Origin of the sequence: uncultured Pontibacter sp. (assembly GCF_947492645.1) — a bacterium.
GTDB lineage: Bacteria > Bacteroidota > Bacteroidia > Cytophagales > Hymenobacteraceae > Pontibacter.
In genome coordinates, this window is record NZ_CANLMZ010000003.1 from 57,672 (window position 1) to 115,342 (window position 57,671).

Consider the following 57,671-nt stretch of genomic DNA (forward strand, 5'->3'; position numbering starts at 1 on the left):
TATTAATATCCGATCAATCGATTGCGTGGATAGTTGGCCAGCGCCTGGATAACCGCTATAAAGTAACGGACAAGACAGAACGGGTGGTGGAGATAAGTATTGAGCGACACACGTAGCACGTATCAAGTAGCATGACTTTTAAATACGTGCTACGTGTGTCGTGATACCTGATACGAATTATAAACTTTAGGCACTTTTTAATAATAGATTTTTCTAATTTTACGGAAGTTAACCGAATCTCAAACTAACATAAAGTATATCCGATAATGAAAGTAACTGTAGTTGGAGCTGGTAACGTAGGTGCAACATGTGCCGATGTGCTTGCTTACCGCGAAATCGCGAACGAAGTAGTTTTAGTGGATATTAAAGAAGGTTTTGCTGAGGGCAAAGCGCTTGATATCTGGCAGAAAGCCCCTATCAACCTATACGATACACGTACTGTAGGTGTAACCAACGATTACAGCAAGACAGCTGGTTCTGATGTAGTGGTTATCACTTCTGGTTTGCCACGTAAGCCAGGCATGACGCGCGACGACCTGATCTCTACAAACGCAGGCATCGTGCAGTCAGTAACCGAAAATATTGTAAAGCACTCTCCGGATGCGATCATCATCGTGGTTTCTAACCCACTTGATGTAATGACGTACGCGGCTCACATTACTTCTAAGCTTCCACGCACACGCGTAATGGGTATGGCTGGTATCCTGGATACGGCACGTTACAGAGCATTCCTTGCTGAGGCGCTGAACGTATCTCCGAAAGACATCCAGGCAGTACTAATGGGTGGTCACGGCGATACGATGGTTCCGCTTCCGCGTTATACTACAGTTGGTGGTATCCCGGTTACAGAATTGATCGGTGAAGAAGAACTGAACGCTATAGTTGAGCGCACTAAAAATGGTGGTGGCGAGCTTGTAAAATTGATGGGTACTTCTGCCTGGTATGCACCGGGTTCAGCAGCTGCTCAGATGGTAGAGGCTATCGTTCGTGACCAGCGTCGTGTATTCCCGGTTTGTGTGAAGCTGGAAGGTGAGTACGGTATTGATGGCGTTTACTTAGGTGTACCAGTTATACTTGGCAAGAACGGTATCGAGAAGATCATCGAACTGCAACTGAACGAAGACGAGAAGCAACTGCTTGAGACGTCTCGCGGACACGTGAAAGAAGTGATGGAAGCGCTTGACAACATCAACGCTGCCAAAGCTTAATTTATAAAGTATACTTATTGATGCTAAAAGCGGCGCTTCTGAAAAGGAGCGCCGCTTTTTGTTTTAGATCAGTATTAGTTTTTTTGGTGACTTGATGTACTTGGTTATTTGCAGCTCCGGGCACAAATACCCCTAACCCCTGCTTGCCTAAGTCGGGGAATTCTGCTGTTGATTCTAGAAAAGTAAGGCTTCGTTGCTTCAGCTTAACCTCCTTTTTACCAGGATCCCTTCAGGATGACAAAACAGAAAGCAGCGGCTAATAATAAGTCAGAAGACGAAGTAAGTATAAATTCCCCGCCGTGGACTAGTGAGAACGAGAATTCGGAACTAGGGAGCGCAACTCTGAGGGGTAGGCGTGGTTGGAGCCGGTACATAAAACAAAGAAGCCAATCCTGCTTAAAGATTGGCTTCTTTGTTTTATGTACCGGCTCTACTCCTTTTGGCTCGCCTGGAAAAGCTTCTGCTTCTCCTCTTTAGACAAGCTTTCGTAGCCTGAGCTGGATATTTTATCAAGTATAAGATCAATCTCTTTTTGGCTTGGCTTGCCTCCTGGCTGGGTAGTTGTAGTGCTTCGCCCATTCGAGAAAGGGTTTGCAGTACGATGCGTTACCTTAAGCTTAGGTTTACTTTTAAACAGGTTGCCAAAAAAGTCAATTATAGCCAGTACTGGCCGCCCCATGTCGTTGCCGCGCTGCAGCTGCCTTACAAAGAGCCATCCGATAAAGGCACCTCCTAAGTGAGCAATGTTACCGCCAGCATTATCTCCTACAGCCCCCGAAATGGAAAGCAATACTAGAAAGGCCGCAATATACTTTATCCGGATTGGCCCGATCAGGATGAGGTTAAATGTATAGTTTGGCAGAAGTGTAGCTGCTGCTACCACTATAGCCAACACACTTGCCGAGGCGCCTATCATAAACGAAAAAGCAGCTCTATCGGCAAAGTATGGGATAAAGTTATAGCTAAGCATGTACAGCACCCCACCGGCTATACCGCCAAGTATGTACAGGCTCAGTAATTTTCGTTCTCCTAAATACTCCCTTATCAACTGCCCGAACCAGTACAGGTTAAGCATATTAAAGATAATGTGCAGGAAACCTTCGTGGGTAAAGAAATAGGTAATTAGTGTCCAGGGGCGGGTAATAAAAGTAAACAGGTCAGAGTTTAGCGCTATAAAGCGCATTAGCAAACTATAAACACCTGCCCCGCCCGTTAAAACCAGAATGGTACGCGTAACTATCAGCACCACAAACACGCACACATTAATCAGGATGAGCTGCTTTAATGTGTTGTTAGGCTGCTTAAAAGAGTGTTTTATATCGTCAATAATGCTCATTATACTTTTAGTAATTATCCTGGTAATCGCTGCGTTGCCACATTCTTACGAGTATATACGCGAACAACATACCGCCTAGGTGTGCAAAGTGTGCTACGTTGTCGCCGGGCATGCGGTTAAACCCGGAGTAAAGCTCATAGGCCCCATAGAGCAGCACAAAATACTTCGCTTTTATTGGCACAGGCAGAAACAGCAGCATGAGCTCAAGGTTGGGGAAAAGCAAGCCAAAGGCCATTAGGATACCAAACACAGCACCCGAAGCACCCAACATGGGCACGTTCTCCAGTTGGTTATACACCTGGCGCACCGCATTTTTACTTTCTTCTATATAAGTCGTGTTATCAGGGTTTCGCCTGTACTCTACTACAAACTGTCTTTCGTACCTGCCCTCATAATGATCTTCTAAAAAGTTGTAAAAGCTCATTGGTGTAGGCGCCTCTATGTATTTAGCGGCATCTTCGCGTACCTCGCTAAGTTCATAGGCTCTAACTCCGGAGTACAGCAAACTGGCACCAAACCCTGTGATCAGGTAAAAAGCCAAAAAGCGCTGGGGGCCCCAGAACCGCTCCAGCATCGGCCCGAAAATAAATAAGCTGAACATGTTGCTGAACACGTGTGCCCAACCGCCATGCAGGAACATGTGCGTAAATAGCTGCACAGGCCGAAAGAACTCGGAACCAAAGTGGTACAAAGCAAACTGCCCTGTAGAGAACAGCCTGTCCTGAAGAATGAAGATGACCACATTAATGATCAGGAGGTTCCTGACCATAGGGGTGATATTAAACATGCGATTTTCTTTTTGAAAGTATAAGCTTAAACCTACTAAGGCTGATACTTATACTTTAGATCTATAGTAGTGTTGTGAAATAGGCAAGCCCACAGACAACAATTAAACATTATAAAAATAGAATACTTTTGTTACCCTTTCAGGAAAAGCTCGTGCAACTGGCCTAGTTCCATGATAACCAACGTCTTTTGTCCGCCGGGCGTATAGTTGGGCACCTGGCAGGCAAAAAGCTTGTCTACGAGAGAATTCATTTCCAAGTCCGACATTCTGGCCAACGATCGCGAGGCAAGTCGCTTAGCCATGGCTCGCGCCAGGTTCTCATGTTTATCAAGCTTTAACGTAGCCGAATTGTTTTTGTATTGCTCTACCAGCTCCTCCAGCAATTCTTTTTCGTTAGCGGCGTGCACATCGGCAGGTATACCGTTAAGTATGATTGTGTTACCGCCAAAATCCTCAAACTGAAAGCCCATGGCCTTAAACTCAGCGGAAAGCTCTTTTACAAGTATGGCATCAGCAGCCGATAGCTCTATTGTTTGCGGAAAAAGCAATGCCTGCGACGCCCCGGTCTTTTTCTGAAGCGAGGTATTATACTTCTCGTACAATATACGCTCCTGCGCTGCCTGCTGGTCCACGATCATCATACCTGATTTTACCTGCACCAGCAAGTACTTCTGATGTATCTGTATGGCTTTGTTTACAGATCCCGCACCAATCGACTCAACAGCAAAAGCATCATCAAGCAAGCCCATCCCAGACGAGGCAGAACTCATTCGCTCTTCCTGAACCGGCTCCTGGCGCAAAGGCTCGTAAAGCTGCTCCCAGCCTTTAGATGTTGCCCTACGGGATGAGGCTGGAGGCGTAAACCCAGGGAAAGGGGTACTATTTCCACCTGAATTACCACCCGTTGATGGCCTGCTCTCCGGATCAAACTCGTTAAACCCGCCTTGCAGGCGAATAGGCTGTAGCGGGGCAAAATTTACGTCACCGTCAAAATCAAGGGACGGGGCAATATTGTATGTGCCAAGCGCCTTTCTAACAGCAGCATGCACAATGGCGTATACCGTTTTCTCGTCCTCAAACTTTATTTCGGTTTTAGTTGGGTGCACATTGATATCTATCTTTTCAGGCTCCAGGTCTATAAACAAGACATAAAAAGGATGGCTGTCTTTTGGCAGCAGGCCTTCAAACGCGGTCATAACGGCGTGGTTCAGATAACCGCTTTTAACAAACCGGTTATTCACAAAAAAGAACTGCTCTCCGCGGCTTTTCTTTGCATGCTCGGGTTTGCCTATGTAGCCACGCACATTTAAAAACGAGGTATCTTCCTCGCAGTAAGCCATCTGCTCTTTATAGTTGCTGCCAAGTATACCTACAATGCGTTGGCTAAGCTTGGTTGCTGCCAGGTTAAAAACTTCTACATCGTTATGGTACAGGCTAAAAGCTACATCCGGGTAAGCTAGTGCAACCCGCTGAAACTCGTCCAGTACATGGCGCATCTCCACCGCATTTGTCTTCAGGAAGTTGCGGCGGGCCGGCACGTTGTAAAACAGGTTTTTAACTGCAATAGAGGTGCCTTCTGGTGTGGCAACCGGCTCCTGCAACACCACTGCAGAGCCCTCGATCAGCAATTTCACACCGGTTTCAGCGCCTTTTGTTCGGGTTTTCATTTCTACCTGCGCCACAGCAGCTATGGAGGCCATTGCCTCGCCCCTGAAGCCCATGGTGCGAATCTTAAAGAGATCTTCGGTAGTGCTTATTTTGGAGGTAGCGTGGCGCTCAAAGCACATACGGGCATCCGTTTCCGACATGCCTATGCCATTGTCCACGATTTGGATCAGCTGTTTGCCCGCCTCCTTCACAATTAACTGTATGTTGGTTGCTTGCGCATCGATTGCATTCTCCAGAAGTTCTTTCACAACTGAAGCAGGACGCTGCACCACTTCGCCAGCGGCAATCTGGTTGGCAAGGAAATCAGGCAATAAATGAATGATATCGGGCATCCTGTAGTTTAATATCCTAAGTTACTGTATAATTTATGCTCTGAATCAGGTGCTTTGTTTGATTCCGGCTAAGTTTTTGCTTTTAATTAATTGTTAAAACAGAACTTATTCAGAATTAAATTTATTACTAATTTACAGACTGATTCATTTCAGAGGTTCTGAAAACTACTGGTTGATAACGAAGATTATTTAAATTTCAAAAAGAAACCAAATCTCTGTATCGTTGATGGGGCTGGTGGCGTTAGCATAATTATAGGCTGCTACTCTTGTTGCCACGAAAGCTTAGGCTGACATTCAGGTTAATTGCCTCTCTCCGATAAACAGTTAACCAAAGTTAACATAATTGATCAGTAGCCTGTTTTGTGAACCGTCTATATGCAAAATTAGGGTTAATTTTTACTTGTTCCAATTAATAAAAAAGTACAGCGGATGTTGAAGAGTTTTAGCTTAGGGTTATTGATACTTGTTTTTCTTGGGATGGGGTCGCTGATGTCTTTAAAATCATCAGACAACATTGTTGTGAACTCCAAAGAGCAAACCTGGGTCGATAGCGTTATGACTACTTTAACACCAGAGCAACGCATTGGGCAGTTGTTTATGGTAGCCGCATACTCAAATAAAACCGAAAAGCACTTCCGCGAAATTGACACGCTTGTAACCCGCTATGGCATAGGCGGAGTTATGTTTATGCAAGGCGGGCCGGTGCGCCAGGTAAAGCTTACGAACCGTTTCCAGAGCCAGGCCAAAGTGCCCATGCTTATAGCGATGGATGCTGAATGGGGTTTAGGCATGCGCCTGGACAGCACCATGCAGTTTGCCCGCCAGATGACGCTGGGCGCCATGAACGACGAGAAGTATATTTACCTGATGGGCCGCGAGATTGCGCTTAAAATGAAGCGCATGGGCGTAAACGTAAGTTTCTCGCCTGTGCTGGATGTAAACGTAAATGCAGCAAACCCTGTTATCGGAAACCGCTCCTTCGGAGAGTCAAAAGAAGAAGTTACACGACGGGGCATTGCTTACATCAGAGGCCTGCAAGACCACGGTGTGGTAGCGGTGGCTAAACATTTCCCGGGACACGGCGATACAGATGTAGACTCTCACCACGCCTTGCCTGTTGTAAACCACGACATGAAACGCCTGACCGAGGTTGAGCTTTACCCTTTCCACAAATCTTTTGAGGCCGGGGTGATGGGCGTAATGGTGGCGCACTTGTACATGCCTAAAATTGACAGCACCCGCAACCTTGCCACTACACTTTCGAAGCCGCTGGTTACCGGCCTGCTTCAGGAGAAAATGAAGTATAAAGGCCTTGTGTTTACTGATGCCCTGAACATGAAAGGCGTAAGCAAATACTATAAGCCCGGCGAAGTAGACCTGAAAGCTTTGATGGCGGGCAACGATGTGCTTCTTTTCCCGGAAGATGTTCCTATGGCTGTTAAAAAGATTAAAGGCGCCATTACTGCCGGCCAGATAACCCAGGAGGAGGTTGACCAGCACGTGCGCAAAATTTTGCACACTAAATACTGGGCTGGCTTGAACAACCAAAAAATGGTGCAGCTAGAGAATTTATCTGAAGAAATATCCCGACCGATAAGTACTGTAGTTCAGGAGCAGCTGTATGACAATGCTGTTACTGTAGTGCAGAATAAAAACAGTTTGCTACCCCTCCGGACGCTGGATACTTTAAGTATAGCCTCTGTGGCGATTGGTGTTACAGAGGTTAACAAGTTTCAGGAAACGCTGGGGTATTACGCATCTGTAAATAAGTTCTCCATCTCTGATCGCTTTGCCCCTGATTCGGCCTTTGCCAAAATCATCCCTAAGCTTAAGGATAACAATGTGGTGGTGGTTAGCATCCATAACATGAACGCTACCGCTGCTAAAGATTACGGCATTGGCATTGGTACAAGAGCCTTTATCCAATACCTGCAGGAGCGCACCAACAAGAAAGTTATTGTAGCGGTAATGGGCAGCGCCTACAGTTTAAAATATTTTGAAAACGCAAACTGGTTGCTGTGTGGCTACGAAGATCACCCGGTGGCGCAGTCGCTGGTGCCGCAAGTGCTGTTCGGGGCCAGAGATGCCAACGGTAAATTGCCAGTAACAGCATCTGCCAAGTTTAGAGCAGGCACAGGCGTAACCACTCAAACCCTGGGCCGCTTAAAGTACGGCGTACCAGAAAGTGTGGGCATGGACTCTAAAGTATTAAGCCAGATAGATAACGTTGCCCGCGAGGCCATTGCCTATGCCGCTACACCAGGCGCCCAGGTGCTGGTTGTAAAAGACGGTACTGTGGTATTTAACAAATCTTACGGCCATTATACATACAATAAGACCAAGCCTGTAACAAACAGCACCGTTTACGATGTGGCCTCTATCACCAAAGTAGCTGCTACACTACAAGCCATCATGTTCCTGAAAGACCAGGGCAAGATAAACCTTGATGCCAAAGTAGCTACTTACCTGCCAGAACTAAAAGGCACAAACAAACAGAACATTGTGCTGCGCGACGTGTTGGCACACCAGGCAGGTTTACAGGCTGGCTTACCGGCATGGCAAAACACCCTGAAGTCTGTTGAGACAAAGAAAACGTTTTATGCCAGCCGCCAGAATGATATTTACCCGAACGAGGTGGTGCCAGGCTTCTACTCTATCAAAAGTATGGAGGATTCGCTGTGGGCCTGGACGGTAAAATCGAGAATGTTGCCGCCGCGCAAAGATGGCAAAGGCTACGAGTACAAGTATAGCGACCTGGATTTTTATGTACTTAAACGTGTGGCAGAGCGCATGCTGAATCAGCCGCTGGATGAGTTTATGGAACAAAACTTCTATACACCGCTTGGCCTGAGCACCATGACGTATAAACCGCTGCTGAAGCACTCCCAGGATGCGATTGCCCCTACTGAAGATGATAAATACTTCCGCCATAATTTGCTTTGGGGTAGTGTGCACGACCAGGGAGCAGCCATGATGGGAGGTGTAGCGGGGCACGCCGGCTTGTTCTCTAATGCCAACGACTTAGCCATACTTATGCAGATGAACTTGCAGAACGGAAACTACGGCGGGCACAAATACTTTAATACCGAAGTAGTAACGGAGTTCTCTAAAAAGCAATTCAAGAACAGTCGCCGTGGCCTTGGCTGGGATAAGCCAGAACCAGAAAGCGGCGGGCCAACATCAAGCATGGCTTCGTTAAGCACATTTGGCCATACTGGTTTTACAGGAACCGGGGCATGGGTAGATCCAGAAAATAATCTGATCTACATCTTCCTGTCTAACAGAGTATATCCTGATGCCGGCAACAATAAACTTGTTACTTACAATATTCGCACACGTATACATGATGTGATATATAAAGCGATAATTCCTAAAACATAAAAGATATTAAGTAGTTTAGCAGGTGCAGCCACTCTATATGGGCTGCATTTGTTATTTACACAGCACGCATAACTATGAGAATCGGAATAGTTTGTTACCCAACCTTTGGCGGTAGCGGAGTAGTAGCCACAGAACTAGGCAAAGAACTAGCTATCAAAGGACACAAGGTGCATTTTATCACCTATAGCCAGCCCGCGCGTCTGGATATTTTCAACGAGAATCTTTTTTACCACGAAGTATACATCCCTACATATCCGCTTTTCCAGTACCCGCCTTACGAGTTGGCGTTGGCCAGCAAAATGGTAGATATTGTACAGTTTGAGAAGCTGGATGTGCTGCATGTGCACTATGCCATACCACATGCCTCGGCTGCTTTTATGGCAAAACAGATTCTGCGCACCAAAGGCATCAACATACCCGTTATCACTACGCTGCATGGCACCGATATCACGCTGGTTGGGAAAGATGCCTCTTTTGAGCCGGTGGTAACTTTCAGCATCAACCAGTCAGATGGAGTAACTGCCGTATCTGACAGTCTGCGCGCCGAAACCTACGATTACTTCCAGATAGAGAAAGACATTGCCGTTATTCCTAACTTTATAAACCTCGACAAATTCAGGCGCCAGAAAAAAGAGCATTTCCGTATGGCGATCAGCCCGAACGATGAGAAGCTGCTGGTACATACCTCCAACTTCCGGTCAGTAAAGCGGGTAGAGGACGTGATCAGGATTTTTGCGGAAGTACGCAAGAACATGCCAAGCAAACTATTGCTAGTGGGCGATGGCCCTGAGCGCCCAAAAATGGAGAAGCTGTGCCGCGAACTGCAGATTTACAATGATGTGCGCTTTTTAGGAAAACTGGATGCCGTGGAAGAAGTGCTATCCATCGCAGATTTGTTCCTGATGCCATCAGAAAAAGAAAGTTTTGGCCTGGCAGCCCTGGAGGCAATGGCCTGCGAAGTGCCGGTAATATCATCAAACGCAGGTGGTATACCAGAGCTCAACATTGATGGCGTAACCGGCTTTACGAGCCCGGTAGGCAATGTAGCCGAAATGGTGCAAAATGCCCTTACCATACTTGATGATGCTAATTTGCCACGCTTTAAAGCCAATGCGCTGGCACGAGCCAAGGATTTTAACATCGATAAGATTGTGCCGCAGTATGAAGAGTTTTACCAAAAGATAATAGACGAGCAGCTCGCACTTCTCTAAAATATAAAAGCTTTGATTAAGAATCCGGTTGCTGCACAAGTACCCGGATTTTTTTTATATCTATATTTATCAAGAACTTAAGCCTGCTTATACTTCCCTTTCGCATCTATACTATGAACAAAGACAAATACTTTATACTTGATTTTGACAGCACCTTTACGAAAGTAGAGGCCCTGGATGAACTAGGTGAAATATCGCTTCAGCATGAGCACAATAAGGCAGAAATACTTCAGGAAATAAAAAACCTGACCAACAGCGCCATGAACGGCAACAGCTCATTTTATGAGGGCCTGACCAAACGCCTGCACCTCCTGAAGGCAAACAAAGCCCACCTTCAAGAGCTTATCGCCATACTTCAGCAAAAAGTATCCGACTCTATACAGCGCAACAAGGCCTTTTTCGAAGAATACGCCGACAACGTGCTGATCGTATCGAGTGGATTTAAGGAGTTTATTGTGCCCATTGTGTTGCCTTTTGGCATAAAGGAAGAAAATGTACATGCCAACACATTTAAGTTTGATAAGCAGGGCAACATTATCGGCTTTGATGAAGAGAATGTACTTTGCCGGGACAAAGGCAAAATTAAGCTCCTTGACAAACTTGGCTTAAGCGGTGATGTGTATGTACTAGGCGACGGCTATACTGACTATGAAATAAAGGAAGCAGGACTGGCCAATAAATTTTACGCCTTCACCGAAAATGTGGCGCGCGACAATGTAGTGGAGAAAGCAGAGCACTTTGCCCCTACCCTGGATGAGTTCCTGTATCAGAATAACCTACCGATGGCTATTTCTTACCCCAAGAACCGCATTAAAGTGCTCTTGTTGGAAAATATCCACCCAAACGCTGTGGAATTGTTTACTAAAGAAGGCTATCAGATTGAAACAGCAGCCGGGGCTTTAAACGAGCAAGAACTTTGTGAGCAGATTAAAAACGTATCTATACTTGGCATCAGGTCTAAAACGCAGGTAACGGCAAAGGTACTGCAACACGCGAACCGCCTCATGAGCATTGGTGCTTTCTGCATCGGCACAAACCAGATAGATTTGGATGCCTGCCTTAAAGCAGGTATTACGGTCTTTAACGCCCCGTTCAGCAATACCCGAAGTGTGGTAGAGCTGGCACTCGGTGAGATTATCATGTTATCACGCAGGATCTTTGATAAAAGTATAAAAATGCACCAGGGAGTATGGGATAAGTCTGCTACCGGAAGTACAGAGGTACGGGATAAGAAGTTAGGTATAGTTGGCTATGGCAACATCGGAGCACAGCTATCGGTGCTGGCCGAGGCAATGGGCATGCAAGTATACTATTACGATGTAGTGGAGAAGCTGCAATTAGGCAATGCCCGCAAATGCGAATCGCTGCAGGAGTTGCTGCAGATAGCTGACTTTGTAACGCTGCACGTAGATGGCAGCAAACGTAACACAAACATTTTTGGCAAAGCGGAGTTTGATGCCATGAAACCGGGGGCCATTTTCCTGAACCTGAGTCGAGGCCATGTAGTCGAGATTGCAGCGCTGGTAGAGGCATTGCAGTCTGGTAAACTGGGAGGCGCAGCCGTGGATGTTTTCCCGCACGAGCCTGCCACTAACGATGAGCCATTTATAAACGAGCTCCGCAACTTACCCAATGTTATACTTACGCCACACATTGGCGGCAGCACCACCGAGGCCCAGGAAAATATCGCCCGCTTCGTTCCGAGCCGCATCATGCAGTACATCAACACCGGCAACACCTACCAAAGCGTTAACTTCCCTAACATACAGCTGCCTGAACTTAAAGATGCGCATCGCCTCATTCACATACACGCCAACGTGCCCGGAGTGCTTGCAAGTATAAACAACGCCTTGGCTAAAAATGAGGTAAATATACTTGGCCAGTACCTTAAAACAAATGAGCAGATTGGCTACGTGATTACCGATATTGATAAAGCATACGACAAGCAGGTTATTGACGAGCTAAGGAAGGTGCCCCAGACAATCAAGTTCAGGATTTTATACTAAGCCTATAAGCAAAAGGGGGAGCTATCAAGTATGGCCGCCCCCCCTTTCTATGAGTTAATAGTTTTTAAAACACCTGCCCTATCTCCTGCTTCAGGAAGCTGATAGCACGTGCAGTTGGATCGCTCTCGGAAGCAAGTATGGTTTCCAGGATGCGCTTGGCAAGATCAGTACCACGCGCATTTTCAGGCAATTCTTTATAGGTTCTGTTGATCAGGTTCACAACTTCTTCGCGGGCATGCTTTACCTGCTGCCAGCCTGTTTCAGACATATACACCTGCTGCGACATGTTGTGGTTAAACTCATTTCTTATCTCTGCTAACAATACCCGGTGATACTCTGCAGCAGTTTGCCCCGCAGCCCCCACACGAAGCAGCATATTGCTTGGTGTAATGCGCTCCAGCAACAGCACCACCCGCTCATAAGCCTGCAGCCTGATAGGAAGTACTGTGTCAGAGTTTTTCTGTCGCAACTCAATCAGGCGCATCTTGTAATCGCGGTCGTAATGCTTTTTAATCAGGTAATACATCGCGCCTGCTACAATCAGGGCCGGCAAGGATATTTTTAAAAGGTCTATTACAAATGCTAATGCTTCCATTTCTGTTCTGAGTTGAGCTATAAATATCGCAAAAAATTAATCTAATGCACATGAATCATTTATACGCTTTACCTGTTTACTTAATACAAGGATTTGCCGCAAGCATTTTTAAGAAGAATTGCTTAAGTTTGTGGCTACAAATAACGAATAGCTTATACTATGGCAACAGAAACTAAAACTGCACCTATCACTCTGACGGAAAGAGCTTTAGCTGAGGTTAAAAATATAATGCAGGAAAAAAGTGTACCAGCAGAATATGGTTTGCGCGTTGGTGTGCAAGGCGGTGGCTGCTCTGGTATGTCTTACTTGCTGGGCTTTGATAAGGCAAAAGATTCTGATGAGATTTTCCAACTGGAAGGCGTTAACCTGATCATGGATAAAAAACATGCGATGTATGTGCTTGGCATGCAGGTTGATTTTCAGGATGGCTTAAATGCCCGTGGATTTGTTTTCAATAACCCACAGGCTACAAGTACCTGCGGTTGCGGAAGCTCATTCTCAGCGTAAATAAGATACCTTCTTTCTCTTTAGATAGGCGAAGCCCGGCTGTATGGTCGGGCTTCGCTGTTTTATAGAGTTTACCATCAGAATTTACGGGATAAATAAATGGATGGACAGGATTGATTTATATTTTAGGACTGCTTAAAGTCCTGGGGCAGTTGAACCCGGTCATGCAGAAACAAGGGCCTGGGAACTCGTACGCGCCAGTATAGCCTTACTCTGTAATTAGAAATAACGGAAGCAAATTATCCACCTACCTCTAAAACTCTCTAATACGTTCTCGTCATACTTGCTGGCACTACAAGTATAAAGTCGGCTTTGTTATTGTGCTCCTCTGCCAGCTTCTCCAGGTCTCCTTGCAGTACTGTTGTGATGGTAAGTGTTTTTAGCTGTGAGTTACCTTGTTTCAGATACCAGCCTATCCCTTCAAAATTATCAGAATGATAAGCACCGTTAAAGTGAAGCATTTTTTTGCCTCCCTTAACCTCACCAAGTATAAAATGAGCCATAGTGGCATCTTTTAGCGCCTGAGCCTGCACAATATTCTGACTTTTTGTATTGCCGTGGGTACTGCTACCAAACATGGCCAGCATGTTTTTATACCCAGGCAAATCCATATCTACTTTAACCGGAAGCGGGGCAAAATACTTTTTACCGTCTGCTGATACTTTATCCAAACTAGCCAAACTACCTGCCGCTACAGCAGCAGCGTAGCGGCGAGGCACGTTGGTGGCAACAAAAGGCACATTACTATCTTTGGCATAACGCACCAGCGGCTTGTAGTCAGTTTTATAGTTAACCCAGGGGCGCGACTCCTGCTCAAAGTTATTTTCCGGCACCTGCCCTGCCAGGTATTCGTTCAGTACCAGCTGCACATCGGCTTCAAACATCTCGGCACCCAAGGCAAAGTTCTGCTGATGCGCTTTGTGCAGGTCTTTTGCCAGTTCCAGCTGCAGCCAATGAGCAATGGGATCATTGTGCTGCTCTCCAAACAGCACCACATCAGCCTCTTTTAGACCATCAAGCATTTTGCCATACTTTATACTTTTGCCAGTTTTAGTAAACAGCTGGTAAGCTGGTTTGTCTTTTTGCGCAAATGCAGGTAATGCTGTCATCATCAGGAACAGAAACAAGGCAGGTAAGATCTTTTTCATCGGGGTGTAATATTTATACTTCAAGATACAAAAAAGCCGGTACTGTGCAGCACCGGCTTTTCATACTTTTATACTTGCGGCTACACTCTATAAAACAGCCACTTCGACAGCTCTTTGTAGTTGATCTTTTTGCCATACATCAGAATACCCACACGGTAAATACGTGCCGCAATCCAAGTGGTAAAGATAAAACCAAGCACCAGCAGCGCCATTGATAGCAGCAACTCCCAGGCAGGGACGCCAAACGGTACACGCACCATCATCACAATCGGAGAGGTTAGCGGGATAATGGACATCCAGAAAGCCACCGGTCCGTCAGGGTTTTTCAATACCAACGTGTAAGACATGATAAAGGAGATGATCAGCGGAATGGTGATCGGAAACATGAACTGCTGCGTGTCTGTCTCGTTGTCTACGGCAGCGCCTATGGCCCCGAAAAGAGATCCATAAAGCAAGTATCCTCCCAGGAAATAAAACAGGAAGCACACAAGTATGAGCCCAATCGGTAAGTTTGAAAAAGCTGTCATGCCTTCGCTTACCATTTTAGCGGCCTCGCTTTCTTCCTGCGCCTGGGTTGCCTCGTCCGTATCTACATCTTCGCCGAGTTCTGCGTTGCGGCCACTCGCCATTTGCTCTAGAGGCGTTGGCGGCGGCTTTACCCCAAACACCGACTGCACCCCTCCTACTACCACCAACGACAGCACAATCCAAAGCAGAAACTGCGTAAGCCCAACTGCAGCAATGCCTACTATCTTGCCCATCATCAGCTGGAATGGCTTCACAGAAGAGATCATTACCTCAATAATACGATTCGTTTTCTCTTCAATCACGCCGCGCATTATCTGCACTCCATACAAGAAAATAAAGAAATAGATAATAACGGCACCTGCCACTCCTGCTATAGAGGTTACAACGGCATTATTATCTTTTTCGCCTTCATCGCTAATACTGACGGCTGTAAGCGAGATATTGGCCTTCATTTTTTCCAGCGTACTGCGGTCCATGCCGGAGGCAACAAAGCGTTGGTTTTCTATTTCCTTCTCCAGGGCATTTTCTAAGCGCACCTGCGTTTGCAGGCTGGTGTTCTTTTTAGAGTAGATGATAACGCCATCAGGTTTGTTTATGTCAAACGCTTTGGGAATGTATAAGAGCGCCGTGTAATCAGTTTCCTGGTACACCGTTTTAGCCTGATCCAGCGACCCTGCCAACGGCACATACTTCAGATCCTTTTTATCCTCCAGTTTATCGGCAAACAGGCCGGTCTCATCCAGCACCATTACAGTTTCGGCACTATCGGATATTGTTACAAGCCAGGCAGGTATGACCATAAAAGCTGCCAGCAACAGCGGGGTAAGCAACGTCATGATGATGAAGCTTTTCTTGCGTACACGGGTTAGGTACTCGCGCTGAATAATTAGCCAGATTTTATGCATGGTGTGTTTCTGTTACTTTTCGGATGAAGATGTCATTTATACTTGGCACCAGTTCCACGAACGAGTGCACCTCTACGCGCTGTATCAGGTAGGCCAGTAAGTTATTTGGGCTGGTGTTGTTCAACAGTTTCACGTTTGCCCTGAAAACGCCGTGGCTCTCATGCTGCTCCAGCACCTCAAAGTCAGGAGAGGTAACAAGCAGTTGCCCATTGCCTATCACCTGGAAAGTATCTGTTTTATAAGCATCTTTTATCTCCTTAACAGGGCCATCCAGCACTTTATGTGCGCGGTTTATCAACGCAATGTAATCGCAAAGTTCCTCTACAGATTCCATGCGGTGCGTTGAGAAAATAATCGTAGCGCCACGGTCACGGAGCCTGAGTATTTCATCCTTTATCAGGTTGGCATTAATCGGGTCGAAGCCGGAGAATGGCTCGTCAAGTATGATCAGGGCTGGCTCGTGCATCACGGTGGCAATAAACTGCACTTTCTGCTGCATGCCCTTCGAGAGGTCCTCGATGTTTTTGCCCAGCCACTCTTTTATCTCAAAGCGGTCTACCCACTCTTTTATACGTGCAGTAGCCTCTTGCTTGCTTAACCCTTTAAGCTGGGCCAGGTATAAAAGCTGCTCTCCCACCTTCATCTTTTTGTAAAGGCCGCGCTCCTCTGGCAGGTAGCCGATGTCTTTTATGTGGTTTGGCTTCAGGCGTTCCCCTTTAAAGTATACTTCGCCGCTGTCGGCCCCGGTTATCTGGGTTATGATGCGGATGAGGGAGGTTTTGCCGGCACCATTTGGTCCCAACAAGCCAAAAATACAGCCTGCCGGAATCTCGAAGCTCACATTGTCGAGGGCAGTATGGTTACTATAGCGTTTTGTTACGCCGTCAATTTTCAGGATGCTCAACGTGAATTGCTTTTGATTTACTCAAATATAGCTTTATGCTATGTATAGGACAAGCTTATTGAAACAACTGCCCATGCTTTATCGACTAAGCAAGGTATACGCCGGATGAAGAAGGAAGTATAACTGATAAAGAAGTATAAAATAAAAGAGCTGCCCTCCCACATGGAAAAGCAGCTCTTTTAAAGTTAGTATCAGCCTCTGTTACTGAAAGTAATCTTTCACTTTCTCAAAAAAGCCTTTTTCGTTTTTACCCGGATGTGGTGTAAAATTATCAGACTCGCGCAAGCCCTCCAACACCGCACGCTCATCGCTGCTAAGTGTTTTTGGCGTCCATACGTTTATATGGATCAGTTGGTCGCCTTTGCCGTAGCCGTTGATATCTTGTATGCCTTTGCCGCGCAGCCTGAAAATCTCACCGCTTTGCGTACCCGGCTTTATGCTGATCTTTACTTTACCCGTAATAGTAGGAACTTCAATTTCAGCGCCAAGGGCAGCATCAACAAAGCTGATGTACTGGTCAAAAATAACGTTGTTGCCATCGCGTTTCAGGGTTGGGTGCGCCTCCTCCTCTATCTGGATAAGCAAGTCGCCTGGTACACCGCCACGCTCTGGCACGTTACCTTTACCGCTCATAGACAGCTGCATGCCATCCATTACACCTGCTGGCACGTTTATGCTGATCACTTCTTCCTGAAGCTCTCTGCCGCTGCCATGGCATACTTCGCAGTTGTGCGTTACAATGCGGCCTTCGCCGTTACACGTAGGGCAAGTTGCCGTGGAAACCATCTGGCCCAGCATCGTATTTACCACCTTGCGTACCTGGCCTGAGCCTTGGCAAGAGTTACACGTCTGCATATCGGTACCATTTTTGGCCCCGTTACCGCCGCATGTGCTACACGCTACATAGCGCTTTACTTTTATTTTTTTCTCAACGCCGTTGGCAATTTCCTCCAGGTTAAGTTTAAGCTTAATGCGCAGGTTAGAGCCTTTACGGGTACGGCGTCCGCCACCGCCAGATCGTCCGCCTCCGAAGAAGCTTTCGAATGGGCTGCCACCGCCAAAAATATCACCGAACTGCGAGAAAATATCCTCCATGTTCATGCCGCCGCCGCCATAGCCGCCGTTCATGCCCTGGTGGCCAAACTGGTCGTAACGCTGTCGTTTTTGCTGATCGCTTAATACCTCGTAGGCCTCAGCGGCTTCTTTAAACTTATCTTCAGCTGTATGGTCGTCGGGGTTTTTGTCGGGGTGGTATTTGATGGCCAGTTTACGGTAAGCCTTCTTTATCTCCTCCGGGCTTGCACTCTTGCTTACACCTAAAACCTCGTAATAATCTCTCTTAGCCATTGCTTACGCTCCAATTATAACTTTTGCGAAACGGATTACCTTTTCATTTAAAGTATAACCCTTCTCAATTACATCTACTATCTTACCTTTCAGGTCTTCTGATGGGGCTGGTATCTGAGTAACAGCCTCATGCATATCCGCATCAAAATCAGCACCGGCTTGTATATCCATTGGCTTCAAGCCTTTCTGGTGCGTTACGTGCTTCAGTTTATGGAATACCAGCTCAAGGCCCTGCAGCATCGCATCCACATCTTTTGTAGTCTCAATAGACTGGCGCGCGCGCTCCATATCATCCAATACGGGCAGTAACTCCACCATTACATCCTGAGAGGCCGTTTTAGTAAGCTCTATGCGTTCTTTGGCCGTTCTGCGTCTGAAGTTCTCAAACTCAGCCATCAGGCGCACGAATTTGTCTTTCATTTCAGCCAACTCTATGGCTGTTGTATCTTCCTGAGTTGTCTCCTCAGTTGTTTCTTCCGGGTCCTGCTGCTCCTCTTGCCCGTTTGCTTCCGCATTGACAGGCTGGTCTTGAAGTTCCTCGTTCTCCTGTGCTTTTTTGGTATCTTTATCTGACATAATGCCTTAAAAATTTAGGTTGTTAAGCCTGTAGTGTCTTTTCAATTAACTTGCCAAACCATTGTTTGTGCCAACTTGGCACAAACAATGGTTTGATAAAATCAACTAAGTAGCTAACGGTGCGCTTTCACTCTGCTGCTTCTGCTTAAGAACTTTTATACTTTACAAGTGCATTGGCGCTGCTCTGCATGGTTCCTGTATGCTACTTTTGCTACTCAAAAAAAATCGGTAACAAGCAACAGCCTGTACCGATCTTTAGTATAAACTTTCCGGGTATTGCTTAGCTGTTAAGCGCCTCCCAGATCATGTCTTTCAACTGTGAGATGTTTTTATTCGTCATGCTGGAGATGAAAACAGTTGGCAAGCCTTCTGGTAGCGTTTTGCGCATTTCCTCTTCCAGTTCCGCATCCAGCATATCAGATTTGGTGATGGCAAGTATGCGTTTCTTATCCAGCAGCTCCGGATTATACGTCTCCAGCTCCTTTATTAGTATGTTATACTCCTCTGCTATATCGGGGCTATCACAAGAAACCATAAACAGCAGCATGGAGTTCCGTTCGATGTGCCTCAAAAAGCGTAAGCCCAGGCCTTTTCCTTCTGATGCTCCCTCAATAATACCCGGAATATCGGCCATCACAAAAGACCTGTAGTCGCGGTAAGCAACTACACCTAAGTTAGGCTCTAAAGTTGTAAATGCGTAGTTGGCAATTTTAGGCTTTGCAGCCGACACAACAGACAACAGCGTTGATTTACCTGCATTCGGAAAGCCTACAAGACCTACATCGGCCAATAGCTTCAACTCCAGTATCACCCACTCCTCTATGCCTTCCTCGCCTGGTTGGGCGTAGCGCGGTGTCTGGTTTGTCGGGGATTTAAAGTGTGCGTTGCCAAGCCCACCTCGGCCACCAGGGGTAAGTATAATTTCCTGGCCATCCTCAGTAATCTCGCACATCAATTCGCCTGTTTCGGCGTTTCTGGCAATTGTTCCCAGGGGCACCTCCAGCACTTCATCAGCACCTTGGGCACCGCTAGAGTGGCTTGGCCCACCATTCAGGCCGTTAGCCGCAATAATATGCTTGCGGTACTGCAGGTGCAGTAACGTCCATAACTGGGAGTTACCTTTAAGTATGATATGCCCGCCACGGCCTCCGTCGCCCCCATCGGGACCACCTTTTGCCGTTTTCTTATCACGGTGCAGGTGGGCTGAGCCACCGCCGCCATGTCCAGATCGTGAGCAGATCTTAACGTAATCTATAAAGTTGCTTTGAGCCAATTCGGGTAAGCGTAAGTATGCTTATTTCTTCTCTTCTTGTTTTTCTTTCAGGCTGTCAATCTGCTTGCACAGCGCCCCAAAGATTTCATCAATTTCACCTATACCGTCTACTGCACAGAATTTGCTCTGGCCGGCATAGTAATCTGCTACCGGGCGGGTCTTGGTGTTATACTCCTCCACACGCTTACGGATCAGTTCTTCGTTCTGGTCGTCCGGGCGACCTGAAGTCTTGCCGCGCAGCAGCAGGCGCTTCGTCAGTTCCTCATCATCTACCTTCAGGGCAATCATGCACGAAATTTCGGTGCCGTTGTCCTGCAGCAGCTTGTCCAGGCCCTGCGCCTGAGGAACTGTTCTCGGGAAGCCATCAAAAATAAAGCCGGCAGCATGTCGGTGCTCCTTCACTTTGTTTTCGATCATTCCGATCACAACCTCATCCGGCACCAGCAGGCCGTTATCCATCAACTTTTTAGCTTCAAGGCCAAGTGCTGTGCCAGCGGCAATCTCAGAGCGAAGTAAATCACCTGTAGATAGGTGAATCAGGTTGTATTTATCTATAAGTTTCTGACTCTGGGTACCTTTACCGGCTCCTGGAGGACCAAACAATACGATGTTAAGCATATCTTCTAGCTAAATAAAAGGCAAATGTAAGTATAAATAAGTTGTAAGTCTATTTTGATATTGGCAGAGGCTACTTCCTAAAGGCCTGCTAACGCGAATCGTACCTAAAAGGGTTACGATACAATTTTATAAATATCCCTCAGGTTACGACCAAGGCCGTTGTAGTCAAGTCCGTACCCTACTACGAAATCATTCGGTATTGTTTGGGCTACATACTTTACATCTAAAGGGTGTTGCAGGCATTCGGGTTTCATTAGTAGGGTAGCCACCTCTACTGAGGCAGGGCCGCGCGTTTCAAGCTGCTGCAAAAGAGCATGTACCGTGTGGCCTGTGTCTACTATGTCTTCCAGCACAACTACATGCCTGCTATGGATGTCATCTGTCAGCCCTAGTATTTCTTTTACGTTACCTGTGGTGGCCATGTCCTGGTAAGACGACAGGCGGATAAATGAAATCTCGCAGGGGATGTTTACACGTTTCAGCAAATCTGCCGCAAACATAAAAGAGCCGTTTAAAACAGCCAGAAAAAGAGGCTTCTTGTTTTCGTAATCCTGCCCCAGTTGTTCGGCCAGCATGGTTATGCGGGCTATTATTTCCTCCTCACTAATGTAGGGTCTAAATTCACAATCGTGCAGCTTTATGTTTCTCGGGTTCATGCGGTTTGTGGTTTGTGCCTAGACAAAGGTAAGTATAAATAAAAAATAAGCCCAACACTTAGGTTGGGCTTATGCAATTTTAGATTTTTTTAGTTTAATTTTTGAGAGCAACCGGGCTAAGCGCGACTGTATTTTCTGGGTTTGTATCTGCTTTACCTGTACTTGGCGCCTCCTGCTTAATTTCCATGTTCAAGTTAGGTTCCTCCGGTATTGTTGGTGTCTGCTCAAGGGCAATGTGCGGCGCAATTACCAACGATACAATAGACATTAACTTGATGAGGATATTCATACTTGGGCCTGAGGTGTCTTTGAAAGGATCGCCAACAGTATCGCCGGTTACAGATGCCTTGTGCGGCTCAGAGCCTTTGTACTCCATCACGCCGTTAATCATAACGCCTTTCTCAAAAGATTTTTTAGCATTATCCCAGGCACCACCGGCATTAGACTGGAACATAGCCATAAGCACACCAGAAACGGTAACTCCGGCCAGCAAGCCTCCCAGTATTTCGGCGGATGAGATGTTCTCAAATACATTTTTGAGTCCGAAACCAACTATAATCGGCACGAGCAGGGCAATAGCGCCTGGCAGCATCATTTCGCGGATGGCAGCTTTTGTAGAGATGGCCACGCACTTTTCGTACTCTGGCTTGCCGGTACCCTCCATAATGCCCGGAATCTCGCGGAACTGGCGGCGTACCTCGTGCACCATGGCCATAGCAGCTCTACCTACCGCTGCAATACAAAGCGCTGAGAAGATGAACGGAATCATGGCCCCGATAAACAGGCCTGCAAGAACAGGCGCTTTGTACAAGTCTATGGTATCGATGCCGGCTATGCCTACGAATGCGGCAAACAGGGCCAAAGACGTTAAGGCAGCTGAAGCGATGGCAAACCCCTTACCGGTTGCAGCGGTTGTGTTACCCACAGCGTCCAGAATGTCTGTTCTCTCACGCACTTCTTTCGGCAGTTCGCTCATTTCAGCAATGCCACCTGCGTTATCTGCTATCGGCCCAAAGGCATCTATGGCCAGCTGCATGGCCGTAGTAGCCATCATACCTGCGGCAGCAATTGCCACACCGTATAAACCTGCCGCTGCATACGACAGCACAATACCTGCAGCCAGCACAATAATCGGCATAACTGTGGAGTGCATACCCACCGCTAAACCAGCGATAATGTTGGTGGCGTGCCCTGTAGATGACTGCTGTACAATGGAATTCACAGGGCCTTTGCCCATAGCCGTATAGTATTCCGTGATGATACTCATAAGTGACCCCACCACTAAACCAACCATAACGGCCAGAAACACATCATTTGCAGAGAAATCGAAGTTGCGCAGATTCATGGCATCTGGCAGCAACCAATGGATTACAAAGTATGAAACAATGGCTGTAAGTATAACAGAGATCCAGTTACCCAAATTTAACGCAGACTGCACATTACCGCCTTCTTTTACACGGACAAACTGCATGCCTATCAGAGAGAATATAATTCCCAGCCCGGCAATCATCATCGGAAGTATAACCGGCGACAAACCGCCAAAGTTATCTTCTGCAATAACCTCACGGCCAAGTACCATGGTAGCAAGGATAGTAGCTACGTAAGAGCCAAATAAGTCGGCACCCATACCCGCTACGTCACCTACGTTGTCGCCTACGTTGTCGGCAATGGTAGCAGGGTTACGCGGATCGTCCTCTGGAATGCCTGCCTCAACTTTACCTACAAGGTCGGCGCCAACGTCGGCTGCTTTAGTATAAATACCGCCACCCACGCGCGCAAACAGGGCTATACTTTCTGCACCAAGCGAGAAACCGGTCAACACCTCCAGGGCGCGTTCCATTTCAATGCCGTTTACATCGTGGCCCTGCACAAAAGCCATGTACAGTACTATAAACAATGAACCGAGTCCAAGCACAGCCAAGCCAGCCACCCCCATACCCATCACCGAGCCGCCGGCAAAAGATACATTTAAAGCTCTTGACAAGCTGCTTCTTGCTGCTTCGGCGGTGCGCACGTTTGCTTTAGTGGCTATGCGCATACCTATAAACCCGGCTACAGCCGAGAAAACGGCACCAATTGCGAAGGCTATCACAATAGACCAATGCGATCTTTCGCTGGAGTAGCCCAGGTAACCTAAAAATAAACTTGCGATGATTACAAAATACAGGAGCACTTTATACTCTGCCTTAAGAAATGCCATTGCACCATCGGCAATATGATGCGCAATCGTGCTCATCCGTTCGTTGCCTGCCGGTTGCTTTGTCACCCAGGCCGACCTGATAAAAGTATAAATCAGAGCCGCCAGTCCAAAACCAGGAATTGCGTAAAGAATAGGTTCCATTCAGTAAATTTTAAGTTAGAGGATAATGGTATATAACTATTAAAGAAAAGAGTTTATATAGACATTTGCAAATATTTAATTGGCTTTAATGCTATACTAATTGCTGCTATACGGCTATAGACGAACAAGTTGCGGTATATCGCTATATAAATATAGTTTATACTATGATAAGGGCATCAAAAAAGGCCGGTTCTGCTAAAAACCGGCCTTTTTTGATGCCCTTGATTTGACTTGGTTTATAAAAAGTCTTTATCCTCCAGCGTTAAAGTATAAGTAGCTTTATATGAGTTCTCCTTATTGAACTCCCAGGCGCCAGGAGCATTAAGGTATATTTTGGCCGGCTGCCCGTTTTTAGTGGCTGCTGTTATTTCGAACCAATACAGGCTGGTATTCTTCTTTTCCTCATCATATACCGTATCGTCGGTAAAGCCAGAGGTAACCCATACTTCTGTAGTGGCGCCAGGTGCAATGGTGTAGTAGCGGTACGGGCTGCCCTGTATATCCACTCCTGGGTTTTCCTTTATTTTAATCGTTATCTCTACAGGAGCATCCGCTTTGTTATGAACCCTATACTTATAGCTCGCATCTTTATCAAATACGCGTTCGCATGAGGCAAGCATCACTAGCATAAAACTCATTAGCAACAAATAACGCAGGCTGGCAAGTAGGTTTAACATCATGGCAGAGGTGAATTATACTTTATACTTAAGTTGTTGCGATTGTAAGCACTCACTTCTAGAGTTTCTCCATGAGCACCTTATACAGGGCTACCATACTTTCAATATCTTTTTTATGAACGATCTCGTCAGGAGTATGCACATTATCTTCGGGGGCGCCTACAAAGCACCAGTCCCAGGGGTAAGCGCTATGCTGCAGCTCTTTAGCGTCGCTGCCTCCTGCTCCTTCTACCTCCAGTTGGTAAGGCACTCCAGCTTCTTTGGCTATACCAATAATCTTCTGTACATAGGCACGCCGTGGTATCAGGCTGTCACGCATCGAGACAACAACTCCTTTACCCGGCTGCACACCTTCTGTAACCCAGGTTATATCGGATACGATAGCCTGCTTCACGCCGTAATTTTCGTAGATATACTTTGCCAGGTAAGCAACCGAGCCGCCACCGTGCTCTTCCCAGCAACTAAACGCTATAATGCCGTTCTCCAGCGTCTCAGCTACTTTAAGGGCGCTCCAAACACCCAGGCGGTTGTCCATGTAGCAGCTTTGCACCGTTTCTTCTGTTTCCCTGAAATCGCATTTAAACACCAGCTCTGTGCCGCGCTCAATCTCCCGATGATAATCGTAATGTATCTCCCCTTCCTCCTCGTTGTAGTTAAGGGTGCACTCAATTTTACCCTGGCTGTCTTCTCCAACCAGTTTATAACCGGTTTCCAGGTTTGGCCCGCCTATTCTCACCAATTGTTTGCCATAGCGCACAGTAAAGCCTATAGAGTCCATGTGCGCGAAAATAGCCGCGCGGGGCTCACCAAATATAAGCAGAATGCAATCCTGAAACTCCTCTCCTGACACGATGGTTGGCTGCACTTTCCATTGAACTTTATGCTGTTCTATGTAGTTTAGCAGAAATTCTGAAAGGTTTTTTTCGTTACCTGAAGGGGCATGTATTCGGCAAAGCTGTTCTAGAAGTCTCATAAGTAATTTCCTTTTTTGGAATTCAAATGTAATATAATTGTTGTACTTTTAGAACCTACGGTTTTGAGCCCGGGGACATAGCAAAGCAGCACAGAAATTTCATACTTTATACATGAAGAAATTCTTTTTCACCATCTTCGTACTTAGTTCATCATTGCTTGCAGTCGCACAATCACCTACCGATACCACGGCTATGCGCCATGTTACCATCGAGTCTATTGAGGTAATACCGGAAGCAACGAGGGTAAAAGGCATGCTGCTGCTTAACAAGGATGTGCAGTATGAGCTGGAAGGCGCTGTAGACAACATGTATAACTTTAAGTATGAACTGGCCGAAAAGCAGTTTAAATCTATACGCCGCCGCTACCCGGACCACCCGCTGCCATACTTTTTAATGGGCCTGAGCCAATGGTGGAAAATTGTGCCCACCAATATCCAAACGCTACAGCACGATGATCTTTTCTTTTCTTATATGGACTCTACCATACAAAAGGCAGAGAAGATGTATGATAAAGACGAAAAAGACTTTGAAGCTTCTTTTTTTCTGGCTGCAGCTTACGGTTTTACGGCCCGCCTGCACTCTGAGCGCAGCAACTGGCGCAAAGCCACAGTAGCCAGCAAGCGGTCTCTGGAGTACATGGAGCGTGCCAAAGCAGGCAATGGTCTTAGCCCCGAGTTCTTATTTGGTGAGGCGTTGTTTAACTACTACTCTGTCTGGATACACGAAAACTATACGATGCTGCGCCCGATACTTGCTTTTTTCCCGAATGGAGATAAGCGATTGGGCTTAAAGCAATTGCGCTATGTGGCAAATACCGGTTTTTATACCGGCACAGAGTCTAAAACCTTCCTGATGAAGATATACTCGAACGAGGAAGGTAATTTAAAAGAGGCCTTAAAAGTATCGCAGGATCTGGCTTTGAAGTACCCGGACAATGCTTACTTCCAGCGCTTTTATGCACGGTTGCTTTTTGTGCAGGGCCATTTCACCAGGGCAGAGCGCATTTCAGAGGACATACTTGCAAAGCTAGACCAGAAAATGCCTGGCTACGAAGCGGTTAGTGGCCGTTACGCCTCTTACATTTTAGCTTACATCAGCCAAAACAAATACCGCGATCTGGATAAGGCTAAAAAATATTACCAGGACGCTATCATGTATGCAGAAATGAGCAACGAGCGTGAGTCTGGTTATTTTGTGAACTCTTACTTAAACCTGGCCAGGATAGCAGATCAACAAAAAGACAAATCAACAGCTAAGCGTTATTATACTGTTGTGCTGCAACAAACAGATGACAAGAAGTCTGCTAACTACAAAGAGGCTAAAAAGTATCTAAAAGAAAACAAAAAGGTTAAATAAACAGCTTTAGAAACGTTGCCTGGTGCGCTTGAAGGCTATACTTTTCAGTTACCCACAATTTGCCAGCAGCTCCCATCTTGCATCGCAGATCAGCATTTAAAAGTAACTGCTCCAGGCTATTGTACCATTCCAGTTCTGTAGCACAAGTATAACCTGCTGTACCCGGCACCGCCTCTGTGTTTGCTCCTACAGCAGCAACTACCGCAGGTATGCCCAATGCCATATACTGCAATGCTTTAAAAGCGCATTTTCCTTTTGCCCATACTGTATCGGGCAAAGGCATTACGCCAACATGAAACTGCAGCAAATCTTCAATCTCCGTTTCTGGCTGCCAGGGTTTAAATAACAGCGAGCGTAGTTTTATGTCCGGTGCCTTATCGGCAATCACAACAAAATCGAAATCATACTTTCTCTCCAGCTGTTGCAATACAGGCTCCAGCAGCTTCAGGTATGGCAACGTCGAATGTGAGCCAGTCCAGCCTATAACTATTCTTTCTGCAGCTTGATTTTTGACTTGGTTATACTTGGTAAGATCTACTGTAGTGGGCAAGTATACCACCTGCTGGCTAAATTGCTGCGCATAGCTTTTCAAATACCTGTTCCCTGCGCTGATTTTATAACTCCAGGCACATATTCGGGCAACGTTACCATGCTGTTTATACCTGGTAGCTCCTTTGTTTTCTTCTGAGGTGTTCTCTAACCAAATAGCATCATCAAAATCGAAAATCAACTTTTTACGGTATACTTTCGCAGCCATCCATTCAAACCAGGGTGGGCCTACAGGTATGGTTTCACGATGTATAAACACAAAGTCATAGGCTGGCAACTTTGCAAGTAAAATTATCCTTCGGGCTAACCCTTTAATAACTCCAACAGCTTTCTGCAACAAGTGGCCTTCTTTGTAAAGTATAGCCCATGTAGCGTTATCCCAAAATGGGGCAAGTTTATACTTTATACTTCGAGCTGGTAGGTATGGCAAAAATTGCTCTACCCGGAAACGCTGCGAAGCCGCTTTACCTTTTGGATAAGGCACTACAAAAAGCACTTTCATACCTTGTCCTCCGCTGCAGCGCCTCCAAAAAAATAGTCGAAAGCTTCCTGCAGCCTCTCCAGCGATCTATACTTCAGCGCGAGCTTGGGAATTTCCTGGCGGTGCTGCGGGTCTTTAATGATGTTAACAACTTGAGTTATTGCCTTCTCCACGCTTCCCTTTTGCTTTAAATTGAATAGTGCGCCTCCACCCTCTCGTTTTATAATGTCGCTATCGTCGCCAACCCCTTCAGTTAAAAGCACAGGCAAGCCGTTAGCCCAATACTCTCCTATTTTAACCGGGGATAAAGCTGCTTTTGATTGTCCTGCTTTATAAGTAGCAAAGGCAAGATCAGCGGCAGATAACCAGGCAGGAACTTCTTTATGTGGCACTTGCCCTACAAATACTGAATCTGAATTTATACTTTGTGCACTTAACCAAGTATAAATCTCTTCTTTTGGTTGAGGAGTAAGTATAATTAGCCTGAATGATGGAATTAAGCGAAAGCATTCCTCATAAATCTTGAAAGCCTCCTGCTCCAAGTATAAACCGCCATACTTGCCCACATAGATTCCTATGAATTTTTCTTGCCATTTAAGCACTTCCCTTACCCTGTTTCTTTGCTGCTCATTAAAGCTAAAAGTATCAAAATCTACTGCACAAGGGGCCACATACATCCTCGTAGCTGGGACACCTTCTCCAATTAATTGTTTTGCATAGTTGTACGTAACAGGTATAAGCCCCGCAGCAGTCTTTTTTTGCTTAGCTTCCCAATATTTCTGAAAAATAAACTTCAATCCATATCTGTTCCAAATCCCTGAATCCAGCATATAAGCTGCATGGGGCTCAAAAAGGGTTACATAGTATGGCAACTTTGTACTTTTCCATACTTTGTAGGCTAACGCACCGGAAGGAGCGCCATGGGCAAAAAGCATATTTACTTTATGTTTAGCAGCAATAGTGGCTACTTCTTTTGGGAAATAGATAAAGTCGCTTACTTTAGTCAACACTTTATCATTCCTATATTTTGGGCTTAAAGTATAATGCTCACATTTAGGCAGCAGAGTAAGGTTATATGTATCGTTCTTTGTACTGCTACCTCGCTCTATAGTGCATAAAACAACTTTATCTACTCTATCAGAAGCTTGAAATACCCGAAGCCAAGGCAGGATAGTTGCTTTGGTTAATCCATCATGTATACTCCAGTAGCCAATAAATATAATTCGCAACTTATCCATTACTAGTCGAGTCCTCTATCACATTTATTAGGCGCTGCATATGCACCTCAAAAGAGAATCTGGTTTTTAGGAGCGTTTCAATAGCCCTGCTGTTAACCAGTTCCTGCCCTCTATGCTGAAACAGAAACTGCAGTTTATCTATACAGTCTGCCACATCTCCAGTTTTAAACAAGTGCCCTATCTCCTGCCTGCTGATCACTTCCTGATTTGGTTTTATATCAGAAGCAAGTACTATTGCCCTTTGCTGGAGTGCCTCCAATATGACCAAAGGAAGCCCTTCTACAAATGAGGGTATAACTACCAGGTCACATTGGCGCATATATTTCAATACTTTCTTATTAGGAAGTAAGCCCGTTATAGTCACGTAAGGGAGCAAGCCATTTGTTAAAACCAATTCAGATAATCTATCTTTCTGGCTACCCTCCCCCACTACCAGCACCTGAACTTGCTCTGGCTTAAGCTGCTTAAGTCTTATCCACTTCTGCAGAGGATCTAGAAACCACAATTGTCCTTTTGATGCCTCAATTCTTCCGGGAAGCAATATGGTAAATACTTGTGTGCCTTGCAGTTTACGTTCACTCTCTCTTGTGTGCTTTGTATTTAACTCAATATTTTCAACACTATCTAATGCATTATAAATTACTCTATTGTTATTTAATTTAATTAGATGCAGTTGTATATCATTCTTTACAGCCTCGGAGACAAATATATGGCCATAATCGAACAGATTAGCCAATCGCTTATTAAGTATGTTTATTAACTTTCGCTTCCAGGAGTTTAAGGGGTGCTCAGCATACTGCGTTATATGAAAGTATTGCCAAAGCTTACAGTTGTTTCCTCTAAAGCCTAAAAGCATTACCAAACGCATGATAAAATGCGCAAGCGGTGCATGTGCAAATATTACTAGAGGGCCTTTGCTTCTTATGTGCTTCCTTACTTTAAGGGCAACTGGAAGTGATAACCTTAGCGCTCTGACTGAAAGGTAGGGATCTTCTTGCTTTAGCTCAACTACATCCTCAGAGGGTAACAGAGGCGCAAATGCAACTAAGATAGCTTTGTCAGCTTTTGTCAAAACTATTAATTTTATGCTATACTCTTTACTTAGGAGCGAGTTAATTTGTAACAGCACTTGTTTAGAGATACCTTCATGTGTAATTGCAGGCACAACAAAAACAATGGTCGGTTTTTGACTTAAGGCTTCTCTCAAACGGATTCTAAAATATTTATTAAATATAGTTATTTATCTACTTTTCAACAGATGCTCAGCAAACCAAAAATCATCTTTGTAGGCGACTATAGCAGAGAAGACTATGTTAAGTTGCTAGAGGCATCTAAAGATTACTGCGAATTTTACTTTCTATATTACACCTCTCCTAACGAAGAAAAAAGCAATTTTTATAAAAGTTACGGATATGCTATTTACTGGAAGAACTTTACAAGTGCACAGCAATTATTACAGAAAATATGCCCTTCCAAAGTTGTATTCCTATACATTGAGTCTTACAACCATGTGGTGCTAAACTTAGCATGTAAATCTTTCAACATACCCACTTACCAATTGGAGCATGGTTTGCGTGCAGATTATGTTGTAGGTTTTGACCCTAAGTTTAGTCCGAGCTTGCCAGTACCCTACATTCAGAGGTTAAAGTCGAAAGCCAGGTTATTGCTTCAGATATCCAGCAAAATTAAAAGCAGGCTTTTTCTGCTGAACAGTATAAAATTATTGCCAAAAGAAGCTGCTGATTTCGCGCGGGAATTTATACTTGTAAGAAAGAAACACAACTTCTTAGAAACAAGCAGAAGGGTAGCATCTTATAAACGTATACCTCAAATCTACATTTCATTCAGCCATAATATTTTCAAGATACATCAAAAAGAGGAAAACCTACCGATTAATACAAAAGTGCATTTCATTGGTGTTCCTTACTTTGACCATCTGGCAAAAATAAAGGAAGCAGAAGAAATTAAAGCTGTTCTATTTATTGATCAGCCTTTAGCTGAACAGAGCTTACTTGGCTGGACAAAGGAACTCAAACATAGTTTTTCAAAACAGCTCGTCACTATTTGTAATGCGCTTGGATATACCTTATTAGTTAAACTGCACCCAGTTCAAGATAAAGCCGGATGGGCTGCTCTCTCTCAAAATCACGACTTAAAATTGATAAGTGATTCTGACATTGATTGGTATGCACCTCGTGTTCGTATAGTTTTTGGCTTCTACTCCACCTATCTTTTACCATTTGCAGCTTTAAAACATATAACCCTACTCACCTATGAAAAGCATCCGGTTGGTAAATTAATGGTTTCTAAACCGTTTACCGATGCAGGTGTGGCTTATCCTATCTTTAATCTTGAAGATTTATATAATGTTTTATCAGGTAGCTGCAAAATACACCGGGACCAACTATCTTTTAAAGCTAAATTTACAGAAGACTGGCTCTACCGTTTTGATGGCAACAGCGGAGCAAGATTAAGAGATATCTTACTGAGCCAGGATAATTAAATCAACCCATACATGGCAATCACCTCAGACAATGCTAAGCTTCTTTTTTACGCCAAGCAATTAGGAGCATCCTTCACCCAAACACTAATGTTGGGACGACTATGCTTAGGAGCCAAGCAAGATGATATAACCAAGCACATTAATTTATTTAAGAACAGTACAAAAGCAATCAATGATGTGCAATTTGAGAACGAATATGCAGAACCTTTATTTGAGATTTTAGGTGCAACACTTGTTGATAGCATTGACAATTCAGGGTACGAGGGTGCTTCTATTATTCATGATATGAATGTACCTATTCCATTAGAGTATCAAAACAAATATTCTGCTGTAGTAGATGGGGGAACACTCGAGCATATATTCAACTTTCCTGTTGCAATCAAGAATTGCATGGACGCATTAAAGGTAGGTGGTCATTTTATTGGCTTTACTCCTGCAAATAACACTTTTGGTCATGGTTTCTACCAGTTTAGCTCCGAACTTTTTTATAGAGTTTTCTGCAGTCAGAATGGATTTAAAATAAAAATGTTAGCAGCATATACAGGTGACGGCGGAGACTGGTATACCGTGGCGGATACGGAACAAGTAAAAAGCAGAGTGATGCTTACGAACGCGTTACCTACGCATCTTATTGTGATTGCTGAGAAAGTAGAAGCCAAAGCAGTGTTTTATGTTATGCCGCAGCAAACCGATTATCAATATGCATGGGATTTGTTTGAAGCCGATAAACAAGGAACTCGAATAGAAAGAGATAGTAAACTTCTTTTCCTGTATAAAAAGGTTCTACCATCTAAAGCCAGGCTCTTACTTAGAAAAACATTCGATTCTATATTCAACAGGCATCAAGTTATCGAAGGCATTGGCAAGGTAAACCCGAAATTCTTTAAGAAAGTTGATATCAACAACCCAGAAGTATAAACCATTAGTTGTAAGAGCGGAGAACGGCTACGGGATGTGCTGCTTAGCGACGAATTATAACAAAAGAGGCTGCCCATGGGCAGCCTCTTTTTATTTTATACTTCCTGTGGCGTTGTTGCCGGGATTTTCTCTTTAAAGTACTCCAAGGTTCTTCTCAGGCCCTCGGCGCGGTCCACCTGCGGCTCCCATCCAAGTATGTCTTTGGCCTTGGCAATGTCCGGCTGGCGCTTCTGCGGGTCGTCCTTCGGCAGCGGCTGGTATTCCACCTTCAGCTCCACGCCGGTCAACTTGCAAATCTCCTCGGCAAACTCCTTGATCGTGATCTCTGATGGGTTGCCCACGTTTACCGGCAACGCGTAATCGCTTAGCAGCAGGCGGTAAATACCCTCCACCAGGTCGTCTACGTAGCAGAAAGAGCGTGTCTGGCTGCCGTCGCCGAAGATGCTTAATGGCTCCCCTCTTAGTGCCTGGCTCAGGAAAGCAGGCAGTACACGGCCATCATCCAGGCGCATGCGCGGACCATAAGTGTTGAAAATTCGTACAATGCGGGTTTCCAGGCCATGGTGCATATGGTAAGCCATTGTCATGGCCTCCTGGAAGCGCTTTGCCTCATCGTAACATCCACGCGGCCCAACTGGATTCACGTTACCCCAGTAGTCTTCCATCTGCGGATGAACCAGCGGATCACCGTATACTTCGGATGTAGAGGCGATCAGCATGCGCGCACCCTTGGCTTTTGCCAGGCCCAGCAAGTTGTGCGTACCCAAAGAGCCTACCTTCAACGTCTGGATCGGTATCTTCAGGTAGTCGATTGGGCTGGCTGGCGATGCAAAATGCAAAATGTAATCAAGCTTGCCCGGTACGTGAACGAACTTAGACACATCGTGGTGGTAAAACTCGAAATCCTCCAGTTTAAAAAGGTGCTCGATGTTTTCCAGGTTACCTGTGATCAGGTTATCCATGGCTATCACGTGGTAGCCTTCTTTTATAAATCTGTCACACAGGTGGGATCCAAGAAAGCCGGCCCCGCCCGTGATCAATACTCTTTTCTTTGTCATCTATACTGCTTCTTTTTCCTGCTGTACTTGCTGTTTCACGCCGATGCCGTAATAGGCGAAGCCCTTCTCGGCCATCTCCTGGGCATCGTAAATGTTGCGTCCGTCAAAAATCACCCTGTCCTTCATCAGCTTGCTCACCACCGTGAAGTTAGGCGAGCGGAACTCAGGCCACTCGGTCACCAGCAGCAGCGCGTCGGCGTCGATGAGCGCCTCGTACTCGTCCTTGCCGTACTCGATCGTGTCGCCGAGCGTATGGTGTGCCTCCTTCATGGCCACCGGGTCGTAGGCGCGCACCTTGGCGCCCTGCTCAAGCAGCTTCTCGATGATCACCAGCGAGGGCGCCTCGCGCATGTCGTCTGTCTTAGGTTTGAAAGATAGCCCCCAGATGCCGAAGGTTTTGCCGGCGATGTCACCGTTGAAGTGCACCATGATCTTATTGAAAAGCACCGACTTCTGGTTCTCGTTCACGCTCTCCACCGACTTGAGCACCTGCATCTGGTAGCCGTTGTCCTCGGCCGTTTTGATGAGCGCCTTCACGTCTTTGGGGAAGCAAGAGCCGCCGTAGCCGATACCCGGGTAAATAAACTTGTTGCCGATGCGCACATCCGAGCCGATGCCCTTGCGCACCATGTTCACGTCTGCGCCCATGATCTCGCACAGGTTGGCGATGTCGTTCATGAAAGATATCTTGGTGGCAAGCATGGCGTTGGCCGCGTACTTGGTCATCTCAGCCGAAGGGATATCCATGAAAATGAGCGGGTGTCCGTTCATCAGGAAGGGTTTGTAAAGCTTCTGCATCACCCCTTGGGCTCTCTCCGAAGCCACACCCACCACAATGCGGTCAGGCTTCAGGAAATCCTCGATGGCGGCGCCCTCCTTCAGGAACTCCGGGTTGGAGGCCACATCGAAAGGAATGTCCACGCCGCGGGCGGCGAGTTCCTCCTCTATGGCCTGGCGCACCTTCTGGGCCGTGCCTACCGGCACAGTACTCTTGGTCACCACCACCATGTAGTCAGTCATGTTGCGGCCGATCTCGCGGGCCACCGCCAGCACGTATTTCAGGTCTGCGGAGCCGTCCTCGCCCGGAGGCGTGCCCACGGCGATGAAAGCCGCCTCGCAGCCGCAGCCTTGAATGGAAGAGGCAAGGTCGGTGGAGAACGAAAGTCGCTCCTTCTGCGCATTGCGCACCACCATTTCCTCCAGCCCCGGTTCGTATATCGGCAGAACTCCCTTCTTCAGGTTCTCTATCTTCTTCTCGTCGATGTCAATGCAGGTAACGTCTATGCCCACTTCGGCAAAGCACGTGCCCGTTACAAGGCCAACGTAGCCCGTCCCAACTACTGCTATTCTCATAGATAAATGTTTTTTATAAGATTACAAATTTAACCTTTTGTATTAATATGTTATAATTTCATACCCAGAAATACAATTTAATAGCGCTCAGGCTAAGCCATGTACTTTCGCCACCAGTATTGAAACACAAGTAAACTCCATAGCTTTGTCTGTTGTGCGCTATTCTTATTGCTTTTTGCGCTATCACGAAGTAGCCTTACTTGCTCATTATCAAATATACCTTGCAAGTGCACAAACTTCTCCGATAAAAGCTCCTGTACCAGCTCCTGCCCTTTTGAGCGCAAGAAGTCTTGCAAAGGTATTTCAAAGCCTTTTTTCTGCCTTGTCAGCAGTTCCTCAGGCAGCACATCCTTAAAAGTATCCACCAAAATGCGCTTTTGGCCTAGCTTGTTTATTTTAGATTTAGCAGGTAACGCAAAGGCAAATTTCACCAATCGGTGATCCAGGTAAGGGCTGCGTATCTCAAGCCCATTAGCCATTCCCATTAAATCTATTTTAGGCAACATATCATTTGCCAACACCAGGTGCCAATCGGCACACAGTACGTTATTTAAGTCGTGGTGGTTTTTACTTAGGCAATCTAGCAAACGGCTTTTGCGGGCAAAGTATAGTTTATTGGCTGCCGCAGAACGATGATAAGAGTTTAACAGCTGTAAAGCCTCATTTTCTTTCTGCCAGGTAGCCCAGAACCAGTAACGCTCTTTTGGAGATAATCGTGCGCCTTCAGCAAAACGCTGTAGTTGTCTTACCTTATTTGAGATAAAAGAGTTTCTGGATTTTGGTAGAAGTTTCCATAAGTGCTCGAGCTGAGAAACAGCACTAGCGCCCACCCCACCTGCTATAGCCTTATACTCAGCCAGATGCTTGTTATAACCGCCAAAAAGTTCATCAGCACCATCACCAGACAATGTCGCTTTTAAAGATTTGCCTACTTGTTTACTAAGGGCATAAACAGCAAGTGCCGAAGAGTCTGCAAAGGGCTCGCTTATACTGTCCAGCATCCCAAATAGGTTATCATAAAGGTTGTTTGCCGTTAGAAGCACCTCTGTATGGTTTGTATTGTACTTTTCTGCCACCAATCTGGCATAGCGGGTTTCATCAAAGTATGGATGGTCTGGAAAGCCGACTGAGAACGTTTGAAGGCCAGGCACATGGCTGGCAGCAAGCCCCACTATAATAGAAGAATCAATACCGCCGCTTAAAAAGGCTCCAACCGGCACATCTGCCGTCAACCTATCGGTAACAGCCTGAGTTAAAAGTTTATGTAGTTTTGCTTGCTGTTGCGTGTAGGTTAATGTGTTCTGAGAGGCTTTATCGGTATCATAAGGCAGCCTGTACCAAGCTGTATCTTTTACCCTGTTATCTTTTATATAAAGCGAGTGGCCGGGAAGCAGCTTTTTTACTCCTTTTATCATACTTGCCGGGGCTGGCACATAAGTTAACTGCATGTATTGGTAAAGCGATGTGTAATCTAATTCACGTGGAACGCCTAATGCGAGTAAAGTACCTAACTCAGACCCAAACAAAAATTTATCTGCGTCTTTAAAGTATAAAACAGGTTTTTCCCCAAACCTGTCGCGGGCAATAAACAGGCTTTTGTCTTCCGCATCGTATATGGCCAACACAAAAAAGCCCCTTAATTTTTTAAGGAACTCCTGCCCCTTCTGCATGTATAAATGCAAAGCTACTTCGGTATCAGACTCGGTCTTAAAGCTATGGCCTTTTTCAATTAACTCGTCACGTAGCTTTTTGTAGTTAAAGATCTCTCCGTTGAGTATGATGGTGTATCGCCCAGTGGCATCGGTTAGCGGTTGGTCTGCGGCAGAAGACGGATCTATGATGGATAATCGTGTGTGTGCCAGCCCCACGGCCTCTCGTAGGTACAGGCCACTTGCATCGGGGCCACGGTGTGCCAGGGCAGCCGAAGCTTTAGGAAGCAAATCGATGGCCTCACGACCGGCATCTGTAAAAGCGAAAACGCCTGCTAATCCACACATAAATAAAATTATGACAATAGTATAAATTTACTGTTGGCCGTGCATATACCTACCGTCGCCTAAGTTTGCCCTGTTACCAACCCTAAATTTAGGTAAAATTAACAACCTGCCTTCTCAATCAAAGTATAGTTAAGTAAATACACCCTATACTTTGTATGAAACCAGAATGGTTGGATACGGAAGAGTATCCGTTTAAATCGCACTACCTACAGCTTGAAGCTGGCAAAATGCATTATATAGATGAGGGGGAGGGTACTCCGATCGTTATGATCCACGGCACGCCCGCCTGGTCTTTCCTGTACAGGAACCTCATTAAGATTCTCCGGAAAAAATACCGCTGTATTGCACTTGACCTTATAGGGTTTGGGCTCTCTGATAAGCCAGAAGACTTCAGTTATAAGCCGCGTGCCCACGCTATCAACTTTGAGCACCTGATGGAACACCTCCAGTTAAAGGATGTAACGCTTTTAGTGCACGATTTTGGTGCGCCCATCGGACTGGCTTACGCTATTAAGCACCCAGGCAATGTAAAGCGCATTGTAATGCTTAACTCCTGGACGTGGTCGTTGTCGAAGCACCAGTCATTTGGCAAAACAAGCAAGTACCTGGTTGGGCCGCTAGGCAAGTTTTTGCATTCTAAGCTAAATGTATCTGCCAAAACGCTTGTAAACGAACTATTCAGAGAAGCAGATAAAGTACCGGACCCCATCAAGGAACACTACATAAAAGCATTAGGAGATCCTGAACAACGCGTTAAAAGCCTTGCCTGCGCCCGCGAATTAGTTGGCGTAACCAAGTGGTACGAAGAACTTTGGAAACAGCGAAAGCAGATACAGGACATACCCACACTTATACTTTGGGGTGAGCAGGACAAGCTTATTAAAGTTGAAGCCTTACAACGCTGGAAGAAGTTTTTTCATGAATGCTACGTGATCCACTTTGAGGACGGAGGGCATTTTTTACAGGAAGATAACGCCGATGAAGTTGCCAGCTATGTAAGCAATTTTATAAAAGAGGAAAAGAAGAAGGAGGTTTTACACCACTCTTAGTATAAATTTAAAACACATATTATGAAAATGAACAAATCTTATAAAGAGGCCATACTTCGTGCCTACCCTACCGAGAAAGAAAATTCCCAGGCCCAGGAAAGCCTACTGTCACTTAAGCAGCAAAAAGCAACTGATCATCATACTTCAGCATCACACGAAGGCGACACACCTGTAATTGAAACGCATAAAAACCTGATGCGCTCTTGGATGAATTTGCGAGGCCTGGATCAGAACCTGGCTAAGAGCAAGCGTAACACCTCTAAAAAACCAGCAAAATAAAGTATAATCTGATATGGTAAAGTATAAAACGGGAAAGGCGCAAAATTAAACTTCTGCGCCTTTCCTGTTTAAAATATCTTACCCGGATTAAGTATACCCCTGGGATCGAAAAGCTGCTTTATACCTCGCATTAACCGCAACTGCACCTCATTTAGCGCTATAGCAATATAAGGCCGCTGCACCAACCCTATGCCGTGCTCTCCTGAAATAGTACCACCCAGCGATACGCAAAGCCTGAATATCTCTTTTATACCCTCTGGCAGTTTATCATTCCAGTCCTCATCACTCATGTTGCCCTTTACTATATTGATGTGCAGGTTCCCATCGCCGGCATGCCCGTAGCAAACCGACTTAAAGTTATACTTGGCACCAATTTCTTTTACACCTCTTAGTAGTATTGGCAGTTCAGCGCGAGGCACTACAGTATCTTCTTCTTTATAAATAGAGTTACTTTTAACGGCATGGCCTACATTGCGCCGCAGGTGCCAGAGGTCAGCTTTTTGCTTTTCGGTTTCGGCTACTAGTATCTCTCCTACATCATACTTTTCAAGCACCTCGTATACTTGCTCGGCGTCTTTAAAGAGCAGCTCCATGTCCTTCCCGTCCAGTTCAATCAACAGGTGCGCTTTAATATCTTCTGGAATGTCTACGGTTACAGCCACGTATTTCGAGGTCCACTCGATTGCTTCGCGCTCCATAAACTCAAGTGCAGAAGGCACTATACCTGCCATAAAAATCTTTGACACGGCCGCGCATGCTTCTTCTTCACTTCGGAAAGGCACCAGCATCACCAGGTTCTGCGGCGGGTAAGGTATAAGCTTAAAAACGATTTTGGTGATGATGCCCAGGGTACCTTCACTACCCACCATTAGTTGTGTCAGGTTATAGCCGGTGGCATTTTTAAGAACATTTGCACCAGTCCAGGTTATTTCGCCGCTTGGCAGCACCACCTCTACATTTAATACATAATCCTTTGTAACGCCATACTTTACAGCCCTTGGCCCACCGCTGCTCTCGCTTAAGTTGCCGCCTAAAAAGCTGCTGCCTCGGCTTGATGGGTCTGGTGGGTAAAATAAGCCGCGCTCTATTACCGCCTCCTGGAAAACCTGTGTAATTACCCCCGGCTCTACAGTTGCCTGCAGGTTACGCTCATCTATGCTGATAATTTTATTTAGCCGCTCTGTGGATAGTATAACTCCCTTATGCACAGCAAGTGCGCCTCCGCTTAAGCCTGTACCGGCGCCGCGTGGTGTCACCGGAATGTAATTTTCGTGGCAATACTGCATAATACAACTGATTTCTTCAGCGTTTGCAGGTATAACAACTATCTCAGGTACGTAGCGCAGGTCTTCGGTTTCGTCGTGGGTATAGCGTAGCATATCGTCGGCAGCTGCCGGCAACACAATATGCTCAGGGCCAACTACAGACGAGAGCATTTTTACTACTTCTAGGGTTACTTGGTTAAATTTCATTTTTAAATAGAGTTGCTAATGAGTAAATTAGCCTGAACTAATATTCTGATTATCCAACTTTGCTAAAATACGCTTTGAGATCACTATTTACTACTTCTGCTTTATTTATCTTTTTATTGGTGTTGGCGGTATCTTGCCAGACATCGCAGCCTACTTTTAGCAAACGTGGCGAGGAATACCGCTCTGCCCGCGAAATAGCAGAGGCAAAGAGGCAAGCCCGCAAAGCACGTAAACTGGCCGGCAAAAACGGCGGAAAAGATGCCCCTCTCGCCTCAAAAGACCGCACTAGCCGCACACGCATGCCACGCAACCTGGACGAGCAGGTGGCAACTGTTATCAGTACGGCACGCTCTTACACAGGAACGCCTTATAAGTGGGGAGGTACCACCCGCGTAGGCATGGACTGCTCCGGTTTACTGTGTACGTCTTTCCAAAGTATAGATGTTATACTTCCGCGCACATCAAACGAGCAAAGCCGCTACGGGGCCGAAGTAAGAGTTAAAGATTTGAAAGAAGGTGACCTGGTGTTTTTTGGAGCAAACAGAAACAGCAGCGAAATTACCCATGTTGGCATGGTTACAGAAGTAGTAAGCAAAGAGGACATCCGCTTTATACATGCCTCTACTTCGCTGGGTGTTATCGAAAATAATTTATTTTCGGACCATTATCAGAAAATATTCATCAAAGCGGTAAGACCGCCTGTTTTCTAGGTTAACGCCTGCTTTTTATTAGGCAATCAAACACCTCTTGTTATAGCGTAAATTTAATAAAGAGCAACTAGAACATACATACTTAAAAGCTAGTAAAAGCAATTGTAAATCAACTAGTTATAAGTACTATGGAAGTTCTCTACAAAAGACTGCTCCTGTGCTTTGCCTTTTTACTTCAAGTACAAATGGTTTTGGCGCAAGGTGCAACCACAGCCGCATTAAGCGGTACGATTAAAGACCAGAGTGGCACCGCGTTACCGGGTGCTACTATTATTGCCGTTCATACGCCCACTAATACACAGTATGTGGCCACTACAAACGTAGACGGTTACTACAACATACAGAACATGCGTGTCGGCGGTCCTTATACGGTCAGCACATCCTATGTTGGGTATCAGGAACAGCGCACCGAGGGCGTGAACCTTGCACTTGGGCAGACAGCCCGGGTAGATTTCACCTTATCTGAAAGCTCCCGCCAGTTAGGTGAAGTAGAGATTGTAGGTGAAAGAAATGATGTGTTCAACCAGGACCGAACAGGTGCAGCCACTAACGTATCGCGGGAGCAACTCGAAAACCTGCCTACCCTTAGCCGAAGCCTGCAGGATTTTACACGCTTAACGCCACAGGCATCAGGCAACTCTATTGCAGGCTCTAATAACCGCTATAACAACATTACTATTGATGGCGCCGTGAACAACGACGTGTTTGGCCTTGCAGGAAGCGGCACACCAGGCGGCCAGGCAGGCACTCAGCCTATCTCTCTGGATGCCATCCAAGAAATACAGGTTGTTATAGCACCATACGACGTGAAGTTAGGCAACTTTACAGGCGGTGGCATAAATGCAGTTACCCGCTCAGGAACAAATCAGTTTTCAGGTTCCGTATATGGCTTTGGCCGTAACGAGGATATTATAGGTAAAGCTGTGGAAGGCCCACGCGAAAAAGCAGACGAGTTTAAGAACTACCAATACGGAGTGCGTGTGGGTGGCCCGGTTGTAAAGGATAAGCTTTTCTTCTTTCTTAATTACGATGCCACCCGCATAACAGAGCCTGTTCGCTTTGCACCGGGCTCTGCCGAATCGCAGATACCGCTTAGCGATGCCCAGCGGCTTGCCACCTTTGTACAGGAAACCTATGGCTACGACGTAGGCTCGTTTGGCAACTTTGACAGGAACACCGAAAGCGACAAGTTCTTTATACGCTTTGACTGGAACATTACCAACAACCACTCCTTAACGCTGCGCCATAACTTTGTAGATGCCTTTCAGGAGTCTTTTTCCAGGAGCAGGGCCGAAGCCAGGTTTGGAAACAACGCCTATCAGTTTAACAGCAAAACGAACACAACAGTAGCTGAGCTTAACAGCCGTATATCCAACAGTCTGTCAAATAACCTGATCATTGGTTACTCCAGCATCCGCGACAACCGTGAAACTTTTGGTGGGCTGTTCCCGCAAGTAACAATTTTCGACCCGGTAGGCACGCTTGTTTTTGGCTCTGAACGCTCTTCTACAGCAAACGAGCTAGACCAGGATATATTCGAGTTCACCGATAACCTCTCCTTTTTAGTAGGCAAGCACAATTTTACCTTTGGCACGCACAACGAATTTTTCAAGTTCCGGAACCTGTTTATCAACAACCTGAACGGCCGATGGGACTTTAACTCTATTGATGACTTTATTAATAACGACCCATCAAGAGTACGCGCCAGCTATTCGCTAACAGGAGATGCAAGGCCAGCCGCCGAATTTAATGCCGCACAGCTGGGCTTCTACTTTCAGGATGAGTACACCGCTTCAGAAAGACTAAAAGTAACGTTAGGGGTACGCCTGGATTTACCTGTTTTCCCGGACAAGCCAGCACGCAACGAACAACTCGAAGCTGACTTCCAGAGCTTTTTTCCGGGCCTGAGAACGGACCGCACCCCTAGTGGCCAATTGCTTTGGGCTCCCCGACTTGGTTTTAACTTTACGCCAACCGATGACAGGGCTTTCCAGATAAGAGGCGGTACAGGTGTGTTTACCGGACGTGTGCCTTTTGTTTGGCTGTCTAACCAGTTTGTAAACACCGGAACCATACTAGGCACCGTAGATGTAAGAGACCCGGAAACCTTTATACCTGACCCAGGCCAGCAGGTGCAGGCAGGGCCACCCGTTACAACAGTAGAGGTTAACGTGATTGAAGATGATTTTAAGCTGCCACAAGTATGGCGCAGTAACCTGGCCTTCGATTATACTTTACCACTCGATATTGTTGCAACCGTAGAAGGTATCTACTCTAAAACCTTAAACGATGTAGTATACCGCGACCTAAACCTATTGCCGCCTGTTGGCCAATTGGAGGGCGCTGACAACAGAAATGTTTTCCCGGTGCAGCGCCGCCGAAACCCGAACTACACCAACGTTATACTTTTAGATAATACTAGTGAGGGCTTTCGCTACAGCTTAACTGGCCAGTTGCGCAAAGATTTCGCGAATGGCTTGAACACATCCGTAGCTTATACTTACGGCAAATCAAAAGACGTAAATAGTGGCACCAGCTCAACTGCCTTATCTAACTATGAGTTTAACCAGATCATAAACAACCCTAACAACCCAGAATTGGCATATGCCAGGTTTGATGTGCGGCACAGGATAGTTGGCACTAGTGGGTATACGTTTAGGTATGCTAATAACTTTGCAACAGGTATATCGCTGTTTTACCAGGGGCAATCTGGGCTGCCAATTACCTATGTATATAACCAAGACCTGAACCGGGATGGCAATTTTGCAAACGATCTGATTTATGTGCCGCGCGACCAGAGCGAAATAAACCTTGTACCCTTAACCGTTAGTGGCACCACCTACTCGCCAGATGAGCAATGGGATGCGCTAAACGCTTTTATAGAGCGTGATGACTACCTAAGCGATCGCCGTGGCCAGTATGCAGAGCGCTATGCCGGCAGAATGCCCTGGACGCACCAGTTTGACTTACGCCTGTTACAAGACTTTTACCTTAACGTGGGCGAGAACAGACATACCCTGCAAATTACCTTCGATATTTTTAACGTGGGCAATTTACTCAACAGAGATTGGGGGCGGCAGTATTTCGTGAATAACAATGCCAACGAAATCATTCGCTTTGCAGGCCGTAACACAGCCGGGCAACCAACCTTTACCTTCAACCCAAATAACCGTGCCTACAACATTTCCCAGTTCGACTCCAGGTGGCAGGGGCAGCTGGGCGTGAGGTACATCTTTAACTGATTTTAAAGTATAGTCATAAAAAAAGCGGCTCCGAAATATCCGAGGCCGCTTTTTTTATAGTATGATTTTCAAGTATAACCTATTCAGCTTCTTCAAACTCACCTGCCTCATCCAGGATCAGAGTAATTTCTGCTGAACTGGTACCACCAGCATAAACAATGTAAGTAACTTTAAACTTTTGCCCTGCCTCTGCATTAGGGTACTTATTTTTAAGTAGTGCACCTAAAGCTTTAATAAGGTCTGCACGTGGCCAAAGTGAAGTATCGAAGTTGCTGTACCTTCCAAGGCTGGCAAGTGCCGCAGCATCTCCAACCGGTTGCTCAGAAATCCACAGATAATCAGCACCAACTAATGTATACCTGATAGATAGATCCGGTACCCAAACGCCATCTTGCTTTGAAAAGTTAAGCGCTGCCTCTGTAGTTACACTTTCATCAAGCTCATACCAGTTGGAACCGTTGTATCCCATAGCAGTAACGCGCTGAGATGTAGTTTTGCTTGAGCTGCTGTAATAAGCGTAGCTTACATACTGTACATCCCCGGCCTTAGCGCCAAGAACACTCTCCTTCAAGAACTTATCTAAGTATAAGGCCAGGTTATCACCGTCAGATGAAGAGAAAGTATACTTTGTGTGGTTTACTGACTCATAGTTAGCATTAGTTACCAGATAGGTTTGAACCCACTCACCATTTACTAAGAAGAAATGATTTGTCACATCTTGTGTTGATGGATCAGTAGAACCATTGTACCAGGCATAAGTAAGCTTAACTAATTGCTTGTCTTTAGCCTCAGGATACTTATGCTTCAGGAACGTAACCATATCGTCCGCACTATCAAAATTACCATACTTAAAGCCTAAGGCTGTATACTCTTCGTCAGTAACTTCATACTCTTCAACGCTAGATACATACGTGTTTGTAAATACAGTAGTAGCCGTGTTGTATGTTACTGTTGCTACTGTTCCGTTATCCAGGTGTGGGTACTTAGAATCCAGAATAGCAGGGATTTTAGCAGCTGCATCTTCTTCTGATAAGAAGTAAGCGTTTTTAGTAGCAATTTTATAGTCATCGGCCCCTAAGGTAATGGCCATAGTATGGTCAGATACTTTGTCTAAAGCGTCTAACTCATCGTAAACATCTTCCATTGGATCACAAGCCGTGAACGTGAGAGCCAATGAACAGATTATATAGATATACTTTTTCATCTTGATTTCTTTAGAAATTGATTTTTAAACCTGTTGTCCAAGTTCTGCCAATGCCGTAAAATACGTTTGAGTTGCCGGCATTACTTACACGATTTCCGGTTGCTTCGTCACGAACAAAGAATGCTGATGCATCAGACACATATTCTGTATTGAAAACGTTATTTACGTTAGCAAAAAGCGAAGCACCAACTGTACCTATCTTGAAGTTGAAAGCAGCGTTTACATCAAATAGTGAATAATCAGGAACTTCCCACACCGACTGGCCCATTTCTGTTAGTGATGTTGGATCGAAAGACGCGTACAGGTTTGTATAGTAGTTATAATCTGCACCAATCTTGAAATCATCCGTTACTTTATAGCTAAAGCCTAATGCAGCCGTTGTTTGTGCGGCATCACCTACTTTAACATCTGCCATGTATATAGGACCTACAGTTCTTGATACTGATCTGTCCTCGTTGAATACTGTTACCGCATCAATGTTGTTTTGCCATCTCCAGTCACCCAAAGAAACCATACCTGTCATGTTGAACTTAGCAGTTGGTTGGTAGTTAAAGTCTACCTCAACACCCTGGTGCAGGGCATCCACTCCTAATAAGTTAGCAAAGAAAACTTCTGTACCGCCATCAGCAGTAACCGCGTTATAAGATCTTGTAAATGATCTGTCTTTCCAGGTTGTTCTGTATAAGTTAACGTTTGCTGAAATTATTGAGCTTCTGAAACCGTAACCTAACTCATAACTAAGAATTTTCTCGTTTTGAGCATCGGCATTAACTACGTTCTGGTTGTTTAGAAACACCGCGTTGAAGAATGGAGCTTTTTCGAAGTAACCTAAGTTAGCGAACACATTGTGGTTCTCGTTCAGGTTGTAGTTAGCACCACCTTTTGCCTGGTACCCGAAGAAGTTCTGGAAATCAGTTTCCTGCATCGGATCGTTGTCATCATACTGGAAGTAGTCGATTCTTTTGTACGATGTGTTAGAGGCTGCAAGCGAAACGAAGGAAGAAAGAGGACCTGACTTATACTCACCTTGCAAGAAACCGCCTTCCCAAAGCACAACACCATCATTGTAGTAGCTAATCTTGTCGCCAACTCCGGCTTTGCTGTTAGGGTTGTTTACGTTGCTTTTGTTTAACACATAATCAGCGCCAAGCAAATCAGTAACTTCGGTAAAGTGCTTTCCTTTGTAGTATCTAAGGTCTAAACCAGCCAGTAAGTCTATTTTGCTGGTAATGCTTTTCTGGTACGTAGAAAGGGCGCCATACCAGTTATGGTCGTTTCGGGATGCTCTCAGGAAAGTTTGAGCGCTACCGTCAGCTGAGTTAAGGTTTGCATCAACTGCTGCATCCAGGTCATATGGAGAATATTCGTTACCTGTTCTTGTAAGCGTACCTGTAAATGCACCGCCACCGCCAGTACCTATTGAGGCATAAACAGCAGTAGAAAGGAAAGAAGTCTCGTCAATTGTCCAGTAGTGGTTTAATGAGAACTGCGGCTTGTGGTAAAAGTTGTCTTCTACGTTAACAACCTCGCCATTCAGGTAGCCATAGTCACCGTTATACTTTGTGCCTTGTGGCGCATTTCTAAAGAACTCGATAGAGCGCTGGTTTTGTCTCTGGCCATGACGCTGCGGAGCACCGAAGCCAGTTAAAGAGATAGTATGCTTATCGTTGATTAGCTTTGAAACGTTAAAGAAGTAGTTGTAAGCTTCGAATTGTAATCCTTCAGCCCATCCGTTACCTTCAGTTTTAGAACCGGCCGCTGAAAAAGCCCATCCGTTCTCGGTTAAACCTGTAGAATAAGAGAAAGCCATTTTGCTGTAGCCGTTGTTACCAATACCATAATAAGCAGATCCGCCTTGCACAGCATCTGTAGTTCTGGTCATGATGTTGATTGTACCACCCACAGAAGGCACAGCCACTTTAGAAGCTCCAAGGCCTCTTTGCACCTGCATAGACTTGGTCACATCAGTTAAACCAGCCCAGTTAGACCAGTAAACGTTTCCGTTCTCCATGTCGTTTACAGGCACGCCGTTTATCATAACAGCCACGTTCACGTTGTTAAAACCTCTAACGTTGATTCTTGAGTCACCGAAGCCACCACCTTGCTTGGTTGCATATACACCTGGAGTGGATTTTAATAACTCAGGAAACTCCTGGTTACTTGCCTTTGCGGTAATAACCTCGCTAGTGATAGTAGACATAGCTACTGGTGTCTCTCTATCAATTGCATAGCTGTTTGTTGTAATAAGCACTTCGTTGATAGACGTAGCATTTGCTGCCATAAGAATGGTTCCAAGGTTTTTGTCGCCGTTTAACCCGGCAATCGAAACCTCTTTCTGTACATACCCTATGTAATTAACTAATAAGGCAGATGCGGCAGCATCATCAATTTTGATGGTGAAGGTACCATCCGCAGAAGCAGGAACAGCGTGGTTTGTTCCTTTAAGAATTACTGTTGCACCTGGTAAAGGCTCTTTTGTAGTTGCATCTACAACTTTACCTTTTACTGTGCCTTGCGCAAACAAATCTGTTGGTGCCAAGCTAATAAATAGCGCCAGCATAACAAGACTGAGTAAATTGTACTTCATCTTATAAATATTAGTGGTTGGTTGATTTTGAGGCGAAGATACTATCCTTGAAAGGTAAACAGCAACTATACTTATTAAAAAAAACACAAATTTAACATTACTAAATTTAACTAAATTTATCTTGCATAGGCATCAAATTATTCACACATACTATAATTATCAATCATTTACAAAACAAACCCCTCAATCCACCTTATTTCACGCTATAAAATAAATCCAATTTTAACTAAATTCACAGTTTAAACATTTTATTTGACTATATTAACTAAGTGCAATCATAGAGGATGCAGGCTTAGTTACTTACAAATATGCTTTTAAACTCTATAAACAGTCATTTTTATATAAAATAGAGTATAAAGGCAACATCATATAAAACATACCATAATATGATTTTTCAAATAGATATCAAAATCTATATATGAAAACACCCCTCTTATCCTGCAATAAAAACAACGGAATAAGCGGATTTTTTTTCACAAAATTCATCATATACTGAAACCATTGTTAATTAAAATACAAATCAAAAAATTCTACACCCTTATCTCACCTTCCTCATTCTTGAAGCCTATCATATACGAAAGCAATGCAAGCCCAAACTTATAAACTACACAAACCTCTCACATTACCAATAACTTACCCTCTGCCACCACTAACTGCTTATTTAATTCTCTAATACTCTGTTTTTACTGCAGTAATTGAAAACACATTAGCCTTGCCATTAAGAGACTGGTTTTAATCACAATTATATCAAAGCACTAAAAGCACCCGCTTTCCTAGTATAAATTCAGGCTAGTGTATCTTTAACTAGACTAAACCAATTTCGATAATTGCACTTTAACATTTCAACATTCGCATAGGCAACTGACATCAACTAACAGAGCAAATATTGAGACTCAACCATGATGTCAGATTCAAAACTTAAAAATTAGTTTGATGTTACAACACCCTGTTATAAAGCTTTATAGAGGCCTTCTTCTGATATTATAAAGTCTGAATATTTGCTTACCCGAATACTAAGTAGCTGTTTACAAATAAATAACATAGCATAGCTTGAAAATTGGATAAGTAAGATTACATTTGCGCCAAAATCAATCAACCCATTTATGAAAAACTTTTATAGTGCATTATGTCTAGCCTTAGCCATGATACTGTCTGTACAGTATAGCTGGGCGCAGGGGGTAACTACCTCTTCAATGACAGGTATCGTCACAGATTTAAAAGGTGAAGGTTTACCTGGAGCTACCGTTGTAGCAATCCACACTCCATCCGGAACACAGTATGGTACGTCAACGCAGGCAGATGGAAGGTATAACTTGCCTAACATGCGTGTAGGTGGCCCATATACTGTGAGAGTATCTTACTTAGGTTTTAAAGAATCTACTTTACAAAATTTAAACCTTACACTTGGTCAGTCGCTTAAGATTGATGTTAAGCTTGCTGACAACACGCAGGTGCTTAACGAAGTAGTAGTAAGTGGCAAAAAAGATGCATTGATCAATGCTGAGAAAACTGGTGCTGCTACAAACGTTTCAAGAGAAACTATCGAGTCTTTACCAACTATTAGCAGAAGCATCAGCGATTTCACGCGCTTATCTCCTTTAGCTAACACAAGCGGTAACGGTACGCAGTTTGCAGGTAGCAACAACCGCTACAACCAGTTTGCAATTGATGGTATCATCAACAATGACGTGTTCGGTCTTTCTGGCTCAGGCACTAACGGTGGCCAAACTGGAATCCAGCCAGTATCATTGGATGCTATCGAAGAATTCCAGGTAAACATTGCACCTTACGATGTTAGACAAGGTGGTTTCACAGGTGGCGGTATCAACGCTGTTACCAGAAGCGGTACAAACAGATTCCAGGGTTCTGCTTATTACTTTGGCAACAACCAGGACTTAGTAGGCCGTAACAACCCTAACTCTGATGTAAATGCAAAATACCCTGAATACAAAGACTATCAGACTGGATTTAGAGTAGGTGGCCCAATACTGAAAGACAAATTGTTTTTCTTTGTTAACGGTGAAATTACTAGAAACATCTCTCCAATCGCTTTTGACCCAACTATTGATGGTTCTGGTTCAAGAATTAACCTGGACGAGCTTACAAGAATCATTAATACAGTAAACAGAATTGCTCCTGGCTACGATTTAGGTGGTTACGGCGCTTTAGATAATGAGACTAACTCAAACAAGTTCTTAGCCAAGATTGACTGGAACATCAACAAAATTCACAAGTTGACTGTTAGACACAGCTATACTTACGGCGAAAGCTACAGCAACGGCAGAGGTAATAACTACCTGAGATTCGCAAACAACGGCGTATACTTCCCAAGCACTACTAACTCTACTGGTGTAGAATTGAACAGTAACTTCGGTGGCAAATTCGCTAACAACTTACTACTTGGTTACACAACAGTAAGAGACGACCGCGAGCCAATGGGTAATCCTTTCCCAACAATCAGAATCAACAACCTAAGCAATAACACAAACGTGACGCTTGGTAGCGAGAACTCTTCAGTTGCTAACGAACTGAACCAGGATATCTTCTCGCTTACAAACAACTTTAGCATTTTTAAAGGCAAGCACACGTTTACAATTGGTACACACAACGAATTCTATAGCTTCTATAACTTATTCGTTCAAAACATTTTCGGTAACTACGTTTACAACTCATTAGAGGCTTTCGAAGCTATCGGAACTCCTGAAGAAAAAGCTCCTAGCTACTATCAGATTGGTTACTCATTTGCTAACGATGGTGCTTTACAGACAAAAGGTGCTGGTGAGTTCAAAGCTATGCAGCTTGGCCTTTATGCTCAAGACGAGATCCAGGCTACAGACAGATTAAACGTTACATTAGGTTTGAGAGCTGATCTTCCTATCTTCAACGACACTCCTGCTTATAACGAAGCTTTTGGTACTGCTTATGCAAACCAGGGTTTATCTACAGACCAGCTTCCAAAGTCAAGAGTGTTATTCTCGCCAAGACTTGGTTTTAACTGGGATGTGCTAGGTGATAACAGCTTGAAAGTACGTGGTGGTACTGGTATCTTCACAGGTAGAGTTCCTTTCGTATGGGTATCTAACCAGTATTCTAACAACGGTACACTTAACGGTACCTTCCAGTTAGGTAACAGCAACTCGAGTTCAGCTCCTATCTCTAGCCCAACTGGTGTTAGATTCCAGGCTGATCCCTTTAACCAGCCAACTGCAGAAACTTACAACAGAACAGCAGGTTTAGGTGATATCAACATCACGTCTAAGGATTTCAAATTCCCACAGACATTCAGAACAAACATTGGTATCGACAAGCAGCTTCCTTGGGGTTTAGTAGCTTCAGTTGAGGCAATCTACAGCAAAGGCCTTAACAACGTTACGTTCACTAACCTGAACAGACAAGTTGACCCTAACTTCACTTTTGCTGGCCCAGACCAGAGACCAAGATTCAACAGCGGCCGTTCTAACGGTAACTTCAACGAGATCATCCTTCTTGAGAACTCAAACAAAGGATACTCTTACAACTTGGTTGCTCAGTTACAGAAACAGTTTGAAAATGGTTTTGCTGGTTCAGTAGCTTATACTTACGGTCAATCAAAAGACCTTAACTCTGGTACATCAAGCACAGCTTACTCTAACTGGAGATACCTGAACAACGTTAACGGCCCGAATGCTAAAGTAGAGACTTACGCTAACTTTGACCTTCGTCACAGAGTATCAGGATATCTATCTTACAAGAAAGAATACCTTAACAACTTAGCTACTCAGATCTCTGTATTCTATAGCGGCCAGACTGGCCAGCCAGTATCTCTAATCTACAGCGGTGACTTGAACAACGACGGTACAAACAATGACCTTGTTTATATCCCAAGAGATCGTTCTGAAATCAACCTGGTTGATATTAAGGATAACAAAGGAGTAGTTACAACAACTGCTGACCAGCAGTGGACTGCACTTAACTCTTACATCGAAGGTGACGACTACTTAAGCTCAAGAAGAGGTCAGTATGCAGAGCGTAACGGTTACAAATTGCCGTTCCAGCACCAGTTTGACGTAAGAATCCTTCAGGATCTTGGTCTTCAGATCGGAAATAGCTCAAACAAACTGCAGTTATCATTCGACATCATGAACGTTGGTAACTTGCTTAACAAAGATTGGGGACGTCAGTACTTTGTATCAAACCAAACTTTCGAGTTAGTAAGATTTACTGGTCTTGAGAAAGTAAATGCAGCAGACGCAACAGCAACTCGTCCTACATTTAACTACACAGGTGCTGGTCAAACTTCTGAGGGTAAAATCTACACTTCTTCTGATTTATCTTCTAGATGGAGAGCTCAGTTCGGAGTACGTTACATCTTTAACTAAGCAAACACTTAGTTCATACTTAAAAAGGGGCAGCTTTCGCTGCCCCTTTTTAAGTATGATATTTTATACTCAGTATATTTTGCATTTAATAAAAATAACCTATTTTTGTGAACATAATCCGGGGGATTAGCTCAGCTGGCTAGAGCGCTTGCATGGCATGCAAGAGGTCATCGGTTCGACTCCGATATTCTCCACTTGATAATCAAGCACTTATAAGGTAAAACTGGTAAGTGCTTTTTTTATGTGCACACAATTTGCACACAACTTACTCAAGCAACTCCGCTAGTGTTGTCTTTCTGAAAGCACTTTATCTATTTACAAATTAGATAGTCTGAAAGATATAAATGCAGGCACAATAACAATTCGCAACGAAATATCACCTTAGCCCATTATAGAGAACAAGTTTGTGAATGGCTATAAAACAAGTACCTTTGTACCCTCATTGAGAAATATGGATAAGGTTCACACTATACTTGTTATAGTAAATAGGGGATATAACATCTGGGGAGAGTTTCTGCAGAAAAACAGGCTATCTACTAATTCTGAGCCAATTGGTACTTTAGCGATAGACTTTTCCAGAACCTCTTTCATGGAGCCTCACCACCTTGTTTCCCTTGCGTGTTTAATTGAGGAGTATCATTTAGCAGGGATCACGATTAAGTTTAATCCCTCATACAACACTAAGTTCAACAAGTACCTTGATGATATTAAGTTTTGCGAGTACTGGAACCCTGGGTTTAACAGGAATAACTTTACCAGAGGCAAAATCAGCACCACTCTTTGCTTATGGAAAGTAAGCGAGGAAATGATCGATAGCTATGCTAATCAGGCTCAGCAGTACTTTGAGCAAAATTATTTTTCAGGAGAAAAAGATTTAGTTGCTCTGAGTATTTCGCTGAAAGAGGTCTTTAATAACATTTTTAACCACGCAGATTCTCCGGTTGACGGTTATGTGCTGACACAGTACTACCCACAAAGGGGAAACGGGGAGATTGTAACAGCCGTTTGTGATTTTGGGTTGGGCATTCCCACGAAAATAAATAATTATTTAGCCGCAAATGGTTATGAGAAATTGAAAGAGGATAAAGCTTTAGAGCAGGCATTTACTCTCCATTTCTCCTCGAAATCTACCCCTCAAAACAAAGGTTTGGGCTTACCCAATCTGATGTCTAACGTAGAGAGTCTAAGAGGGGATTTACACGTTTACTCTAATCATGCATGCCTTAACCATGCATGCTCAAAGGGCTCTGAATTCTATGTTACGAACAAAAGTTTCTCTGGCACGTTAATTAATGTAAATCTTAAGACTCAGTACTTACCTCAGTCAGAGGAGATAATTGATGATGCTGAATTTATTTTTTGATTCTGCTGTTATATTTATTACATTCAACGAATTATAAACATTATTAAGGCAAACCCGGATATGAACACACGCACAATTAAATTGATGGACTGTGTGACTGGAACCTCAACCAATACTGAGGCAGTTGGATTATACTTGGCTATTTCCAATGCTTTTAAGTCTGGAGCTATTGTAAAACTTTCTTTAGCGGGCACAACTCCAATGTCATCGTCTTTTATGAACTCATCATTCGGTGAGTTAGTAGAGGAGTTCGGCATAGAAACTGTAAAAAAGCAACTGCGATTGGTTGACTTTAAACCGTCACAGGCATTACAGATCAAGAACTATTTTGAAACAGTAAGCTCTTATTCAAGATAAGCAGCTAGAAATATTTACAGAAAAAGGCTACCAATTAGGTAGCCTTTTTTTATTAACACTCAAGAATAAGATAACCTCCTATGCCAGCAACATCTCCAACCGCATTTTCCATTTCTCCCATTCCGGCATTTCCTTTTCCTGCAGGTCGATAAACTTTTGCGTATGGTCGTGATGTACCAGATGACACAGCTCATGTACAATCACATACTCTATACAGCCTTTAGGGGCTTTGATAAGTTCGGGATTGAGAATGATTTTGCCTTTGGGTGTACAGCTGCCCCAGCGGGTAGGCATTTCTCGTAATACCAAATTGGAGGGAGCTACCTTGTAGTGCTGAAAGCGTTCAATCCAAGGGGCCGCATACTGCTTAAACCTAATACGGGCATGCTCCAAGTACCACTTTTTCAACAACCCCTCCACTTTTTCCTTGTCCGAGCAAGTCACCTCGATGAATCTACCTTTCAGCTTGACCTCGTTTGTATCCCCCTCTTTTACCTTGAGCCTGTACTGCCTGCCTAAGTACAGATGCGTTTCTCCGCCCACAAATCTTTTCGGAGTGGCTTTAGGATAAAAAGAGAGAAAGAAACGCTGCTGCCGCAGTATCCACGGGGCTTTGTCACGCAGCTTTTGCTTAATTTTATCAAGGGCGGCATCAACCGGGGCTTTTACCACCACCTCCATCTCCGGCGTCACGGTAATCCCCAGGCTTTTGCGATCGCTGTAAATAAGCTGAAAATCTATTGTCTCAGAGCCAAATTCTATGCTGTCTTTGATCACTTGTACCTTTTCTTTGCTACCTCTATACACTTTTCAGCGATGGCGTCCATCTCCCCATAGGACAGCGGAACGCCTTGCTTGTCCCGCACCTCGTCTATCAAGTAATCCCCGATGTCAATAGTAATCTTACCTGTAAGGTCTTTATTTTTATGCCAGTCCACTCTCGGCATCCCATTGTCCAGAACATTCTCGTTGATGATGCAATCCACCACAAGGGCGGTTGCCACCGACACATTCAGCCGCTTTACCTGTTCCTCAATCTTTTCCGCCAACGACTCATGGCACAGACCAAAGTATGCCCTGGCCACCTCCTTGTCCCGCAACAGCTCCGGAATATCGTTGTCTGTACGCGACAGCACGGCCTCCATCATCTCCTGGGCGCGTCTCAGGTATTCTGCCTCGGAGATTCGTTTTTCCTCGTACTCGCGTATAGTCTCCTTTAGCATCTCGGAGAATTTCATGTAAAAGGCGGGGTCCTCCCCCATCTTTTCGGCAATGTGCTTGGCTGTGCGGGAGGCAATGCGGTCTGCCTTGGCGGCATCTCCAACGGCTTTCTCTACCTCCAGCTCGAATTTCTCCCTGTCAAAGATATTCACCAGCTCCACCACCGTCTCTACCCTGTCGGTCTGGATGTGCTTGTCAATAAGTTTCTGAATCTGACCCTCGTACTGCTTAAAGTCCACGGTGTCAGAGTAACGCTGTGTCACGGAGGCACGCAGATTAAGGAAAAAAGCAGCGTCCTGCTTATACCGGTCCACCTGCTTTGGGTCTGTTTTGGTCACAAATTCTAAGGAGGACAAGGCTACTTTTAGGGTGCGCGCGAAAACAGATAGCTTGTCATAGAACGTATTGCGCAGCGCCTCGTCCCGCAGCAACTCCTCATAGGCCTCAGCATCGCGCTTGTTCGGCACCGCCTTAAAGAGGTCCCATAGTTCAGAGTGCCGCTGCGGCAGCTTTTTCACCTCCTCTATGATGTTGGTGAGGGTGCCTGCTAGCTCCTCCTCGTCAAACTCCTCTAGGCCGGAATAGGTGTTCAGCGCCTCGTCCAGCTGCCCTAGGATACCGTAGTAATCGATTACAAAGCCAAAGTCCTTGTCTGGGTACAGACGGTTTACCCGCGCAATGGCCTGCAGCAGCTTATGCTCTTTTAGGCTGCGGGTAATGTACATCACCGTGTTGTTAGGGGAATCGAAACCTGTTAAAAGTTTGTCCACCACAATAATAATCTCTGGCTCCGCCTGATGTTTATAGCGACTGATGATGTTCTGCTCATATTTTTCCTTGCTCCCATGTTCATTCATCATCTTTTCCCAGAACCGCTTGATTCTGTCCTCGGATTTGCCGTAGGCGCTATCCTCCCCCTCCCGGTCATCCGGACCGGATATCACCACCTCTGAGGAGATGATGTTGATATCATCGAGATACTCTTTGTATTTGATGGCGGCCATCTTGTTGGGACACACCAGCTGCCCCTTAAAGCCTTTGCCTTGCCAGCTGTCGCGGTAATGGCGGCTTATATCCCAAGCAATGGCGTACATTTTTTGCTCCGCCAGGTTCAGCTGATCGGCCCGGCTGAATTTCTTTTTCAGGTCGACTCTCTGGTAGTCATTCAGATCCTCGGACACCATCTGAAAAAAGTTATCAATAGCGTTCTCGTTCACCTGTTGAAAAGCATGGCGTCCCTCGTATAAGATCGGCACCACAGCTCCGTCCTCTACGGCCTTGGTCACGGTGTACTCATCGATGATGCCGCCAAACTTGCTGGCCGTGCTCTTTTCCTTTTTCATCAGCGGCGTGCCTGTAAAGGCGATGAAACACGCATTCGGCAGGGCCTGCAGCATTTTCACGTTAAAGGTGCCGTACTGGGTGCGGTGCCCCTCATCTATTAGCACAAAGATGTTCGGAGAGGTAAGCGGCTGCTTTAGGTTGTTTACCGCTTTCTCAAACTTGTTGATAATGGTGGTCACGACGGCGTCGCTTTTACTCTGCAGCTTTTCCGCCAGATCCTTGCCGGTAGTAGCACGCTCCACCAGCATGTTGCACTTTTTAAAGGTGTTGGAGATCTGTTCATCTAAGTCGGTACGGTCGGTTACCAGCACAATCTTTGGATTCGTGATACTTTTGTTCATCGCAATGGCCTGTGCCAGCATCACCATCGTGAGTGATTTGCCACTACCCTGCGTGTGCCAGATAACTCCGCCCTGCCGCTTGCCGCCCTCCAGGTGATGCACCCGTCTGCTAATTTTCTTGATGGCGAAATATTGCTGGTAACGGGCCACTTTCTTGATGCCCCCGTCGAACAGAATAAAGCTGTACACCAAATCTAGCAGGCGCTGCGGACGGCACAGACCGTGCAGCAGCTCATCCTGCTTGGTTACCATTACCTCTACCTGCTCCAATGCCTCGAAATGCTGCCGCACGTAGGCATAGTGCCCGCTAAACAGCTTTTGACGCTGCTCAGGCAGCAGAGCCTTGTTTTTTAACAGCTGCAGCTCCTGCCGGTAGGCCAAAGCCGATGCGTCCCGCTCCTGCTTGTTTTTTCCAGCAGGTTTCTCCTCCCATTGCGCCCAGAACTTTTCCTTGGTGCCATTGGTGGCATACAGACCTTGGTTGGTAGCAATGCTCAGGCAGAGCTGAGCGTATACGTACAGCAAGCGGATACCATCCTCCTGCTGGTTGCGCAAGTGCTGGGAAATAGCCTGGTGCAGCGGCTCTTTCATATCGGAGCGCTTGCACTCAATCACGCAGAGCGGAATCCCGTTCACGAACAGCACAATGTCAGGCCGGTAATGCTCTTGGCTGGTGGCCCGCATCACGCTGTATTCCTCCGTCACATGAAACACGTTCTGCCTCCAGTTCTGCCAGTTGATGTACTGCAGCGTATAACTCTTTTTATCTCCCTCAATGCTTTGCTCCAGCGCCTTGCCCAGCGTAAGCAGGTTGTACACGTACTCACAGGCCGCCATGTACCCGTCCTGCATCGGCACATCCTTTAGGGCCTGAATTCCAGCCTTGATGTTACCATAGGCAAAGTCATGGGCTTGGCCTTTGTAAGTGATGCTGTTCAGGCGCTCCAGCTGCTCGTGCAACACCCCCTCCAGCAGCACGGTGGTGGTTTTGCCTCCCCGCATGGCCAAGGCCTCGTCCGGGGTCAGGTAGGTGTAACCTGTTTTTTGCAGGAACTGCAGCGCCGGTACCTGGCTGATATGGTTTTCAAGAAAAGAGGGGGTTTCCATAGTGTTAGCTTAATGGTTCTGGTTTTAAGTTCACGCGCACCTGGCCGGTAAGCAGTTTTTGCATTAAACCTTTCTTTTGGAGTTTCAAAGCATCCAGCTTTTGCTGTAGTGTCTCTATTTCCTTATCGGCTGTCTGTAGCGCGGAGGCTATCTTAATTTGCTCTGCCTTATTAGGCAGTATTACCTTTATCTTAGCAAAGTGATTGTACTTACAATTTCTAGTATCATCTACCAATCCTTGCGAGTGCCGATAAAAGGTATGAATCATCTGAGGCAGCTTAAAAAGATAAGACATAAATCTCGCCTCGACTGCATCCTGTGGAATTACAATTGTGTAAGCAGGACTCACTATACCCTCTAGTTCTGATAGCGCAGCAACACCTTGCCAAAGCCGCATTGTATTATAACCAATGTCTCCAGGCGCAATTCTCCTGTATTTACCCTTATCCTCATTAGAGGTATCTCTCTTTTCAAGAGTATCTCGATCAACTATACCTCCTGATGAGGTGATTGACAATAACTTTAAATCAGAACGGTTTGTTTCAATTCGCTCTTTTAGGACATCTCCTAATCTAACCTCCTGCCACTCCTCCACAAACTCCTGAA

At 45.2% G+C, this 57,671-nt stretch carries 43 protein-coding genes and 1 tRNA gene (2 of these 44 cut by a window edge); 17 read left to right on the plus strand and 27 right to left on the minus strand.

Features of this window, described 5'->3' with window-relative positions:
• Both tilS and mdh read left to right on the plus strand, forming a co-directional pair.
• On the plus strand, positions 1-116 hold the 3' end of the coding sequence (gene tilS, locus Q1A23_RS03100; protein WP_299819336.1) for a tRNA lysidine(34) synthetase TilS. 1,216 nt of this gene lie to the left of the window's left edge; only the last 116 of its 1,332 coding nucleotides appear in the window; its start codon lies beyond the left edge, outside the window; the stop codon is at positions 114-116.
• A 150-nt stretch (positions 117-266) separates the two neighbouring features.
• Entirely contained in the window at positions 267-1,208 is a 942-nt protein-coding gene (gene mdh / locus Q1A23_RS03105; RefSeq protein ID WP_162427443.1) for a malate dehydrogenase, read from the plus strand.
• Positions 1,209-1,638: 430 nt separating this feature from the next.
• Here mdh and Q1A23_RS03110 read toward each other — a convergent pair whose 3' ends face one another.
• The 3 genes from Q1A23_RS03110 to mutL form a co-directional block, all read right to left on the minus strand.
• The gene (locus Q1A23_RS03110) at positions 1,639-2,544 is read right to left on the minus strand and encodes a rhomboid family intramembrane serine protease (RefSeq protein WP_299819341.1); all 906 of its coding nucleotides are present in this window, start codon (positions 2,542-2,544) and stop codon (positions 1,639-1,641) included.
• A 7-nt stretch (positions 2,545-2,551) separates the two neighbouring features.
• A complete protein-coding gene (locus Q1A23_RS03115; protein WP_299819344.1) occupies positions 2,552-3,331 on the minus strand; it encodes a rhomboid family intramembrane serine protease in 780 nt (259 codons plus the stop codon).
• 131 nt (positions 3,332-3,462) lie between these two features.
• Entirely contained in the window at positions 3,463-5,331 is a 1,869-nt protein-coding gene (gene mutL / locus Q1A23_RS03120; protein WP_299819347.1) for a DNA mismatch repair endonuclease MutL, read from the minus strand.
• A gap of 429 nt (positions 5,332-5,760) precedes the next feature.
• On the opposite strand from mutL, the gene Q1A23_RS03125 reads away from it, so the two are divergent.
• The 3 genes from Q1A23_RS03125 to serA all read left to right on the plus strand — a co-directional run bounded on the left by Q1A23_RS03125 (position 5,761) and on the right by serA (position 11,929).
• Complete coding sequence (locus Q1A23_RS03125; protein WP_299819350.1) at positions 5,761-8,712, plus strand: glycoside hydrolase family 3 N-terminal domain-containing protein; 2,952 nt, start codon at positions 5,761-5,763, stop codon at positions 8,710-8,712.
• A 74-nt stretch (positions 8,713-8,786) separates the two neighbouring features.
• Complete coding sequence (bshA, locus tag Q1A23_RS03130) at positions 8,787-9,923, plus strand: N-acetyl-alpha-D-glucosaminyl L-malate synthase BshA (RefSeq protein WP_299819353.1); 1,137 nt, start codon at positions 8,787-8,789, stop codon at positions 9,921-9,923.
• Positions 9,924-10,036: 113 nt separating this feature from the next.
• On the plus strand, positions 10,037-11,929 hold the full coding sequence (serA, locus tag Q1A23_RS03135; protein ID WP_299819356.1) for a phosphoglycerate dehydrogenase: 1,893 nt from the start codon (positions 10,037-10,039) through the stop codon (positions 11,927-11,929).
• Positions 11,930-11,993: 64 nt separating this feature from the next.
• On the opposite strand, the gene Q1A23_RS03140 is transcribed toward serA, so the two are convergent.
• The gene (locus Q1A23_RS03140) at positions 11,994-12,524 is read right to left on the minus strand and encodes a hypothetical protein (RefSeq protein WP_299819359.1); all 531 of its coding nucleotides are present in this window, start codon (positions 12,522-12,524) and stop codon (positions 11,994-11,996) included.
• Positions 12,525-12,683: 159 nt separating this feature from the next.
• Here Q1A23_RS03140 and Q1A23_RS03145 point away from each other — a divergent pair, with 159 nt between their 5' ends.
• Positions 12,684-13,031 (plus strand): iron-sulfur cluster assembly accessory protein, encoded by a 348-nt coding sequence (locus tag Q1A23_RS03145; RefSeq protein WP_299819362.1) that lies wholly within the window; start codon positions 12,684-12,686, stop codon positions 13,029-13,031.
• 263 nt (positions 13,032-13,294) lie between these two features.
• On the opposite strand, the gene Q1A23_RS03150 is transcribed toward Q1A23_RS03145, so the two are convergent.
• The 11 genes from Q1A23_RS03150 to Q1A23_RS03200 all read right to left on the minus strand — a co-directional run bounded on the left by Q1A23_RS03150 (position 13,295) and on the right by Q1A23_RS03200 (position 24,977).
• The gene (locus Q1A23_RS03150) at positions 13,295-14,179 is read right to left on the minus strand and encodes a ChaN family lipoprotein (protein WP_299819365.1); all 885 of its coding nucleotides are present in this window, start codon (positions 14,177-14,179) and stop codon (positions 13,295-13,297) included.
• A gap of 80 nt (positions 14,180-14,259) precedes the next feature.
• Positions 14,260-15,612: an ABC transporter permease gene (locus Q1A23_RS03155; RefSeq protein ID WP_299819368.1), complete on the minus strand. Its 1,353-nt coding sequence runs from the start codon at positions 15,610-15,612 to the stop codon at positions 14,260-14,262.
• On the minus strand, positions 15,605-16,516 hold the full coding sequence (locus Q1A23_RS03160) for an ATP-binding cassette domain-containing protein (RefSeq protein WP_299819371.1): 912 nt from the start codon (positions 16,514-16,516) through the stop codon (positions 15,605-15,607). The genes Q1A23_RS03155 and Q1A23_RS03160 overlap by 8 nt, the downstream gene beginning before the upstream one ends.
• Before the next feature lie 201 nt (positions 16,517-16,717).
• Positions 16,718-17,863, minus strand: coding sequence for a molecular chaperone DnaJ (gene dnaJ, locus Q1A23_RS03165; protein ID WP_299819374.1), 1,146 nt, complete (start codon positions 17,861-17,863; stop codon positions 16,718-16,720).
• 3 nt (positions 17,864-17,866) lie between these two features.
• On the minus strand, positions 17,867-18,439 hold the full coding sequence (locus Q1A23_RS03170; protein WP_299819377.1) for a nucleotide exchange factor GrpE: 573 nt from the start codon (positions 18,437-18,439) through the stop codon (positions 17,867-17,869).
• A 280-nt stretch (positions 18,440-18,719) separates the two neighbouring features.
• The gene (obgE, locus tag Q1A23_RS03175; RefSeq protein ID WP_299819380.1) at positions 18,720-19,712 is read right to left on the minus strand and encodes a GTPase ObgE; all 993 of its coding nucleotides are present in this window, start codon (positions 19,710-19,712) and stop codon (positions 18,720-18,722) included.
• Positions 19,713-19,733: 21 nt separating this feature from the next.
• Positions 19,734-20,330: an adenylate kinase gene (locus tag Q1A23_RS03180; protein WP_299819383.1), complete on the minus strand. Its 597-nt coding sequence runs from the start codon at positions 20,328-20,330 to the stop codon at positions 19,734-19,736.
• Between the two features lie 113 nt (positions 20,331-20,443).
• On the minus strand, positions 20,444-20,986 hold the full coding sequence (hpt, locus tag Q1A23_RS03185; RefSeq protein ID WP_299819386.1) for a hypoxanthine phosphoribosyltransferase: 543 nt from the start codon (positions 20,984-20,986) through the stop codon (positions 20,444-20,446).
• Positions 20,987-21,080: 94 nt separating this feature from the next.
• Positions 21,081-23,327: a sodium-translocating pyrophosphatase gene (locus Q1A23_RS03190; protein ID WP_299819389.1), complete on the minus strand. Its 2,247-nt coding sequence runs from the start codon at positions 23,325-23,327 to the stop codon at positions 21,081-21,083.
• Between the two features lie 236 nt (positions 23,328-23,563).
• A complete protein-coding gene (locus tag Q1A23_RS03195; RefSeq protein WP_299819392.1) occupies positions 23,564-24,007 on the minus strand; it encodes a hypothetical protein in 444 nt (147 codons plus the stop codon).
• A 55-nt stretch (positions 24,008-24,062) separates the two neighbouring features.
• Complete coding sequence (locus Q1A23_RS03200; protein WP_299819395.1) at positions 24,063-24,977, minus strand: M20/M25/M40 family metallo-hydrolase; 915 nt, start codon at positions 24,975-24,977, stop codon at positions 24,063-24,065.
• A gap of 112 nt (positions 24,978-25,089) precedes the next feature.
• Here Q1A23_RS03200 and Q1A23_RS03205 point away from each other — a divergent pair, with 112 nt between their 5' ends.
• Positions 25,090-26,334, plus strand: coding sequence for a tol-pal system protein YbgF (locus Q1A23_RS03205; protein WP_299819398.1), 1,245 nt, complete (start codon positions 25,090-25,092; stop codon positions 26,332-26,334).
• On the opposite strand, the gene Q1A23_RS03210 is transcribed toward Q1A23_RS03205, so the two are convergent.
• The 3 genes from Q1A23_RS03210 to Q1A23_RS03220 all read right to left on the minus strand — a co-directional run bounded on the left by Q1A23_RS03210 (position 26,327) and on the right by Q1A23_RS03220 (position 29,767).
• Positions 26,327-27,385, minus strand: a complete 1,059-nt coding sequence (locus Q1A23_RS03210; protein ID WP_299819401.1) for a glycosyltransferase family 4 protein — start codon at positions 27,383-27,385, stop codon at positions 26,327-26,329. The two genes, Q1A23_RS03205 and Q1A23_RS03210, sit on opposite strands and share 8 nt — an antisense overlap.
• Positions 27,382-28,374, minus strand: coding sequence for a glycosyltransferase (locus tag Q1A23_RS03215; RefSeq protein ID WP_299819403.1), 993 nt, complete (start codon positions 28,372-28,374; stop codon positions 27,382-27,384). The genes Q1A23_RS03210 and Q1A23_RS03215 overlap by 4 nt, the downstream gene beginning before the upstream one ends.
• A gap of 220 nt (positions 28,375-28,594) precedes the next feature.
• On the minus strand, positions 28,595-29,767 hold the full coding sequence (locus Q1A23_RS03220; protein ID WP_363322025.1) for a glycosyltransferase family 4 protein: 1,173 nt from the start codon (positions 29,765-29,767) through the stop codon (positions 28,595-28,597).
• Positions 29,768-29,860: 93 nt separating this feature from the next.
• On the opposite strand from Q1A23_RS03220, the gene Q1A23_RS03225 reads away from it, so the two are divergent.
• Together Q1A23_RS03225 and Q1A23_RS03230 are read left to right on the plus strand one after the other, a co-directional pair.
• On the plus strand, positions 29,861-31,105 hold the full coding sequence (locus Q1A23_RS03225; protein ID WP_299819408.1) for a polysialyltransferase family glycosyltransferase: 1,245 nt from the start codon (positions 29,861-29,863) through the stop codon (positions 31,103-31,105).
• Positions 31,106-31,117: 12 nt separating this feature from the next.
• Complete coding sequence (locus Q1A23_RS03230) at positions 31,118-32,023, plus strand: hypothetical protein (protein ID WP_299819409.1); 906 nt, start codon at positions 31,118-31,120, stop codon at positions 32,021-32,023.
• Between the two features lie 95 nt (positions 32,024-32,118).
• Here Q1A23_RS03230 and Q1A23_RS03235 read toward each other — a convergent pair whose 3' ends face one another.
• The 3 genes from Q1A23_RS03235 to asnB all read right to left on the minus strand — a co-directional run bounded on the left by Q1A23_RS03235 (position 32,119) and on the right by asnB (position 36,431).
• Positions 32,119-33,081, minus strand: coding sequence for a UDP-glucuronic acid decarboxylase family protein (locus Q1A23_RS03235; RefSeq protein ID WP_299819411.1), 963 nt, complete (start codon positions 33,079-33,081; stop codon positions 32,119-32,121).
• Positions 33,082-34,434 (minus strand): UDP-glucose/GDP-mannose dehydrogenase family protein, encoded by a 1,353-nt coding sequence (locus tag Q1A23_RS03240; protein WP_299819414.1) that lies wholly within the window; start codon positions 34,432-34,434, stop codon positions 33,082-33,084. It lies immediately after the preceding gene.
• Between the two features lie 92 nt (positions 34,435-34,526).
• On the minus strand, positions 34,527-36,431 hold the full coding sequence (asnB, locus tag Q1A23_RS03245) for an asparagine synthase (glutamine-hydrolyzing) (protein WP_299819417.1): 1,905 nt from the start codon (positions 36,429-36,431) through the stop codon (positions 34,527-34,529).
• Between the two features lie 155 nt (positions 36,432-36,586).
• On the opposite strand from asnB, the gene Q1A23_RS03250 reads away from it, so the two are divergent.
• Complete coding sequence (locus Q1A23_RS03250) at positions 36,587-37,480, plus strand: alpha/beta fold hydrolase (protein ID WP_299819420.1); 894 nt, start codon at positions 36,587-36,589, stop codon at positions 37,478-37,480.
• Between the two features lie 21 nt (positions 37,481-37,501).
• Positions 37,502-37,759, plus strand: a complete 258-nt coding sequence (locus Q1A23_RS03255) for a hypothetical protein (RefSeq protein ID WP_299819423.1) — start codon at positions 37,502-37,504, stop codon at positions 37,757-37,759.
• A gap of 68 nt (positions 37,760-37,827) precedes the next feature.
• Here the strand turns inward: Q1A23_RS03255 and Q1A23_RS03260 are convergent, their stop codons facing one another.
• Positions 37,828-39,231: an FAD-linked oxidase C-terminal domain-containing protein gene (locus Q1A23_RS03260; protein ID WP_299819425.1), complete on the minus strand. Its 1,404-nt coding sequence runs from the start codon at positions 39,229-39,231 to the stop codon at positions 37,828-37,830.
• 74 nt (positions 39,232-39,305) lie between these two features.
• Here Q1A23_RS03260 and Q1A23_RS03265 point away from each other — a divergent pair, with 74 nt between their 5' ends.
• Together Q1A23_RS03265 and Q1A23_RS03270 are read left to right on the plus strand one after the other, a co-directional pair.
• Positions 39,306-39,941, plus strand: coding sequence for a C40 family peptidase (locus Q1A23_RS03265; RefSeq protein ID WP_299819428.1), 636 nt, complete (start codon positions 39,306-39,308; stop codon positions 39,939-39,941).
• Positions 39,942-40,069: 128 nt separating this feature from the next.
• The gene (locus Q1A23_RS03270; protein ID WP_299819431.1) at positions 40,070-43,183 is read left to right on the plus strand and encodes a carboxypeptidase regulatory-like domain-containing protein; all 3,114 of its coding nucleotides are present in this window, start codon (positions 40,070-40,072) and stop codon (positions 43,181-43,183) included.
• A gap of 79 nt (positions 43,184-43,262) precedes the next feature.
• Here the strand turns inward: Q1A23_RS03270 and Q1A23_RS03275 are convergent, their stop codons facing one another.
• Positions 43,263-44,387, minus strand: a complete 1,125-nt coding sequence (locus tag Q1A23_RS03275; protein WP_299819434.1) for a hypothetical protein — start codon at positions 44,385-44,387, stop codon at positions 43,263-43,265.
• 10 nt (positions 44,388-44,397) lie between these two features.
• Positions 44,398-46,974, minus strand: coding sequence for a TonB-dependent receptor (locus tag Q1A23_RS03280; RefSeq protein WP_299819437.1), 2,577 nt, complete (start codon positions 46,972-46,974; stop codon positions 44,398-44,400).
• 1,142 nt (positions 46,975-48,116) lie between these two features.
• Between Q1A23_RS03280 and Q1A23_RS03285 the strand changes: the two genes are divergently transcribed.
• From Q1A23_RS03285 to Q1A23_RS03300, 4 genes are all read left to right on the plus strand, one after another.
• Entirely contained in the window at positions 48,117-51,332 is a 3,216-nt protein-coding gene (locus Q1A23_RS03285; protein WP_299819440.1) for a carboxypeptidase regulatory-like domain-containing protein, read from the plus strand.
• A 120-nt stretch (positions 51,333-51,452) separates the two neighbouring features.
• A tRNA-Ala gene (locus Q1A23_RS03290) sits at positions 51,453-51,526 on the plus strand.
• 257 nt (positions 51,527-51,783) lie between these two features.
• Entirely contained in the window at positions 51,784-52,695 is a 912-nt protein-coding gene (locus tag Q1A23_RS03295; RefSeq protein ID WP_299819443.1) for a hypothetical protein, read from the plus strand.
• A 60-nt stretch (positions 52,696-52,755) separates the two neighbouring features.
• Entirely contained in the window at positions 52,756-53,052 is a 297-nt protein-coding gene (locus Q1A23_RS03300) for a DUF4325 domain-containing protein (protein ID WP_299819445.1), read from the plus strand.
• A gap of 78 nt (positions 53,053-53,130) precedes the next feature.
• Here Q1A23_RS03300 and Q1A23_RS03305 read toward each other — a convergent pair whose 3' ends face one another.
• The 3 genes in view from Q1A23_RS03305 to Q1A23_RS03315 are tightly spaced (at most 4 nt apart) and all read right to left on the minus strand, a layout consistent with a single transcriptional unit that may run on beyond the window.
• Positions 53,131-53,829 carry a SprT family zinc-dependent metalloprotease gene (locus Q1A23_RS03305; RefSeq protein ID WP_299819448.1) on the minus strand — a complete coding sequence of 233 codons (699 nt, stop codon included), beginning with the start codon at positions 53,827-53,829 and terminating at the stop codon, positions 53,131-53,133.
• Positions 53,826-57,065 (minus strand): HsdR family type I site-specific deoxyribonuclease, encoded by a 3,240-nt coding sequence (locus Q1A23_RS03310; RefSeq protein WP_299819451.1) that lies wholly within the window; start codon positions 57,063-57,065, stop codon positions 53,826-53,828. The genes Q1A23_RS03305 and Q1A23_RS03310 overlap by 4 nt, the downstream gene beginning before the upstream one ends.
• A 4-nt stretch (positions 57,066-57,069) precedes the next feature.
• On the minus strand, positions 57,070-57,671 hold the 3' end of the coding sequence (locus Q1A23_RS03315; protein WP_299819454.1) for a restriction endonuclease subunit S. Its footprint extends 661 nt past the window's final position; only the last 602 of its 1,263 coding nucleotides appear in the window; the start codon falls outside the window, past its right edge — the gene reads right to left on this strand; the stop codon is at positions 57,070-57,072.

What these genes read in the sequence shown, in the direction of transcription:
- Q1A23_RS03230 (WP_299819409.1), top strand. Translation starts at nt 31,118, where the DNA reads ATGGCAATCACCTCAGACAATGCTAAGCTTCTTTTTTACGCCAAGCAA.
- Q1A23_RS03295 (WP_299819443.1), top strand. Translation starts at nt 51,784, where the DNA reads ATGGATAAGGTTCACACTATACTTGTTATAGTAAATAGGGGATATAAC.
- Q1A23_RS03310 (WP_299819451.1), bottom strand. Translation starts at nt 57,065, where the DNA reads ATGGAAACCCCCTCTTTTCTTGAAAACCATATCAGCCAGGTACCGGCG.
- Q1A23_RS03300 (WP_299819445.1), top strand. Translation starts at nt 52,756, where the DNA reads ATGAACACACGCACAATTAAATTGATGGACTGTGTGACTGGAACCTCA.
- dnaJ (WP_299819374.1), bottom strand. Translation starts at nt 17,863, where the DNA reads ATGGCTAAGAGAGATTATTACGAGGTTTTAGGTGTAAGCAAGAGTGCA.
- Q1A23_RS03255 (WP_299819423.1), top strand. Translation starts at nt 37,502, where the DNA reads ATGAAAATGAACAAATCTTATAAAGAGGCCATACTTCGTGCCTACCCT.
- Q1A23_RS03195 (WP_299819392.1), bottom strand. Translation starts at nt 24,007, where the DNA reads ATGATGTTAAACCTACTTGCCAGCCTGCGTTATTTGTTGCTAATGAGT.
- serA (WP_299819356.1), top strand. Translation starts at nt 10,037, where the DNA reads ATGAACAAAGACAAATACTTTATACTTGATTTTGACAGCACCTTTACG.
- Q1A23_RS03140 (WP_299819359.1), bottom strand. Translation starts at nt 12,524, where the DNA reads ATGGAAGCATTAGCATTTGTAATAGACCTTTTAAAAATATCCTTGCCG.
- mdh (WP_162427443.1), top strand. Translation starts at nt 267, where the DNA reads ATGAAAGTAACTGTAGTTGGAGCTGGTAACGTAGGTGCAACATGTGCC.
- mutL (WP_299819347.1), bottom strand. Translation starts at nt 5,331, where the DNA reads ATGCCCGATATCATTCATTTATTGCCTGATTTCCTTGCCAACCAGATT.
- Q1A23_RS03275 (WP_299819434.1), bottom strand. Translation starts at nt 44,387, where the DNA reads ATGAAAAAGTATATCTATATAATCTGTTCATTGGCTCTCACGTTCACG.
- asnB (WP_299819417.1), bottom strand. Translation starts at nt 36,431, where the DNA reads ATGTGTGGATTAGCAGGCGTTTTCGCTTTTACAGATGCCGGTCGTGAG.
- Q1A23_RS03205 (WP_299819398.1), top strand. Translation starts at nt 25,090, where the DNA reads ATGAAGAAATTCTTTTTCACCATCTTCGTACTTAGTTCATCATTGCTT.
- Q1A23_RS03200 (WP_299819395.1), bottom strand. Translation starts at nt 24,977, where the DNA reads ATGAGACTTCTAGAACAGCTTTGCCGAATACATGCCCCTTCAGGTAAC.
- hpt (WP_299819386.1), bottom strand. Translation starts at nt 20,986, where the DNA reads ATGAACCCGAGAAACATAAAGCTGCACGATTGTGAATTTAGACCCTAC.
- Q1A23_RS03190 (WP_299819389.1), bottom strand. Translation starts at nt 23,327, where the DNA reads ATGGAACCTATTCTTTACGCAATTCCTGGTTTTGGACTGGCGGCTCTG.
- Q1A23_RS03240 (WP_299819414.1), bottom strand. Translation starts at nt 34,434, where the DNA reads ATGAGAATAGCAGTAGTTGGGACGGGCTACGTTGGCCTTGTAACGGGC.
- Q1A23_RS03150 (WP_299819365.1), bottom strand. Translation starts at nt 14,179, where the DNA reads ATGAAAAAGATCTTACCTGCCTTGTTTCTGTTCCTGATGATGACAGCA.
- Q1A23_RS03155 (WP_299819368.1), bottom strand. Translation starts at nt 15,612, where the DNA reads ATGCATAAAATCTGGCTAATTATTCAGCGCGAGTACCTAACCCGTGTA.
- Q1A23_RS03270 (WP_299819431.1), top strand. Translation starts at nt 40,070, where the DNA reads ATGGAAGTTCTCTACAAAAGACTGCTCCTGTGCTTTGCCTTTTTACTT.
- Q1A23_RS03170 (WP_299819377.1), bottom strand. Translation starts at nt 18,439, where the DNA reads ATGTCAGATAAAGATACCAAAAAAGCACAGGAGAACGAGGAACTTCAA.
- bshA (WP_299819353.1), top strand. Translation starts at nt 8,787, where the DNA reads ATGAGAATCGGAATAGTTTGTTACCCAACCTTTGGCGGTAGCGGAGTA.
- Q1A23_RS03145 (WP_299819362.1), top strand. Translation starts at nt 12,684, where the DNA reads ATGGCAACAGAAACTAAAACTGCACCTATCACTCTGACGGAAAGAGCT.
- Q1A23_RS03235 (WP_299819411.1), bottom strand. Translation starts at nt 33,081, where the DNA reads ATGACAAAGAAAAGAGTATTGATCACGGGCGGGGCCGGCTTTCTTGGA.
- Q1A23_RS03250 (WP_299819420.1), top strand. Translation starts at nt 36,587, where the DNA reads ATGAAACCAGAATGGTTGGATACGGAAGAGTATCCGTTTAAATCGCAC.
- Q1A23_RS03110 (WP_299819341.1), bottom strand. Translation starts at nt 2,544, where the DNA reads ATGAGCATTATTGACGATATAAAACACTCTTTTAAGCAGCCTAACAAC.
- Q1A23_RS03210 (WP_299819401.1), bottom strand. Translation starts at nt 27,385, where the DNA reads ATGAAAGTGCTTTTTGTAGTGCCTTATCCAAAAGGTAAAGCGGCTTCG.
- Q1A23_RS03125 (WP_299819350.1), top strand. Translation starts at nt 5,761, where the DNA reads ATGTTGAAGAGTTTTAGCTTAGGGTTATTGATACTTGTTTTTCTTGGG.
- Q1A23_RS03225 (WP_299819408.1), top strand. Translation starts at nt 29,861, where the DNA reads ATGCTCAGCAAACCAAAAATCATCTTTGTAGGCGACTATAGCAGAGAA.
- Q1A23_RS03285 (WP_299819440.1), top strand. Translation starts at nt 48,117, where the DNA reads ATGATACTGTCTGTACAGTATAGCTGGGCGCAGGGGGTAACTACCTCT.
- Q1A23_RS03280 (WP_299819437.1), bottom strand. Translation starts at nt 46,974, where the DNA reads ATGAAGTACAATTTACTCAGTCTTGTTATGCTGGCGCTATTTATTAGC.
- Q1A23_RS03260 (WP_299819425.1), bottom strand. Translation starts at nt 39,231, where the DNA reads ATGAAATTTAACCAAGTAACCCTAGAAGTAGTAAAAATGCTCTCGTCT.
- Q1A23_RS03115 (WP_299819344.1), bottom strand. Translation starts at nt 3,331, where the DNA reads ATGTTTAATATCACCCCTATGGTCAGGAACCTCCTGATCATTAATGTG.
- Q1A23_RS03180 (WP_299819383.1), bottom strand. Translation starts at nt 20,330, where the DNA reads ATGCTTAACATCGTATTGTTTGGTCCTCCAGGAGCCGGTAAAGGTACC.